The following is a 55,915-nucleotide window of genomic DNA, read 5'->3' as shown; positions in this document are numbered from 1 at the left end:
TGCTGATCAGCCCCGACGCCGTCCGGGACGGCGAGAACGTGCTCGCGGCGACCGATGCCGAGGGCACCCCGTACGTGCAGCAGATGGTCGACGCCGCGGTCGGCCTCGAGGCCGGCGAGCAGGCCACCGTCCGGTACGTGGACCCGGACGCCGGGCCGACGACGGTGCGCCTCACCTACTACGCGCCCTGGGACTGGGTGATCGCCACGGTCGCGCGCGACGGCGACTTCTCCGGGCCGGTGGAGTCCCTGGAGGACGGCCGTTCGTCCATGCTCGGCGCCCTCCTGGTCGCCGGAGTCCTCATCGCCGTCCTCGGCGGGCTCGTCGCCTACTGGATCGGCCGCCGCCTCACCGGGCCCCTGCACCACCTGCGCGACCGCATGGCCGAGATCGCCGACGGCGAGGGCGACCTGACCCAGCGCATGGACGACTCCCGCTCGGACGAGGTCGGCCAGCTCTCGGCGGCGTTCAACCGCTTCGTCGAGAAGGTGGCCGGCACGATCCGCGACATCGGGCGCTGCGCCCAGGAGGTCGCCTCCTCCGCCGCGGGCGTGGCCACCGTCGCCGACGGGCTCGCCCAGCGGGCGTCGCGCAGCCGGGACCAGGCGCAGGGCGCGCACTCCTCGGCGGCGGAGATCAGCTCCAGCGTCAGCTCGGCCGCCGCGGGCGCGCAGCAGATGGGCGCCTCCATCTCCGAGATCGCCCGCAGCGCGACCGAGGCCGCCGAGGTGGGGCGCCAGGCGGCCGACCTGGCGCAGAAGACCGAGGCGACCATCGCCGCCCTGGGTGCCAGCTCGGCGGAGATCGGCGACGTGGTGAAGGTGATCTCCGGGGTGGCCGAGCAGACGAACCTGCTCGCGCTCAACGCCACGATCGAGGCTGCCCGCGCCGGCGACGCGGGCAAGGGCTTCGCCGTCGTCGCCAACGAGGTCAAGGAGCTCGCCCAGGAGGCCGGCAAGGCCAGCGAGGAGATCGCCCACCGGGTGCAGGGCATCCAGAGCGAGACCTCGGCGGCCGTCGGCGCGATCGCGCGCATCGCCGAGGTGGTCCGCGCGATCAACGACCACCAGACGACGATCGCCAGCGCCGTGGAGGAGCAGACCGCGACGACGAGCGAGCTGACCCGCAGCGTCGCGGCCGCCGCCGACGGCGCCGGCTCGGTGACGACGACGCTCACGGCCGTGAGCCGGGACGCCGACGACAGCGCCGCGGACGTCGACCGGGCCCGGGCCGCCGCCCAGGAGCTGGACGGGCTCTCCCGCGAGCTCAACCGCCTGCTGGGGGTCTTCACCGTCTGAGCCGCGGTCCCCGTCGCGGTCACCGTGCGCCGGTCCACCTCGTCGCCGGTCGACGAGGTGGACCGGCGCACAGCCGCGTCCGGGTCAGCCCGTCGTCATCGACCAGACCGTCGGCCCGCCGTCCGGGAGCACGAGCTCGTGGCGCACCGACAGCCCGTGCGCCTCGTAGAACGGCACGTTCTCCGGGTTCATCGTGTCCAGGCACGCGACCAGACCGGCCGCGCGGGCGGCGGCGACTCCCCGGTCGAGCAGCTCCCCGCCCAGACCCTCGCCCCGGCGGTCGGGATCGACGCCGAGCAGGTGGAGGTAGGCGTGCGGCCGGGACGGCCGTTCCTCGCCCAGCACCGCCATCGCGCCACCGATCGCCGCCGCCCGTTCCGCGCCCATGAGCGCGCTCATGAGCCCTCCGAGCGTCGGCAGCCGGTCGCCGTCCCGCTCGGCCTGCCCGGGCCACTGCCACATGGCGACGGCCACGGGCCGGCCGCGGTGGACGCAGTCGACCCGTCCTGCTTCCAGGTAGTGCTCGGCGAACAGGCCGAACATCGCCGCGCACGCGTGCGGCCGCACCTCGTCGTCCGGGAAGAACCACACCATCAGCGGGTCGGCGGCGAACGCCCGGGCCAGCAGGGTGCGCGCCTCGGGCGCGGTCAGGTCGGGCACGGCGGGCAGCCTGTCGGACGACGGTCCGGCCGCCAAGGCGTTCAGGCGCGGACGGCCGCCATCGCCTTCCAGCGCTCGAGGTTGTAGCGGGCATCGACGAGGGCGTCGTGCGTCCCGCTCGGCTTGGGCGGCAGCGGCGGCTGACCGAGGTCGTCCCAGCGCTGGCGCAGCTCGCGGGTGAAGCGCGGGATGGGACGGGGCAGCGCCGGCATCGCCCCCCACAGCTGGGCCAGGGCCACGTGGTCGTAGGCGGCGAACCAGGCCCAGAGCTCGATCTCCTCCCCCGGCCCGGTGAGGAAGGCCAGGAGGTCGTCGCGGATCCGCTCGCGGCTGCGCCAGGCCTTGTCCGCCGGGGGCGGGAGCTGGTCGAGCACGTTGCGCCGGACCCACGGGATCGCCCTGCGCTCGTCGAACTCGGTGCTCACCGCGTAGAACTCGCGGCCGGTCTCGTCGACCACGCCGATGGACACGAGGTCGATCGTGGTGCCGTCCTCGATGAACTCGGTGTCGTAGAAGAAGCGCCGGGTCACCTGTCCACCGTAGGACCGTCGTGCGGCGGGGCCGGCTCCTGCCAGCTGTCGCGCACGGCCACGGCCTCCACCTCGACCAGCTGGTCGGGCCAGCCGAGCACCGTCACCCCGACCAGCGTGCTCGGCGCGTCGTGCTCGCCGAAAGCGGCGCGGACGACGTCCCAGGCGGCGACCAGATCGCCGCGGTCGGTCGTCGCCACGTAGACGGTGGTCTTGAGGACGTCGTCCAGCCCGGCACCGGCGCCCTCCAGCGCGGCGACGAGGTTCGCCATGACCTGGCGCGCCTGCCCCCTGACGTCGCCGACGGCCACCGTCGCGCCGTCGGCGTCGAGCGGGCAGGCGCCGGCGGTGAACACCATCCGCCCCGGGTCGGTCACCGCGGCGTACGCGTAGGGGGCCGTCCCGGCCAGCGAGGACGGTCGGACGAGCTCGATCCCGGTGGTCACCGGCCGATCATGGGTCACCGGCGGGCCGGGTGCCGCCCGGAGTCGATAGGTTCGCCCCATGCCGGTGCTGGCGATCGATGCAGGGACGACCGGGGTGACCGCGCTGGTCGTGGGCGAGCAGGGCGACGTCCTGTCCCGCGGTTACCGCGAGTTCGCGCAACTGTTCCCCCGGCCCGGCTGGGTGGAGCACGAGCCCGACGACATCTGGACGGCGACCGTCGCGGCCTGCCGCGAGGCGCTGGCCGGCACCGACGCCGAGCCCACCTGCATCGGCATCACCGACCAGCGCGAGACCGCCGTCGTCTGGGACCGGCGCACCCTGCACTCCCCCCGCCCCGCCATCGTCTGGCAGGACCGCCGCACGACCGGCATCTGCGACCGGCTGCGGGACGACGAGGAGCGCGTCTCCCAGCTCACCGGCCTCCGGCTGGACCCCTACTTCACCGGCACGAAGTTCGCCTGGCTGGCCGAGCACGAGCCCCGGGTGTGGTCCGGCGTCCGCGACGGCGCCCTGGCCCTGGGCACCGTCGACTCCTACGTCATCGCCCGGCTGACCGGCGGGGCCGCGCACGTCACCGACCCGACGAACGCCAGCCGCACGCTGCTCTTCGACCTGGAGAAGGGCACCTGGTCCGACGAGCTGTGCGACCTGTTCGACGTCCCCCGCGCCGCGCTGCCCGAGCTGGTCCCGAGCTCGGGCGTCGTCGGCACGACCGACCCCGACGCCTTCCTCGGGCTGTCGCTGCCCGTCGCCGGCATCGCCGGCGACCAGCAGGCCGCGCTCTTCGGGCAGGCCTGCTACTCCCCCGGCGACTCCAAGTGCACCTACGGGACCGGCTCGTTCGTCCTCACCAACACCGGCTCGACCCCGGTCCGGTCCGACGCCGGGCTGCTGACGACGGTGGCGTGGGACCTCGGCGAGGGCCTGGTCTACGCGCTCGAGGGCGCCATCTTCGTGACCGGGGCCGCCGTCCAGTGGCTGCGCGACGGCCTCGGGCTGATCGACTCCGCGAACGAGATCGAGGGCCTGGCGCGGACGGTGCCCGACTCCGGCGACGTCGTCTTCGTGCCCGCGCTGACCGGGATGGGCGCCCCGCACTGGGACCCGCACGCCCGCGGCGCGATCCTCGGCATCACCCGCGGCACCACCCGGGCCCACCTCGCGCGGGCCACGCTGGAGGCGATCGCGTTCGAGGTGCGCGACGTCGTCGACGTGATGGTGGACGAGGCCGGGCTGGAGGTGCCGGAGCTGTCGGCCGACGGCGGGGCGAGCGCCAACGACCTGCTGCTCCAGCTGCAGGCCGACCAGCTGGGTGTCCCGGTGCGCCGGCCGAAGGTCACCGAGACGACGGCGCTCGGAGCCGCGTTCCTGGCAGGCCTGGGCACCGGGCTCTGGAGCAGCACCGACGAGCTGGCGCAGACCTGGGCGCTGGACCGCCGCTTCGAGCCCGACGAGGGCCGCCGCGACGACGGGCGGCACGCCCGCTGGCGTGCCGCCCTCCCCCGCGCCGGCGGCTGGACCAGCTGAGGGGACTTCCTGTACCGGAAGTCCCCGTTCAGGCGGCGCCCTGCGAGCGGTCGCCGACCGAGTTCCGGCCGAACTCCCTGCCGTTCAGCGCGGCGATGTCGCGCTCGAGCTGCGGCACCCGCTTGGCCGACACCTTCATCGCCACCTTCTCGGCGACGACGCCGGTCACCAGCTGGCGCAGCGCCGACACGACGCCGACCGAGCCCGGCACGAACACCCGGCGGCCACGGGTCTCCAGGTTCTCCACGAGCGCGTCCGCGCACGCCTCCACCGAGGTGTAGGCGCCCAGGGGGCCGGGGAGCTGCTTGCGCGTCGCCTTGAAGGTCGGCAGCGCCTCCTCGGTGTCGCGCACCATGTCGGTGTCGATCCAGGTCGGGTGGGCGCTGGCGACCGTCACCCCGCGGTAGGCGACCTCCAGGCGCAGCGCGTCGCCGAACCGCTCCACACCCGCCTTGGCCGCGCAGTAGGCGCTCATCCCGGGCAGCACGGTGAAGGCCGCCGCCGAGCTGATCAGCAGCACGTGGCCCTTCCGCTTCGCGATCTCCGGCAGCGCGGCGTGCGTGGTGAGCATCGCCCCGATGAGGTTCACCTCGATCGTCCGGGCCAGCGCGTGCGCGGAGCTGGTCATCACGGTGGTCAGCGGCGCGATGCCGGCGTTGGCGACCACGACGTCCAGCCCGCCGAACGTGTCGACGGTCCGCTGGACGGCGGACCTCAGCGCCTCGGCGTCGGTGACGTCGGCCTCGACCCACAGGTGCTCGGGTCCGAGCTCGGCCGCGACCGCGGCGAGCTGCTCGGGCTCCAGTCCGACCAGGGCGACCCGGGCGCCGCGCGCGGCGGCACGGCGGGCCAGCTCGGCGCCGATGCCCCGGGCCGCGCCGGTGATCAGGACCGTCTGCCCGGCCAGGGGCGTGCGGGGGCGCTGCCTGCGGAGTGACGCCATGGGTGCTCCTCGGGTCTGGAATTGCTGTGTCGGAGAGGTACAGCTCCAATTGAGCCTGCTCAGGGGCCGTTGTAGCTTGTTGAGCGTTGCTCAGCAAGCCGGAGGACAGGAGCCCGTCCAGGTGACCAGCACGCTCGAGAACCAGTCCGCCACCGTCCCGACCGCCCTGCGCGACGTGCGCGTCGCGATCATCGGGTCCGGGTTCGCCGGGCTCGGCATGGCCATCGCCCTCAGGCGCCGCGGGGAGACCGACTTCGTCGTCCTGGAGCGGGCCGGCGACGTCGGCGGCACGTGGCGGGACAACACCTATCCCGGCGCGGCGTGCGACGTGCAGTCGAACCTCTATTCCTTCTCCTTCGCGCAGAACCCCGGCTGGGGGCGCTCCTACTCCGAGCAGCCGGAGATCCAGGCCTACCTGCAGCGCACCGCCGACCGGTTCGACGTCCGGCGGCACTGCGTCTTCGGTTCCGACGTCACCTCGGCGCGGTGGGACGACGCCGCACAGCGCTGGCACGTCTCGACCACCGCCGGCGACTTCCGGGCCCGCGTCCTCGTCTCCGCCGCCGGCGCGCTGGCCGACCCGACCTACCCCGACATCCCGGGCCTGGACTCGTTCGCCGGCACCGTCATGCACTCCGCCCGCTGGGACGCCGGCCACGACCTCACCGGCGAGCGGGTCGCCGTGATCGGCACCGGGGCCTCGGCCATCCAGGTGGTGCCGGCGATCCAGCCGGTCGTCGGCAGCATCGCCGTCTACCAGCGCACGCCCGCGTGGGTGGTGCCCCGCACCGACCACCCGGTGAAGCCGTGGATGCAGAAGCTCTACCGGTTCGTGCCGGGCTTCCAGAACGCGATCCGCGCGTGCCTCTACCTCTTCCGCGAGTTCCTCGTCATCGGCATGGCGAAGAACCGCCGCTTCCTCAAGCCGGTCGGCAAGCTGGCCCGCGCGCACCTGCACCGCCAGGTGCGCGACCCGAAGCTCCGGAAGGCGCTGACGCCCGACTACACGATCGGCTGCAAGCGGATCCTGATCAGCAACGACTACTTCCCCGCGGTCGCCGCGCCCAACGCCGAGCTCGTCACCGCCGGCATCCAGGAGATCCGGCCGCACTCGATCGTCACGGTGGACGGCGTCGAGCGGCCGACCGACACCATCGTGCTGGCGACCGGCTTCCACGTCACCGACCTGCCGATCGCGGAGAAGATCTGCGGCCGCGACGGGCGCTCCCTCGCCGAGGTCTGGGCGAACGGCATGGTGAGCAACAAGAGCGCCGCCGTCGCCGGCTTCCCCAACATGTTCCTGCTGGTCGGGCCCAACGTCGGCGTCGGCCACACGTCGATGGTCTACATGATCGAGTCGCAGGTGGCCTACGTCGACGACGCGCTGCGCACCATGGACGCCGAGGGGCTGGCGGTCCTCGAGACCACCCCGCAGGCCCAGGAGGCCTGGCGCTCGCTGATCGCCGAGAAGTCGAAGGGCACCGTGTGGCTGGCCGGGGGCTGCGCCAGCTGGTACCTGGACGAGCACGGGCACAACACGACGCTCTGGCCGGACTTCACCTTCCGGTTCCGGAGACTGACCCGGACCCTCGATCGCGACAACTACGTCGGTGTCCCCGCCGGCACGCAGCGCCCGGAGGTGGCCGCGTGAGCACCCCGACCCTCCTCCGCCGGGTGGCCGCCGTCCGCACGCCGGACGACGCCCTCATCCACGCCGTCGTCGACGGCTCCGACGACGCCCCGGTCACCCTCGTCCTCGCCCACGGCTGGACCCTCGCGCAGGCCTCGTGGGACGACGTCGCCGAGCTGCTCACGCCGCGCGTGGCCGCCGGCGAGCTCCGGCTGATCCGCTACGACCAGCGCGGGCACGGCCGCTCCACCTGGGGCCGGTACGCCGACGACGTCGCCGAGCTGACCATCGACCAGCTCGGCGAGGACCTCGGCACGCTGCTGGACGAGCTGGCGCCCTCCGGCCCCGTCGTGCTCGGCGGGCACTCGATGGGCGGCATGACGATCATGTGCCTGGCCGCCACCCGACCGGAGCTGTTCGGTGAGCGGGTGCTGGGCGTCGCCCTGGTGTCGACGTCGGCCGGCGACCTCGCGCCCGCGGGCGAGAACCTGCTCGAGCGCCTGCAGCTCAAGCTCGCACCGGGCATGGTCGCCGCCGCGATCGGCGGCGCACGGGCGCTCGAGCGCGTGCGACAGCTGCTGCCCCCCACGCACCCGCGCCACCAGAAGCTGGTGCGCGAGCTGCTGTACGGCGCGGACGCGACCGACGAGATGGTGCTGGCGGGGGCCGAGATCATGCACGCCTCGACGGTGCGCGCCTTCGCCGCCTTCTACCCGGCGCTGGGCGAGCACGACAAGCGCCAGGAGCTCGACGCTCTGGCGGGCGTGCCCGTGGAGATCCTGGTCGGCGACAGCGACAAGCTCACGCCCGAGCGGCACAGCCACCAGCTCGCCGAGGCGCTGCCGGAGGCGCACCTGCAGATCGTCCCCCGGACCGGTCACATGCTCCTGCAGGAGCGCGCGCCGCTCACGGCCGAGGCGATCGGGCGGCTGCTGGCCGCCGCGACGGCCGAGCGGGCCGCCGCGTGAGGGGCACCCCCCGCCGATGACGGCGGCATCGCGCCCCGACCACCCGCGGCTGCGGCGCACGGCCGGCGACCGCCGCGCGCAGCTGGTGCAGATCGGTCTGGAACTGCTCCCCACGACGCCCGTCCAGGAGCTCACGATCGACGAGGTGGCGCGGCGGGCCGGCATCAGCCGCAGCCTGCTGTTCCACTACTTCGCCACCAAGCGGGACTACTACACCGCCGTGACCCGGGCGGCCGCCGACCTGCTCTGGGAGCACCTGCTGCCCGCCCCGGGCACGCCGCCCGACCAGCAGGTCACCGGGATGCTCGACCGCTACGTCGGATGGGTGGAGACGTTCCCGGAGAGCCACCTCGCGTTCGTCCGCGGCGCCGGCGGTGGTGACCCGTGGGTGTCGGAGGTCTACGAGGAGATGCGGGCCCGGCTGGTGGAGCTGGCGCTGAGCGCGCTCGAGCTCCCGGACGACGCCCGGCGCCGTCAGCTGGTGCTCGCCTGGTTCGCCTTCACCGAGGACCTCGTCGGCCAGTGGGTGCAGGAGCCCACGATGACCCGGGACGAGCTGCTGGAGCTGCTGCGCGACGTCCTCGCACGCCTGACCGACCGCTGACCCCTCGGCTTCCCGCACCGGAGGCTCGGGTCGTTCAGCCGGCGAGGGACGTCGGGGCGCGGTCGGCCGCCTCGTCCGGCGGCGGCTGCAGCCGGGCGACGACGTCGGGAGCGCTGGCGCCGGTGGCGTCCATCGACTTCTTGACCGTCGCGCCGTAGACGTCGACGTACTCCTGGCCCGACAGCATCATGATCTCGTACATGATCTCGTCGGTGATCGACCGCTCGACGAAGCGGTCGCCCGACATGCCCTCGTAGCGGGAGAAGTCGAGCGGGGCGCCGATGCGCACGTTCACGCGGGTGATCGACTTCCCGAACGGGAGCTTCTTCTTGCTGTAGACCATCGCGACCGGGATGACCGGGGCACCGGTCTCCAGCGCCATGCGGGCCACGCCGGTCTTGCCCCGGAAGAGCCGACCGTCCGGGGAGCGCGTGCCCTCGGGGTAGATGCCGAGGACCTTGCCCTCGCGCAGGGTGCGGATGCCGGTCTGGATGGCGTTCTCGGCCGCCGAGGCGCTGGAGCGGTCGATGGGCACCTGGCCGGCGCCGGAGAAGAAGGCCCGCTGCGCCGCGCCCTTCACGCCCGTGCCCGTGAAGTACTCGGCCTTGGCCAGGAAGGTGACGCGGCGCTTGAGCTGGAGGGGCATGAAGATCCAGTCAGCGGCGGACAGGTGGTTGCTCGCCAGGATCGCGGCTCCCGCCGCCGGCACGTTCTCGGTCCCCTCGGCCCGGGGACGGAACACGGCGTGCACCGCGGGGCCGATCGCGACGAACTTGAGGAACCAGTAGAACAACACGCCTCCCTGTTGAGCTGCCAGACTAAGGAGCCCGTCGGCGGAATCACAATCGGTCGGCGGTGTGACCTTGTTCCGTGATCACGCCCCGGTCGGCACCGCCACCGGACGCCGAGGAGGACCCCCGTTGTCTGGACCGACCGCGCCGCAGGACGTCATGCCCGGTGCCGAGCCGTTCTCCTTCCCCGGCGGGGACGGTCCCGACGGCCGCACCGGCGTGCTGCTCGTGCACGGCTTCACCGGCACGCCGATGAGCATGCGGCCGTGGGGCGAGCACCTGGCGGCCGAGGGGTTCGCCGTCCGCTGCCCGCTGCTGCCCGGCCACGGGACGCGCTGGCAGGACTGCAACCTCAGCACCCACGACCAGTGGACGGCGACCGTCGAGGACGCGTTCGACCAGCTGGCGGCCGAGTGCGACCGGGTCTTCGTGGCGGGCCTGTCGATGGGCGGCACGCTGGCCACCCGGCTGGCCGAGGTGCGTCCGGACGACGTGGCCGGTCTCGTGCTGGTGAACCCGGCGCTGCTCACCCAGCGGCTCGACGCCAAGCTGCTGCCGCTCATCGCGAGGCTGACCGGCAGCTGGGCGCCGATCGCCAGCGACATCAAGAAGCCCGGCGTCACCGAGCTCGCCTACCCCAAGCTGCCGACCCGGGCGATGATGCAGCTGCGCGGGCTGTGGGCCGCCACGCGGGCCGACCTCGGCCGGGTCACCGCGCCGGTGATCGTCTTCCACAGCGTGGAGGACCACGTCGTCGAGCCGGTCAACAGCACGGTCCTGCTCGCCGGTGTGGGCAGCTCGGACACCACCGAGGTGCTGCTCGAGGACAGCTACCACGTGGCCACGCTCGACAACGACGCCCCGCGGATCTTCGCCGGCTCGGTCGACTGGATCCGCGACCGGGTCGGCGCCGGCGAGAACCCGGGCACAGGGAGCCCGGCCGCGGAGTCGCGGTGACCACCCGCCGGGGGCGCGGCCGCCGCGACAACGGGCTGGACGCGGCGCTCTGGAGCCCGCTGCGCGACGTCGACCCGCGGGTCGGCGAGCACCTGCTCGACCTGCTCCACGCCGTCGGCATCGCGGCCTACCTCGAGCCGTCCGCGGACGTCGAGCCCTACACGCGGTCGGTCAGCCTGCCGAGCCCGCCGTCGGACCGGCTGTTCGTCGACCGTGCCCGCCGGGCGGAGGCACGCACCGTCGTGGACGAGCACGCCCCGGCGGCCGAGGTGCGGCCGCGGCCGGAACCCGAGCCGGCGACGGCCCGGCGCGAGCTGGACGAGGACGCCGAGTGGCGCCGGATCGTGGCGGCGTTCGAGGAGGAGCACGGCCGGGCGGTCGTGGACGAGGAACCCGTCGACGCTCCCCCGCCGCCCCCGCACGAGCTGCCCGTCCTCGACCAGCCCGACGAGCACTACGAGCCACCGCCGGCTCCGCCCATCCCGGCACCGGCCCCGGCGTCGCTGTACGCGGTGCTGCTCATCGCCGCCGGCGTGCTGCTCATCGGGGCGCCCGGGATCCTCGACCTGTCCGCGGACGTGGGCCTGGTCATCGGCGTCGCGGGCATCGCCGGCGGGGTCGCCATGCTGGTGTCGCGCATGCGGGACAGGTCCGACGACGACGGTGACGACGGCGCCGTCGTCTGACCCGCTAACGTCCGGCGGGTGAGCCCCGCCGCGCACTCCGCCATCGTCACCGTCACCGGCCACCTCGTGGACACCGGCATCCTCGCCCGGATCCTCGACGACGTCCTCGAGTACGGCGGGGACTACCGGATCGAGAGCCTCGACCTCGGCCGGCAGCACGAGGACGAGTCGCGCGCGCTCATCGAGATCAGCGCCGAGGAGACCGAGCACCTGGAGCGGATCCTCATGCGCGTCCAGATCCACGGCGCCAACGCCGTGGACCCCGGGACGGCGACCACCCGGCCCGCTCCGGCCGACGGCGTCTTCCCCGACGACTTCTACTCGACCACCAACCTGGAGACGCTCGTGCGCCTCGACCGGGAGTGGATCCGGGTGCGGCAGCCGGAGATGGACTGCGGCCTCGTCGTCACCGAGGAGGACGGGCGGCAGGTCGTCCGCACCGTGCCGGTGAGCGACGTGCGGGCCGGCGACGCGGTGGTCTGCGGTGCGCACGGCGTCCGGGTCGAGCTCCCCCAGCAGGCGCCACGCGGCGAGGAGGACGACTTCGGCTTCATGTCGTCGGCGGTCTCGAGCGAGAAGCCGCAGGCGCTCCTGGTCCGCCAGATCGCCGAGCGCATGCGGGAGGTCAAGGCCGAGGGCAAGCGGATCCTGTGGGTCGGCGGCCCGGCGGTGGTGCACACCGGCGCCTCCCCCGCCATGGTGCGGCTGGTGCGGGCCGGCTTCGTCGACGTCCTGTTCGCCGGCAACGCGCTGGCCACGCACGACATCGAGTCGGCGCTGTTCGGCACCTCGCTCGGCGTCGACCTGGCCAAGGGCTCGGGCGTGCCGCACGGCCACGAGCACCACATCCGGGCCATCAACACGATCCGCGCGGCCGGCTCGATCCGGGCGGCGGTCGACTCCGGCGTCCTCACCGGCGGGGTGATGCACGCGATGGTCGAGGCGGGCAAACCGTTCGTGCTGGTCGGCTCGGTGCGCGACGACGGCCCCCTGCCCGACGTCTACACCGACGTGATCGAGGGGCAGCGGGCGATGCGCGCCCAGCTGCCCGACGTCGGCTTCGCGATCATGGTCGCGACGATGCTGCACTCCATCGCGACGGGGAACATCCTCGCCGCGTCGATCCCGCTGGTGAGCGTCGACATCAACCCCGCGACCGTCACCAAGCTCGCCGACCGCGGCAGCGCGCAGGCGATGGGGATCATCACCGACATCGGCCTGTTCCTCGAGCAGCTGGCGCGCGAGCTCGCCCCCGAGTAGGGCTCACCACTCCCGGCGGACGGTGCCCTTCGGCCCGGACACCAGGGACGCCGCGGGGACGTCGTCGGCCACGACCGTCCCGGCCGCGACGACAGCGTCCCGGCCGATGCTGACGCCGGGGAGGATGGTCGCGCCGGCGCCGATCCAGACGTTCTCCGCCACGTCGATGGGTGCACCGGTGAGCCACTGTCGCCGCTCCCCCGGGTCCACCGGGTGTCCCATGGTGATGAACGTGGCCTTCGGGCCCACCATCACGCCCTCGCCCAGCCGGATGCCGGCGTAGTCCAGGAACGTGCAGCCCTGGTTCACGAAGACCCGCTCGGCGAGGTCCAGCCGCAGGCCGTGGTCGGTGTAGAAGGGCGGGTAGATCGTCACCCGGGCCGGCAGTGGCCGCCCCAGGATCTGCTCCAGCAGCGCGGCCCGACCAGCCTCGTCCTCGAACGGCAGGACGTTGAGCCGCGACGTCAGCCGCGTGACCTCCAGGACGCGCTCGCTCATCGCCCGGAACGCGGGGCCCAGGACCCGCTCGCCCCGCGCCAGGAGCTCCGGGTCGTGGATGGGCAGGACGCGGTCGCTCACCTCGACCGTCGGCCTAGGCCTCGCCGTCGGCGACGGCCTGGCGGACCAGGTCGGCGGCACCCACGATGCCGGCCTGCGGGCCGAGCTCGGCGACGACGACACGGGGACCGGGCCGGAAACCGCGTCCGGGCAGCGCCCGCTCGAGCCGGTTCCGGGCCGGGCCGAGCACCATCTCGCCGAGCTTGCTGACCCCGCCCCCGATGACCACCACCTCCGGGTCGAGGCTGGCAGCCAGGTCGGCGATGCCCTGACCGAGCCAGACGCCGACGTCAGTGACCAGTTCCAGCGCGAGCGGGTCGCCGTCCGCGGCGGCGCGGGCGACGTCCTCGCCGGTGAGCCGGTCGGGCTCGCAGTCGACCCGCTCCAGCAGCCGGGCGGCCGCGGCCGGGGACGTGCGGGCGACCTCGCGGGCGGTCTGCCCGAGCGCGGTGCCGCTGGCGTACTGCTCCCAGCAGCCGCGGTTGCCGCAGGCGCACAGCCGGCCGTCGGGGACGACGCGCATGTGCCCCCACTCCCCCGCCACCCCGTGCGAGCCGCGGCGCAGCCGGCCGTCCAGGACGATCCCGCCGCCGATGCCGGTACCGAGCGTGATCATGAGCGCGAGGTCCGCGCCCCGCGCGGCGCCGTAGCGGTACTCCGCCCAGGCGGCGGCGTCCGCGTCGTTGCCCACCCACAGCGGGCGCTGGAGCCGGGACGCGAGGTCCTTGCGCAGCGTCGAGTTCCGCCAGGCCAGGTGCGGGCTGAACAGCACGGTGTCCCCGGTGCGGTCGAACCACCCCGCCGCGCCGACCCCCACGCCGACCAGCTCGCCGTCGTGGCCGGCGGCGAGCTCCTCGACCACCGCCGCGATGGCGTCCTCGGTGTCGCTCACCGAGGCGCCCGGCGTCGCCCGCCGCGCGGTGGCCAGGATCGTGCCGTCCTCGGCGACGACCCCACCGGCGACCTTGGTGCCGCCGATGTCGATGCCGAGCGCTGCCCGCCCGGCGGTCGTCGGCTCCGTCACGCGATGTCGATCTGCTGGACGGGCGCGGGCGGCTCGCCGTCCTGCGCGGGCGCAGTGGCCGGCGGGGCCGGCTGACCCGCCTCGGCCACCGTCCGCAGCGCCGCGGCCGCGGTCGTGAGCAGGTCGGCCAGAGCGGCCGTCACCTCGGGCCGCTCGCCGCGGACGACCGCGGCGACCTGGCAGACCGGGCACCAGCGGCAGTCGGCGGAATGCCCGGCCTCCCCGTCGGCAGGGGGGACGGCGGAGGCGAGGCTGCCGCGGACGGCCTCGACGAGGCGCTGCGCCTGGTCGATCCAGTCGGTTCCGGGGGTCATGAGGTCCTTCCCTCTGCGCCGAGGAGGTCGGCGGGCCAGAGCGTGGGGTCGGGGCGGAAGCCCACCTCGAGGCGCGCGTCGGCGGTACCGGGGTCGGCGAGCCGGCCACCGGTGACCTCGCAGCGGCGCAGCAGCGCATCGAGCCGGACCGAGCGGCGGACGCCGCCGACGGTGAGCACGAGGTCGTCGACCCAGCGGGTGAGCGTGACGGTGCCGTGCTCGGCGAACGGCAGCGGCAGTGCCAGCTGCCAGCTCCCGGCCTCCTGCCGCTCGGGCCCGGGAGCGGGGAAGCCGGTCGTCCCGGGCAGCTCGTCGACCAGGAGGCCGGCCAGCTCGTCCGCGTCGGCCGGGGCGGTGGCCGCCTCCGGCACGCGGTGCACCGGCGCCACCTCCGCCAGAGCGGCGAGGGCCGCGTCCTGCTCGGCGGCGCGGCGCGTGCTCCACTCGTCCTCGCCCGGCAGCGGGAGCACCCGGGTGAGCACGGCTCCCGCGCGGAGACCGTGCAGGCCGAGCACCGTCGCCGCCGCGCGCAGCGCGACCGCGGACGACGGGCGCGGGGGCGCCACCAGGTGCACGGCCGTGCCGGTCGGGTCGGCGAGGCGGTCGGCGGCCAGCAGCCGCTCCACCACCGGGACGGCGGACAGCGCGGCGTCGACCGGCCCGCGCCGGACCGCCCCGGAGGCGACGGCGGCGGTGCGGACGGCGCCGAGGGCGCGGACGCCGGGAGGCATCAGCTGGTCCAGCCACCACCGCAGGACGGCGGGGAGGCCGACCAGCGCCGACGCGGAGTCCACCGGGCCGGCGTCGACGACGACCAGGTCGGCCTCGGCCTGCGCCAGCTCCGCGAACAGGGCGATGTCCCCGGCGCCGGGGAGGGGGACGACGGACGAGGCGGGCGGCAGGCTCGCGTGCGGCAGCACCGCGCCGATGCCCTCGGCGGCGCCGGCCCACAGGCCCTCCACGGCGGCCTGCGGGTCGGCGGTCCGGACGGTGAGGCCCGGTTCGGCCCCGAGCCCCGAGGCCGCAGGCGCTCGGCGGGAGAGCAGCACCGTCCGGCGTCCCGCCCGCGCGGCACGGACCGCCGCCGCGGCGGCGAGGGTCGAGGTCCCGGCCCCGCCCGGGCCGGTGAGGAGGAGCGTGCGCACGCGGGTCAGCCCTCGACGCGCTTCTTGAGCTCCTTGAGAGCCGTGTCGAGGATGACCTTCTCGGCCTTGCGCTTGATCATCCCGAGCATCGGGATCGAGAGGTCGATGGTGATCGCGTAGGTGACCTCGGTGGCGCCGTCCTGCTCGGTGAGCGTGTACGACCCCTCCTGGCGCTTCTGCATCTGGCCCTTGACCAGGTTCCAGGACACCTTCCGGTCGCCGTCCCACGTGTAGTCGAGGACGTAGTCGTCCTTGACGGCGCCGGCGTCGAGGACGAAGTGCACCTGGCGGGCGCGGCCGTCGGGTCCGGTCTCGAGGACCTCCACCTTCTTGGCGGAGGCGACCCACTGCGGATAGGCGCCGAAATCGGCGATGACCGCCATGACGTCGGCCGCAGGGGCGTCGACGACGATCGACTGGGTGGACTGGTCGGCCATGGGACGCAGGCTAACCGTTTCCCGCCGCCCGGCGAGCGGACGGCCCGGGACTCTGCTACTCACGGGTAGCCAGAACGGCTAGATTCTCCACGACGTCCCTGGCCGGGGCCGTGGGCGACGGTGCCCGCGGGCGGTGGGGAGGAGAGGACCAGGCGTGCGCGAGTTCAGCGTTCCCGCGACCACCGAGGTGGGTCCGGACGAGGCCATCCCCGACATGCTCACCACCAACGTCGCCGAGCACGGCGACGAGGTGGGCCTCCGCCGGCGGGTGGACGGCCAGTGGCGGGACGTCACGTGGAAGCAGTTCGGCGACGAGGTCCGTGGCGTGGCCAAGGGGCTCGTCGCCGCCGGCGTGGCCGCCGGTGACCGCGTCGCGCTGCAGGCCAAGACGCGCTACGAGTGGACGGTCTTCGACTTCGCCATCTGGACCGCCGGCGGCGTCGTCGTCCCGATCTACGAGACTTCCAGCGCCGACCAGGTCGCCTGGATCCTGTCCGACTCCGGTGCGACCGCCGTGGTCGTCGAGCGCGACGAGCACGCCGCCGCCGTCGAGTCGGTCCGCGACCAGGCGCCCGACCTCCGCTCGGTGCACGTGATCGACGACGGTGCGATGGAGCAGCTGATCGCGTCGGGTGCGGACGTGCCCGACAGCGAGCTCGACGCGCGGCGGGCGTCCCTCACGGCCGACAGCACGGCCACGCTGATCTACACCAGCGGCACCACGGGGCGGCCCAAGGGCTGCGAGCTCACCCACTCGAACTTCCTGTTCGAGATCGGCAACGGCATCACGCTGCTCGACCGCTTCATGAGCGTTCAGGGCTCGCTGCTGCTGTTCATCCCGCTCGCGCACGTGCTCGCGCGGGTCCTGCAGGTCGGCGCCGTCAAGAACCGCACCGTCATCGGCCACACGCCGGACGTGAAGAACCTGCTCGAGGACCTGGGCGACTTCCAGCCGACGTTCGTGCTCGCCGTGCCGCGCGTGTTCGAGAAGGTCTTCAACAGCGCCAAGGCCAAGGCCGAGGGCGACGGCAAGGGGAAGATCTTCGACAAGGCCGCCCAGGTGGCCATCGACTGGTCCCGCGCCCAGGACACCGGCGGCCCCGGGCTGGCGCTGCGCGCCCAGCACACGCTGTTCGACAAGCTGGTCTACGGCAAGCTGCGGGCCGCCCTGGGTGGCCGCTGCCTCGGCGCGATCTCCGGCGGCGCTCCGCTCGGCGAGCGGCTGGGCCACTTCTTCCGCGGCATCGGCGTCACCGTCTTCGAGGGCTACGGCCTGACCGAGACGACGGCCGCCGCGTCGGTCAACCACGACGAGGCGCTGCGCATCGGCACCGTCGGGCGCCCGCTGCCGGGCGTCGAGTTCCGCATCGCCGACGACGGCGAGGTGCTCATCCGCGGCGGCATCGTCATGCGCGGCTACTGGAAGAACGAGGACGCCACGAAGGAGGCCATCGACTCCGAGGGCTTCTTCCACACCGGCGACCTCGGCGAGCTCGACGACGACGGCTTCCTCACGATCACCGGCCGCAAGAAGGAGATCCTGGTGACGGCGGGTGGCAAGAACGTCGCCCCTGCCGTCCTCGAGGACCGGCTGCGCGCGCACCGCCTGGTCAGCCAGTGCATCGTCGTCGGCGACCAGCGCCCGTTCATCGGCGCGCTGATCACCCTCGACGAGGAGGCCCTGCCGCAGTGGCTGGAGTCCAAGGGCAAGCCGGCCGACCAGTCGGTCGACCAGCTGCGCGAGGACCCGGAGCTCGAGGCCGAGATCGACGCCGCGGTGAAGGACGCCAACAAGGCGGTGTCGCAGGCCGAGGCGATCAAGAAGTTCACGATCCTGGCGACGGACTTCACCGAGGACAACGGGATGCTCACCCCGAGCCTGAAGCTCAAGCGCGCCGTCGTCATGAAGGAGTTCGGCGACGAGGTCGAGAAGCTCTACGCCCGCTGACACCGCCCGCCGGCACTCCTGCTGAGCCCCGTCCCGCACGTCACGGGGCGGGGCTCAGTGCTGTGCGGGGTCGAGGAGGTCGGCGAACGTCGCGGCGATCCGGGTCCAGGACCACCGTTCCTCGACCCAGGCGCGGCCGGCCCGCCCCATGGCCCGCGCCCGCTCCGGGTCGGCGAGCAGCTCGGCCACGGTGTCGGCGACCGCGGCCGGGGAACGCGGGTCGACGACGTGGCCGGTGACGCCCTCCCGGACCGCTTCGGGCGCACCGCCGGAGGTACCGGCGACGACCGGCCGCGCGCAGGCCGCCGCCTCGAGGAACACCATGCCCAGGCCCTCGACGTCCAGGCCCGCCCGGCGGGTGCGGCACGGCATGGCGAAGACGTCGCCCGCGGCGTAGTGCGCAGGCAGCGCGGCCGGCTCGACCGGCCCGGTGAAGACGACGGAGCCCGTGAGCCCGCGCGCGGCCACCGCCCGCCGCAGGGAGGCCTCGAGCGGACCACTGCCGACCAGGAGCAGGCGGGCCCCGGGGTGCCGCGCCAGCACCCGTGGCCAGCCGGCCACCAGGACGTCCTGGCCCTTGCGCGCGACCAGGCGGGACACGCACACCACGACCGGCGCGTCCCCGAGCCCGTACCGCTCGCGGACCGCGGCGCCGTCGGCGTCCGGGGTGAACCTCTCGACGTCGACGCCCGGTGACAGCTGGGCCATCCGGGTGCGCCCGCCGAGGGCCGGGGCGAGGCGGTCGCGGGTGTAGTCGCTGATGTAGGTGAGGACGTCGAGCTGGGACGCGATCCGCTGCATCAGCAGCCGGCTGCCCGGCAGCGCCACCCACCCGGTCTCGTGGCCGTGGGTGATGCCGAGGACGTGCCCGACACCGGCCGCGCGGAGGGCCGGCGCGACGAGGCCCAGCGGGGCGGCCGCGCCGAAGACGGCGCTGTCGCACCCGTGACTGCGGGCGAGCTCGGCCGCCGCCCGGGCGACCGGCCGGGTGGGCAGCAGCATGGTCGTCGGGTAGCGGACCACCTCGTAGGGCAGCGTGGCGTCGTGCTCCTCCCAGCCCGGTGACCGCGAGGCGAGCACGACCAGGGACTCCGGCGGCCGCCGGGCCAGGAGCGCCGCGACGAAGGTCTGGATGCCGCCCTGGCGCGGCGGGAAGTCGTTCGTGACGACGAGCGTCCGGCTCACGGTTGCTCCAGCCGCGTCCAGTCCTCGGCAATGGCCAGGCGCTGCGCCACCGTCGGGTGGGAGCCGTAGAACCACTGCCAGACGGCCGGCGGGTCCGGGTCGTTGAGGTTGGAGCCGGCCAGGTCGCGCTGCATGTCGGCGAAGGCCCCGGGGTCACGGGTCAGGTCGAGGGCGTGCACGTCGGCCCGCGCCTCGATGTGCCGGGACACCGTGTTCTGCACCGGGGTCGCGACCAGCGTGCCGATGGTCATGAGGAACAGCACCAGGGGGATCACGCGCGGGTCGCCCGGCGCGTCGGCGCCGGCCCGGCGCAGCAGTGCGGGCGAGGAGATCAGCCAGCCGAGGAGCGCGACACCGGCGCCCGCCCCCAGCGCGCCGATCAGCGTCCCGGTGAGGACGTCGTCGGTCGCCACGTGGCCGAGCTCGTGCGCGACGATCGACTCCACCTGCGCGTCGGGCAGGCCGTCGAGCACCGTGTCGTAGAGGACGATGCGGCGGGTCGACCCGAACCCGGAGACGTAGGCGTTGAGGGCTGTCGTGCGTCGCGACGCGTCCGACACGAGCACGTCCTCGACCGGCGTCCCGTTCTCCTCCGCCAGCTCCAGGAGGTCGCTGCGCAGCTGCCCGGCGGCCAGCGGCTCGAACTCGTTGAACGCCGGCTCCATGAGCACCGGCCACAGGAAGGAGCCGACGACGACGAGCGCGGCGGCGCCGGCCGCCGCCCACGCCCACCAGGTGCGGGGCAGCTTCCGAGCGAGGAGGACGACGACCAGCAGCCCGAGGGCGGTCAGCCCGGCGTCGATGGCGGTCGAGACGCTGACATCGCGCAGCCACAGGCCCCAGCTGCGTGTCGAGAGCCCGTACCGGTGGCGCACCGACTCGCCGTACGCGGACAGCGGCAGGGTGACCAGGCGGCCGATCACCGCGAGCGCCAGGACGCCGAGGAGGACCTGCCAGACCCACCCCCCGCCCAGCGGCGCCGCCACCGCGCGCACCAGCCGCGAGCCGAGGCGGGTGAGCCCGAGCAGCGCGGACACGACCAGGCCCAGCAGCAGCGACGCGACCGAGGCGGGCCGCAGCGACGCGGCGAAGGCCTCGGCGCGGCCGAGCTCGGTGGCCGACAGGCCTGCGGTCGGGTCGAGCGGGGTGCGTCCGCCCGGCGGTTCGGGCAGCGGCGACCAGGGGGTGGCGACGGCGATGACCACGACGAGCGCGACGCCGAGGACGACCGCCGTGATCAGGGCGGCCCGGCGAGCGGTCACCCGGCCGATCCTAGGAGGGCCCGGAGAGCGACGGGGGCCGGTGACCCCTGGGCGGGTCACCGGCCCCCGGCGCGGTGCGGTCGTTCAGCCGGCGATGCGGCGGGCGTGCGTGAAGCCGCTCATCGAGTTGAAGTCGACCACCATGACCGGCTTGCTCGACGTCGACGCGTGGACCATCTTCCCGTTGCCGACGTACATGGCCACGTGGCTGGTCGGGCTGTAGTAGAAGAGCAGGTCGCCGGGCTGCAGCTCGCTCACCGAGACCGGGGTGCCCATCGTGGACTGGCTCCGGCTCGAGTGCGGCAGGCTCACGCCCGCCGCGGAGTAGGCGTACTGCGTCAGCCCGGAGCAGTCGAACGAGTCCGGGCCGCCGGCGCCGTAGACGTAGGCGTCGCCGACCTGGGCGAGAGCCGTGTCCACCGCGACCTGCGCGGCGCCGCTGGGCGCGACGACGCCGCTCGGGACTGCCTGCGCCTCTGTCCCGCCGTGCGCACGGGCCACCTCGGCCTGCTGCGGAGCGCTGAGGGCGGCGTACTGGCGCTCGTAGTCGGCGATGTCCGCCTCCAGCTCCTCCTGCTGGGCGGCGATGTCGTCGACGGCCTCCTGCGCCTCGGCGCGGGCCTCGGCGGCGTCGGCCTGGGCGCGCTCGGCCGCCGAGGCGGCCTCCGCGATCTCGGCCAGCTGCTGGTTGGTGTGACCGGCGATGGCGTCGAGCGTGCCGAGCTGGTGCACCAGGTCGTCGGCCGAGTCGCTGGTCAGCAGCACGTCCAGCCGCGAGAAGCCCTCGCTGGTGTAGGCGGAGCGGGCCAGTTGGCGCACCTGCCCGTCGAGGGAGTCCAGCTGCGCCTGGGCGGCGGCGGCGGCCGCCTCGGCGTCGGCGACGGCGACCTGCTGCGCGTCGAGCTGGACCTTGGCCTCGTTGAGCTGCTCGGTGACCACCTCGAGCTCGTGCTGGGCCTCGGCGACCTTCTGGGCCGCCTGGGCGGCATCGGTGACGGTGGCCGGGTCCGCGGCGGCGGTCCCCGGCAGGACGGTGAACGTGAGGGCCGCGGTCACCCCGAGGAGGAGACCCGAGCGCAGCCATCCGACGTGTCCGGACGTGGACGGACGAGGGAGGTGCGACTGTTCGAGGGCGTGCGGCAGTACGGCGTGTGGGGTCGCCACGAGCGGCGGCTCTCCGTTTCTTCCTCTGCTACCGCCTACCGAGTTAGCTGACGGGTTCGGGCTGGGAAGACTGGCCCTATCCCCTGCGCACCGGCGAACCGGCCCAGCAGGAGAACTCACCCCAGGACTGCGGTGGGTCCCCGGCTCGCCGTCCGGCACCCCGTTCAGGCGCCTTCTGGCGATTAGGCGGTGCCCGTCCGAGGTCACCCCTCAGCGGGTGACGACCACTCGGTCGGACCGGCCGACCCTACGACCGTGATGTCCCCGTGACAAACCGAGGCCTCTGGGACCCCTGTGACGCAGGTCGCCGAGAGGGGCGTCGTCGCAGGTCAGCGATCCGCACCGGACGGCGTGTGACGTGGAGCGGACCGTTCCGTCCGGGTGCTCGTCAGCCTGTCCGGCGGCCGCTGCCGGCGCCTCCGGCGGACCCGCCGCGGTGCCCCTCGCGGTGTCGCAGCGGCGGCACCAGGCCGACGTCGGCGAGGGCACGGACGGCCCGCCGCTCGACGTCGTCGAACTCGACGACGACGCCCGGCCGCGGGACGACGACGTCCTCCGCGGCGACGTCGTCCGCCGTCGCCTCGACCGCGCCGCGGGCGCGGCCGGGAAGCGGCACGACCACCGGGTCGGTGCTCTGCCAGCCCGGCGGCGCACCGAGCAGGACGGTGACGACGCAGTCGGCGCAGCCCGTCGGGCGTGCGGTGCAGGTGTCGCAGTCGATCAGCATGGCTCTTCTCCTCCGTGAGTCGAGACGCACGCTAGGAGGGGCCACCGACAATTCCGGTCCGCCGCCGGGCGCTCAGGTGCCGGCGTACTCCCAGTGCCAGGGCTCCTCTCGGCCGCGACCGGGCTCGGCCCAGTCGGGGTGCAGGAAGCCGAACCGGCCCGCGTTGGCCTTCAGCCAGTCGTACTGGGGCGTGCCGAACCGCTCGATCCCGCCGCAGAGGTCGACGGCGAGCCCCCAGCCGTGGTTGCTCGTGCCCGGGACGGCGGCCAGCGCCGGTTTCTCCCCGTAGAGCTTCACCTGGCTGGCGTAGGTCCGGTAGGAGTCGGTGATGCAGATCGGCGTCCCGAAGGCGCCGGCGAAGGCCGTCGACATGGCCTTGTAGGCCGCCGCCGCGTCGCAGCGCAGCGAGTGCGACCCGACGCCGATGGGGCACAGGGCGCTCGGCGGGATCAGGCCGTTCGGGTAGCCGCCCCACGACCGCGCGCCGTCGTAGCTCGGCGGGTAGACGGTGTTGCCGCACTCCATCGTCAGCGCCCCGCCGGTGGGCCCCGGAGCGGTCACCGGCGCGCGCTGGCCGAGCGTCGGCCGGCCGATCCCGAGCACCTGGTCGGCGGGCAGCGTGCGGACCACGACCGCGCCGGCCCGCGCGTCGGCGGCGAGCATGGTCTTCGTGTCCAGGGCGATGCCCACGTGGCCCAGACCCGCCTCGGGGGTCCCCAGGAACACGAGGTCCCCGGGGAGCACGTCGGCGGGGGCGACCGGGGTGGTCACCGCGAACAGCTCCGCCTGGTCGCCCGGCAGCGCCACGCCGGCCCCGCCGTAGACCGACTGCACCAGGGCGCCGCAGTCCCAGGAGTCCGGACCGGCCGTTCCCGGGGCGTAGGGCCGCCCGAGCGCGTCCATCGCGGCGGTGACGGCGGCCAGCGTCTCGGCCGGGAGGACGAGCAGCGAGGCGGGCTGGCGGGGCAGCTGGGCGGCGCCGCGCTGGGCTCCCCCACCGCTCGCACCCACCGGCACGAGCCCCGGCGGGAGCCCGCCCGCGGGGTCGAGCAGCGCCGCAGCGGGCGGAGCCGTGATGCCGGCTGCCGCGAGCTGCTCGACGTAGGCCCGCCAGTTGGCCGCCGTCCGCTGGTTGACGTCGAGCTGCTCCTGCTGCAGCTGCGCGAGCTGGCGGTCGACGACGCTGAGCGCGTCGTCCAGCTCGTCGGTGACCGCGTCGGCCTGCGCCTCGAGCTCGGCCACCTTCGCGGCGACGGCGTCCGCGCGCTCGCGCGCCTGGCCCAGGGCGGCCTCGGCGCGTCTCTGCTCGTCGAGCGCTGCCTGCCGCTGCCTCTCGGCGGCGCCGATGACCTGGGCGGCGTGCGCGTCGACGACGTCGAGGAAGCCCATGGCCGCGACGACCTCGCCCGGGTCGCCGCCCGAGAGCAGCAGCGTCAGCGGGGTCACCGCCCCGCCGTCGCGGTAGACCGCCGCGGCGTAGCCGGCCACCTCCCGCTGGTAGACGGCGAGCTCGCCCTCGGCGTCGGCCACGACAGCCTCGGCCGCGGCCACCGCCTCCTCGGCGCGCGCCTGCTCCTCGCGGGCAGCCGCGACCTCCGTCTGCTGCTCCTGCAGGCCGGTCTGCACCTCTGCGGCCCGCTGCTGGAGCTGGTCCAGGGCGCGGCTGTCGAGCACGGCCGACGTCCCGCCGGGCTGGTCGCTGGGGTCCGCCGCAGCGGGCTGCGCCGCGGCGACCGCGAGCGCGGCGACCACGAGGACGGGCAGGGCCGTCCGGGCCGCCGTCCCACCAGTGCGCCACCGGGAGCGCGGGAGCATCAGACCACCTCTGCGTGTCAGGGCCGCGCTCGTCCTCGGGCGCGGCCCACCAGGGGAGATGGTGTCCTGAACACCCGCCGTCCGCCAGGCGAAACAGGGCGGTTCCCCTCCGGCGGGCGACAACCCGCGCGCCGCCCTCCCCCGGCGCGGCATCACAAGAGTGTCATTACCCCGACCTACCGTCCGCCCCGTGCCCTTCCCTCCCGCTGCCGCCCCCCAGCTGAGCCGGTACGAGCAGGTCACGATCGACGAGCTCGGCACGCCGCTGGCCGACGTCACCTTCGTCGTGGTCGACCTGGAGACGACGGGCGGATCGCCCAAGGACAGCGCGATCACCGAGATCGGTGCGGTCAAGGTGCGCGGTGGCGTCGTGCTCGGCGAGTTCCAGACGCTGGTCGACCCGGGGCGGGAGATCCCGCCCTACATCAGCGTGCTGACCGGGATCACGTCGATGATGGTCGCCGCGGCGCCGCGGATCGGCGCGGTGCTGCCGGGATTCCTCGAGTTCGCCCGTGGCGCGGTGCTGGTGGCGCACAACGCGCCGTTCGACCTCGGGTTCCTCAAGGCCGCGTGCGCCGAGAACGGCATCGCCTGGCCGGCGGCGGCATCGGTGGACACCGCGGTGCTGGCCCGGCGGCTGCTCAGCCGCGACGAGGTGCCCAACTGCAAGCTGGCCACCCTGGCGCCGTACTTCTCGGCCACCACCTCGCCGACCCACCGCGCGCTCGACGACGCGCGCGCCACCGTCGACGTGCTGCACGGCCTGTTCGAGCGCCTGGGCCCCCTGGGCATCACGTCGCTCGAGGAGCTGACCGGCCTCACCCGCCAGGTCGACCCGGAGCGGCTGCGCAAGCGGCACCTGGCCGACGGCGTGCCGCGCGGCCCGGGCGTCTACCTCTTCCGCGGCCCCCGCGACGAGCCGCTCTACGTCGGGACGTCGAACGACCTGCGCAGCCGCGTCCGCAGCTACTTCTCCTCCAGCGAGCAACGCAGCCGGATCACCGAGATGGTGGCCCTCTCCCAGCGCGTCGACGCCATCCCCTGCGCGCACGACCTGGAGGCGGCCGTCCGGGAGCTGCGGCTGATCGCCGAGCACAAGCCCCGGTACAACCGGCGCTCCCGGTTCCCCGAACGCGCGCTGTGGGTCCGGCTGACCGAGGAACCCTTCCCCCGGTTGTCGGTCGTCCGGCGGGTGCGCCCCGGCGCGGGCGTCTTCCTCGGCCCGTTCCCCGACCGGCGCGCCGCCGACGCCGCCGTCGCGGCTGTGCACGAGGCACTCCCGCTGAGGCAGTGCACGACGCGGATCTCCCCGCGGGTGCCGACGTCGGCGTGCGTGCTGTTCGGCATGGGCCGCTGCGGTGCGCCGTGCACCGGCGCCCAGTCGGTGGAGGAGTACGCCTCGATCGCCTCGGTGTTCCGCGCCGCCGTCGACCACGACCCGGCCGACCTGGTCGCCCCGCTGCTGGCCCGCGTGGAGCGGCTCGCCGGCGAGGAGCGCTACGAGGACGCCGCCGTCCTGCGCGACCGCGTCGCGGTCCTCGTCCGGGCGGTCCGGCGCCGCCAGCGCCTGGAGTCGCTGGCCGCCGTCCCCGAGCTGGTGCTGGCGCGCGCCGACGGCTCGGGCGGCTGGCACCTCTCCGTCGTCCGCCGCGGGCGCCTGGTCGCGGCCGGCGGCGCCCCGCAGGGGACGTCGGTCCGCGGCACCCTCCCCGGCCTGCTGGCCTCGGCGGAGACCCTCCTCGGACCGGAGGAGGAGCTGGCGGCCACCGTCGACGAGACGGAGCTGATCATGCGCTGGATGGAGAAGCCCGGGACCCGGCTCGTCGAGCTCACCGGCACCCTGGCCTGCCCCGCGCCCGGGACCGGCGGCTTCAGCTCGTTCCTGGAACGCGTGGAGACCGGCCGCACCGAGCGCAACCCGTTCGCCGACGACCGCTCCCTGGGCACCCGGGCCCGCCCCGAGCGGGTGACCGCGGGTGCGGGCGCCGGCGGGCGCACCCGGCTAGGCTCCCCGGCGTGATCACCGCCATCGTGATGATCGACGCGGCCACCGACGCGATCCCCGAGGTGGCGGCGGCGATCGCCGACCTCGACGGCGTGAGCGAGGTCTACTCGACCGCCGGCGAGGTCGACCTCATCGCGATCGTGCGGGTCCGCGAGTTCGAGCAGATCGCCGAGGTCATCGCCGGCCGGATCAACAAGGTGCCCGGTGTCCTCGAGACCGAGACGCACATCGCCTTCCGCGCCTACTCCCGGCACGACCTCGACGCGGCGTTCTCGATCGGCTTCGACACCGCCGACTAGCAATTAGCTGCCGGCCGCCGAGCTCACCGCCACCCAGCGTTCGAGCTGGGCGGTCGCCCGCCCGTCGTCGATGGCGGCCGCAGCGCGGTCCATGCCGGCCGCGATGGCGTCGTGGAGGCGGGCCGGTCGCTCGTCGAAGGCGGCCAGCGCGGCGGCGGCGTTGAGGACCACCGCGTCGCGGACCGGCCCCGCCTCCCCCGCGAGCACCCGGCGGAACACGTCGGCGTTGAACTCCGGCGGCCCGCCGCGCAGCGCGTCGGCCGTCGCGACGGGGATGCCGAGGGCCGAGGGGTCCAGCCGGTCGGCCTCGACCTCACCGCCGCGCACCACCCACACCGACGAGGTCGTCGCCGTCGTCAGCTCGTCGAGCCCGTCGTCGCCCCGGAACACCAGCGCGCGACCGCCGCGGGCGGCGAGGACGTCCGCCATCACCGGGGCCATGCGGGCATCGGCGCAGCCGATGGCGGCGGCACCGGGGCGGGCGGGGTTGGTCAGCGGCCCGAGGAAGTTGAACACCGTGCCGATGCCCATCTCGCGGCGCGCGGGTCCGGCGTGCCGCATGCCCGGGTGGAACACCGGCGCGAAGAAGAAGCCGATGCCGGCCTCCTCCACGCAGCGCGCGACGCCGGCGGCCGGGAGCTCGATGCGGACGCCGAGCGCCTCCAGCACGTCGGCGGCCCCGGAGGACGAGGACGCGGCACGGCCCCCGTGCTTGGCGACCGGCACACCGGCGGCCGCCGCGACCACCGCCGCCATCGTGGAGATGTTCACGGTGTGCGCCCCGTCGCCCCCCGTGCCGACGATGTCGACGCAGTCACGGGAGAGCTGCACCGGCGTCGCCTGGGCCAGCATCTCGGCCGCCAGCCCGGCGACCTCCTCGGCCGACTCCCCCTTGGCGCGCAGCGCCACGGCGAAGGCGGCCACCTGCACGGGAGTGGCCTCACCGGTCATGATCTCGCGCATCGCCCACGTGGTGTCGGCGGCGGAGAGGTCCTGGCGCGCCAGCAGCCGGTTGAGCAGCTGCGGCCAGGTCCGCCGATCCGGGTCGGGCGCGCTCACGGGCGGCTCACCGGCGGACGACGGGGCGCTGCGCGTGCTCGCGCAGCAGGTCCGCCACCACGCCGGGGGCGGTGAGCGGGTCGATCGGCAGCGGCAGCGTGCCCTCCGCCCGCGACCAGTGCGCCAGCCAGCGGTCGGGCTGACGGGCGATCAGCACGCAGACCGCGGGCCGGTCGACGACCTCCTGGTCCAGCGTGCGGGCGACCGCCAGGCCACCGGTCGGCTGGGCCTCGCCGTCGAGGATGCAGAGGTCGACACCGCCGGCGTCGACGGTGGCCACGACCTCGTCGCCGGTCTCGCACTCCAGCCAGGTGATGGGACCCACGTCGGCCGCCGGCCGCCGGCCGACCGCCGTCCGGACGGCGTCGCGGACCTCCGCGCGGTGGCTGTAGACCACCACGGCGGCCGGCGCGGACTCGCTGCGAGAGGTGTCGGAGACGGTGCTCACGCCGCGGAGCCTAGCGGCAGAGCAGCACAAATCCCTGAGCAGGCGCGGTATCGGTAAAGAGCTGATCACTTTGCCGCCACGCCCAGCGCACCCGCAGTCGTACCGGGCCCCGGCCGATGCCATGATGACCCTCGTGACAACGGCCCCCGTCGCGAGCAGCACCTTCGACACATCGCGGGTGCACTCCCTGACCCGACCGAACATGGTCAGCGTCGGCACGATCATCTGGCTCTCCAGCGAGCTGATGTTCTTCGCCGGCTTGTTCGCCATGTACTTCACCGCGCGAGCCCGCGCCACCGATGGGTGGCCGCCGGAGCCGACCGAGCTGAACCTGCCCTACGCCACCATCTTCACGGTCATCCTGGTGCTCTCCTCGGTGACCTGCCAGTTCGGTGTGTTCGCGGCGGAGAACGGCAACGTCTACGGCCTCCGACGGTGGTTCACGATCACCTTCGTGATGGGCCTGGTCTTCGTGCTGGCGCAGGCCAACGAGTACCGGGTGCTGGTGACCGAGCACGGCACGTCGATCTCGTCGTCGACGTACGGGTCGGTCTTCTACCTGACCACCGGCTTCCACGCGCTGCACGTCATCGGGGGTCTCGTCGCCTTCGTCTACCTGCTCATCCGGTCCACCATGGGCCGGTTCACGCCAGCACAGGCGACCGCCGCGATCGTGGTCTCGTACTACTGGCACTTCGTCGACGTCGTGTGGGTCGGGCTCTTCGCCACGATCTACCTGATCCGCTAGGGAACCGGTGTCCACCACGAACCCGCAGTCCGAGGCCGTGCTCGCTGACGACGGCAACCCCGCACGCCGGGCCCGAGCCCGGCGCCGCTCGAAGCACCGCCGCCGCCTGGCCAACGTGGCCGGCCTGATGACCGCCCTGGTCCTCACCGGCGCGCTGTACTCGGTGTTCGCCCCGGCGCAGGCCGCCGACGACACCAGCGAGTCGGCTGCCGAGGCCGCCGGCCGAGAGCTCTACGAGCGCAGCTGCATCACCTGCCACGGTGAGAACCTCGAGGGCGTCCCGAACCGGGGCCCGTCCCTCATCGGGGTCGGCGAGGCGGCCGTGTACTTCCAGGTGCACACCGGCCGCATGCCGCTCGTGCGCCAGGAGGCCCAGGCGCCGGACAAGCCGGCCGTCTTCTCCGACGAGGAGATCGACCAGCTGATGGCCTACGTCCAGGCCAACGGCGGCGGTCCGACCCTCCCCTCGGGCGACCTGCGCGACGGCGACCTGGCCCAGGGCGGCGAGCTGTTCCGCCTCAACTGCGCCTCCTGCCACAACTTCGTCGGCGAGGGTGGCGCCCTGAGCTCGGGCAAGCACGCGCCCAGCCTCAACGACGCCACTGACATGGAGATCTACACGGCGCTGCTCAGCGGGCCGGAGAACATGCCGGTCTTCGGGGACAACCAGCTGACCCCCGAGGAGAAGCGCTCGATCATCAACTACGTCCAGACCATCAGCGCACAGGCCGACCCCGGCGGTGCCGGCATCGGTCGCATCGGTCCGGTCAGCGAGGGTCTGGTCATCTGGGTCGTCGGGATGTCCGCCCTGCTGTTCGGCATCTTCTGGATGGGGAGCAAGGCGTGAGCACCACCCGCGACACCCGCCCCGGGTCCACCGGCGGCGACGACGTCCCCGGCCCCCTGTACGGCGGCCCGGACGACGACTACACCCCCGAGCAGCTCGCGGCGATGAGCCGGCTCGAGCTCGACCGCCTCGGAGCCCGCTACGACGGCGTCGAGATCCTGCACGTGGACCCGGGTCCCGAGCCCGGCTCGGTCATGGAGAAGCGGGCCATCCGCCAGGTCGGGCTCGTGTGGGCCCTGGCCGGGCTCTTCGCCTTCCTCTTCGTGGTCGTCTACGTCGGCTCGGGCTGGTTCCTGCCGGACTGGCAGTGGAACATCACCGAGGGCGGCTGGAGCGCGCTCTTCACGCCCCTGCTCGGCCTGTTCATGGGCCTGTCGCTGCTGTGCGTCGGCTACGGGCTGGTGCTCTTCACGAAGAAGCTGCTCCCGCACGAGACCGCGGTGCAGGACAAGCACGACGGTTCGCACTTCGACCGCGTCACCGCGGGCGCGACGCTGGTCGGCGGCTACCACAACAGCGGCCTGGGCCGGCGCAAGCTGATCACCCGCTCCCTCGCCCTGATGGGCGGCGGCGTCGGCCTCATGCTGATCATGCCGCTCGGTGGCCTGATCAAGAACCCGAACAAGGGCAACCCGCTCGGCACCACTGCCTGGGCCGAGGGCGTACGGCTCGTCCGCGACGACGGCACGCCGATCCGGCCCGGCGACCAGGAGCCCGGCTCCCTGGAGACGGTCTTCCCGGCCGTCCCGGGCGGGAACCGGCAGGCCGATGCGGCCACCATGCTCATCCGGCTCCGCCCGGCACAGGTGGAGACGCTGGAGCCCCGCGACGGTCAGGCCGGCTTCGCCTACGGCGAGTACGTGGCCTACTCGAAGATCTGCACGCACGCCGGCTGCCCCGTCTCGCTCTACGAGCAGGAGACCAGCCGCATCCTGTGCCCGTGCCACCAGTCGCAGTTCGACGTGACGCAGGGCGCCAAGCCGGTCTTCGGTCCCGCCACCCGCGCGCTCCCCCAGCTCCCGCTCGGTGTGGACGACGAGGGCTACTTCATTGCGCGCAGCGATTACATTGAGGCTGTGGGCCCCACCTACTGGAACCGGGAGCGCATCTGATGGCTCGTACCGCCGTTGCACCTGGCGCCCCGACCACCAAGCTGGGCAAGGCTGCCTACGAGGTGGACGACCGCCTGATCATCGCCCCGTGGGTACGCCGGACGATGAACAAGGTCTACCCCGACCACTGGTCGTTCCTGCTGGGTGAGATCGCGCTCTACTCGTTCCTCATCCTGCTGCTGTCGGGTACGTACCTGACGTTCTTCTTCGACGCCTCGATGCGCGAGGTCGTCTACGAGGGCTCGTACGCGCCGCTGCGCGGCGTGGAGATGTCGGCCGCCTACGACTCGGCGCTGAACCTGTCGTTCGACGTCCGCGGCGGCCTGTTCATGCGGCAGCTGCACCACTGGGCCGCGCTGCTGTTCGTCGCGTCCATCGTGGTCCACCTGCTGCGCATCTTCTTCACCGGCGCGTTCCGCCGCCCGCGCGAGACCAACTGGCTGATCGGCGTCGTGCTGCTGGTCCTGGCCCTGCTGGAGGGCGTCACCGGCTACTCGCTGCCGGACGACCTGCTCTCGGGCACCGGCCTCCGCATCATCAGCGCGATCCTCCTGTCGATCCCGGTCATCGGCACCTGGGCGCACTTCGCGGTGTTCAACGGCGACTACGTCGGCGAGCAGATCATCGGGCGGTTCTACATCGTCCACGTGCTCCTGATCCCGGCGATCCTGCTCGCGCTCATCGCGCTGCACCTGCTGATCCTGGTCAAGCAGAAGCACACGCAGTTCCCGGGAGCCGGCCGGACCGAGCACAACGTCGTCGGCAACCGTCTGTTCCCGACGTTCGCGGCGAAGGCCACGGGGCTGATATTCGTGGTCTTCGGCGTCTGCGCGGCGCTGGGCGGCCTGGTGCAGATCAACCCGGTCTGGCTGTGGGGTCCGTACAACCCGGCGCAGGTGTCGGCCGGTTCCCAGCCGGACTGGTACATCTTCTTCCTCGACGGCTCGACCCGGATCTTCCCGCCGTGGGACATCAACCTCCCCGGCGACTACACCATCCCGGCGCTGTTCTGGCCGACGGTGGTCATCGCCGGCATCATGTTCACGCTGCTGGCGCTCTACCCGATGATCGAGCGGAAGCTGACCCGCGACACCGCGTCGCACCACCTCCTCCAGCGGCCGCGGGACGTTCCTGTCCGCACGTCGCTGGGCGTCATGGCGCTGACCTTCTACTTCTGGCTGATGCTGGCCGGCGCGAACGACGTCTTCGCGGACAAGTTCAACGTCAGCCTGAACGCCATGACGTGGGTCGGCCGGATCGGCGTGATCATCCTGCCGCCCATCGCCTACGCGATCAGCTACCGGATCTGCCTGGGTCTGCAGCAGCACGACCGCGAGGTCCTCGAGCACGGCATCGAGACCGGTGTCATCCGCCGGCTGCCGCACGGCGAGTTCATCGAGGTCCACCAGCCGCTCGGGCCGGTGGACGAGCACGGCCACAGCCAGCTGGCCTACGGCGGCGCTCCTGTGCCCAAGCGGATGAACCACGTGGGCGGCGCACGCCGCGCGATCCGCGGCTTCTTCTCCCCCGTCGAGGAGCCGAGCCAGGTCGAGCTCGAGCAGCGCGCCGAGGGTCGCGGGCTGGCGCCCGGTGAGAGCGAGCGCGAGCTCACCTCCTCCGGACGTCCGTCCGAGGGTGGCCGGCCCTCCGAGGGCGGTCGGCCGCAGGAACCGCGCGACTGAGCACAGCGTCCCTGCGGGGACGAGCAGAAGGGCCCCGGTGGACATCCACCGGGGCCCTTCTGCGTCGTCAGGAGAAGAGCTCTCCCTCGTCGACGTCGTCCGGCGGCGCCATGGTGCGTGCGGCGACGCCCCGGGCCGTCAGCTCCTCGACGAGGATCGCGAGCACGGCTCCGCCTGCCGTCTTGGCATCTCGCCGTCGCAGCCGACGGACGTCTGCAGTCCGAGGCGGTTCCGGTGGACGGCGGTGTGGTGCGGCGTCCCGTGGGCGGCGCGCCAGCGGATCGTCCCCGGGTCCGGCCCTCGGGGCGAGGGCGACGCCGGCCCCGTCACCCACCGGTCCCGGCCGACGCCGGACGAGCGGGCGCGCCGCTCAGCCGCCCTGTGCGACGCCGACCCGGCCCGGGGGGATGTTCTGGTTGAGGTGGAAGACGTTGTCCGGGTCGACCACGTCCTTGAGCGCGGTCAGCCGCGCGAGCTTGGCGGCCGGGTAGGCGCGCCGCACCCCGGCGGCTCCCTCGTCGCCCAGCACGTTGACGTACACGCCGCTGGCGAACGGCTCCAGACGGGCGGCGCTCGCGCGGGCGGCCGCGATGCGGTCGTCGTCCTCCGCCGGATCGGTCCACCGAGCCGCACCGACGTACTCGACGACGCTGCCGCGCTGGCTGAAGGCGCTGGCGTCGTCCGGGACCGCCGCGATCGCCCCGCCGTAGGCCTGGAGGCTGGCCGCCACGCCGGGGTCGTGCCCCAGCAGCGCCTCGAGGGCGGCATCGGGCAGCTGCCGGAAGTAGTGCCCCTTCAGGTACCGGCGCAGCTCGTGCCCCTGGGGCGTGTCCCCGCTCCGCTGGAGCGCGAGGTAGGTCTGCTCCTCCACCCGCCGGGCCACCGGCTGCCCCAGCGCCGTGAGCGCGCGTGCGTGCGCCCGGCCCTCGTCCGGGTCGCCGACCCACACGAAGCCCAGGGTGACGACGCCTCCGAAGACACCGGCCGTGTAGGTCGCCTGGAGCGGCGCATCAGCCAGCAGGTCCCGCCACCGGGCCGTCGCCGCCCAGGCGCCGGCGAGGGGGAAGTCCAGCTCCACGCTGAGCGCCCGGGTCCCGGTGGGGTGCAGCTGGAACTCGAACTCGGTCACCACGCCGAAGTTGCCGCCGCCTCCCCGGAGTCCCCAGAACAGCTCCGCGTTCTCGTCGGCCGTGGCGCGGACGACCTCACCGCCGGCGGTGACCAGCTCGTACGCCAGCACGTTGTCGCACGCGAGGCCGTACCGCCGCGCGAGCCAGCCCATCCCGCCGCCGAGCGTGAGGCCGCCGACCCCGGTGTGCGAGACGTTGCCGGCCGTCGTCCCCAGCCCGTGCTCCTGGGCGGCCCGGTCCAGCGCACCGAGCAGGGCTCCACCCTGGACGCGGGCCCGGCGCCGCTCCGGATCGACGCGGACACCACCCATCGGCGTCAGGTCCACCATCAGGCCCCCGTGCGGCACGGCCAGCCCGACGGCGCTGTGCCCACCGCACCGGACCCCGATCTCCAGGCCCTCGCGACGGGCCAGCCCGATGGCGGCGACGACGTCGGAGGTGCGCCGGCAGCGGACGATGAGGGCCGGCCGATGGTCCACCGCGGCGTTCCACACCCGGCGCGCCCGGTCGTATCCGTCGTCGCCCGGCCGGAGGATCTCGACGGCTGGACCCTCCGGCGCGTGGGGTGGCGACAGCTCGACCATCGGAGTCCTCCTCGGCGCGCGGTGGTGGTCACCGGTTGACCGGTCGCGGCCCCGGAACTGATCGCTCGACGACCGAGGGCCCCGCCCGCGCGGTGCGGGAGGGGCCCTCGGTGGTGCGTTGCCGAGCTCAGCTCTGGGTGGCGTTCTGCCCCACGTAGAACTCGAAGAGCAGGCCCCCGATGGTGATCAGCAGCGCGGCGGCCGCGATCAGGATCAGCCAGGAGTACCAGAAGGCCAGCGCCAGGCCCATGAGGCCGGCGGACAGCGCCAGCCCGAACGGCCAGTAGCTCGCCGGCGGGAAGAAGCCGAGCTCACCGGCGCCGTCGGCGATGTCGGCGTCCTTGCGGTCCTCGGGACGAGCGTCGATGCGGCGGGAGACGAACCAGAAGAACCCGCCGATGAGACCGGTGAGACCGGCCGAGAGGGCGAGCGCGGTGGTGCCGATCGGCTCCCGCGACCAGACGCCGTAGACCACGGCCGCCACCACGCAGAAGAACGCGATGATGTTGAAGATCAGCGACTCGACCTTCACGGCCGTGCCTCCTCGTACGTCGGAGCGATCAGGGTCGGGGTCGACACGTCAGCCGCCGGACGTCTGCTGGTCGATGTTCTTGTTCTGCAGCGACTCGAACGGCGTGGTGGTCGACGACAGACCGGGCTGGCCGATCTCCTCGAGCGCTTCGAAGGTGTCCAGGCCCGACTCGCGCGCCTCGAGGTAGGCGTCGTAGTCGTCGCCGGACACCGCGCGGACCTCGAAGTTCATGAACGCGTGGTAGGTCCCGCACAGCTCGGCGCAGCGCCCGACGTAGGCGCCCTCCTCCTGGACGGTCACCTCGAAGACGTTGTCGCGGCCGTTCTCGTTGCCGGGGATGACGTCGAGCTTGAAGAGGAACTCGGGCACCCAGAACGAGTGGATGACGTCGGCGGAGGCCAGCTCGAACCGGATGGTGCGGTCGGTCGGCAGCACCAGGATCGGGATCTCGGAGCTGGTGCCGACGGTGTCGACGGGCTCTCCGTCGGGCCCCTCGGTCTCCGGGTAGACGAACTGCCAGTTCCACTTGAACGCGTTGACCGCGATCGTCTCGTCGGGGTTGTCCGAGCGTTCCTGGACCTTGTTCTGCACGACCACCGTGTAGAAGAACAGCCCGGCGATGATCAGGAACGGCAGGATCGTGTAGACGATCTCCAGCGGCAGGTTGTACGCCGTCTGCTTCGGCAGCTCGTCGCCGCGCTTGCGGTGCCTGACCACCGACCAGCCGATGAGGGCCCAGACGGCCACGCCGACGATCAGAGCCGCGATGACCGAACCGGTCCACAGCTCGCGCATGGCCTGGGACTGCTCGGTGATGCCCTCCGGCCAGCCGAAACGCCAGAACTCGTTGTTCGGCATCTCGCATCCGGTGAGGGTCACGACCCCCAGGAGACCGAGCGCGGCCAGCCGCGCGAGCCTGCTGCCTCGAGCCACTGCTCGCTGCCTCCTCGTCCTCCGTCCGGGTGCCCGGACGGTCCTCCCAGCGGGACGTCCGCCGGGTTCCGGCAGACGGCATCCACGCCGATCACAGTGTGGGCCGAGACTAGCCGACTCCGCTCGGCGGCTGACCACCGGAGACACCGCACCGGCGGGTCGCGGGGTGACGGGGGGCGCGACCGCCGTCGCTGGGCACGAGCGCGCCCGGTGCCCGCGGCGCGACGGTTAGAGTCGAGAGCGTGTTCTCCCGGCTGCTGACACCCAAGTGGCTGCTCCTGCACCTGCTGGTGGCGGTCCTGTTCGTGGCCACCTTCTTCCTCGGCTACTGGCAGCTCACCAAGGCCGAGGCCGGAGGCGGGGCGGTCAACTGGAGCTACGCGCTGCAGTGGCCCCTCTACGGCTTCATGGGGCTGTGGTTCTACCTGCGGATGGTCCGGATCGAGCTGAACCGCGACCCGGACGACGAGGCCCCGGGTGCCGAGGTCGTGCTGTACCAGCGCCCCCGCATCGACACGTCAGGAGACCCCGAGCTGGCCGCCTACAACGCCTACCTCGCCGAGCTCAACGAGCGGGCCCTGGGGCAGCGCCATGGCCGCTGACCGCACCGCCCCCGCCCGCGACTCCGAGCAGGCCATCGCGGCGGCGCTCCAGCGCTACCGCGTCATGGCCACCGTCGTCGGCGTCCTGCTGGTCCTGCTGTTCGTGGTCGCCGTCCCGTTGAAGCACTGGGGCGGCATCCCGGAGCCCGTGACGGTCCTGGGGACCGCGCACGGGTGGCTCTACGCCCTGTTCTTCCTCTCCGCCGTGGACCTCGCGCTGCGGGCGAAGTGGAGCCTCAAGGGCACCGCGATCACGCTCGTGCTGGGCACCATCCCGTTCCTGTCCTTCGTCGGCGAGCGCACCGTCACCCGCAAGATGCGCGCCGGCGAGCGCGTGTGACCCCCGCCGACAGCCCCTCCCCCACCCCGAGGACTCCTGCCTGATGTGTGGCCTGCTCGCCTACTTCTCCACCGACGCCGACCGGGTGGACGACGGCACGGTGACGGCGGTGCGCGAGGCGCAGCACTGCATGCGCCACCGCGGACCGGACGAGAACGAGGCGTGGTGGGACGACCGCGCGGTGTTCGGCTTCAACCGGCTGTCGTTCATCGACATCGAGCACAGCCACCAGCCGATGCCCTACGCCGACGGCCGCTACCGGATCGTCTTCAACGGCGAGATCTACAACTACGTGGAGCTGCGCGCCGAGCTGAAGGCCGCGGGTGCGACCTTCGCCACCGAGGGCGACACCGAGGCGATCGTCGCGGGCTACCACCTGTGGGGCGAGGACGTGGTCGACCGCCTCCGCGGCATGTTCGCCTTCCTCATCTGGGACACCGAGACGCGGACGGTCTTCGGTGCCCGCGACCCGTTCGGCATCAAGCCGCTGTTCACCACCCGGCTGGCCGACGGCGCGCTGGCCTTCTCCTCGGAGAAGAAGGCGCTGCTCGAGCTCCTCGGCGGCAGCAAGGCCGCCGGCGGCGTGGACGCCGCCTCGCTGCAGCACTACCTGACGCTGCAGTACGTGCCGGAGCCGGCGACGCTGCACGCGGGCATCAGCCGCATCGAGAGCGGCACGAGCTTCACCGTCGTGGACGGCGAGCTGCGCACCCGGCGCTACTTCCACCCGACGTTCCCCGTCCGGCCGGTGCCGAAGGGCGAGGAGCAGGCCCTGTTCGACCGCATCGCCGACGTCCTCGACGACTCGGTCCGCATGCACATGCGCGCCGACGTGACCGTGGGTTCGTTCCTGTCCAGCGGCATCGACTCCACGGCGATCGCCGCGCTCGCCCACCGCTACAACAGCGACCTGATGACCTTCACGGTCGGCTTCCAGCGGCAGGCGCAGTCGGAGATCGAGATCGCCGCCGAGTCCGCCGCGATCCTCGGGGTGCGGCACGTGCCGGTGGAGGTGACGGCGCAGGAGTTCGCCGACGCGATCCCCCTGGTCGTCTGGTACCTCGACGACCCCGTCGCCGACCCCGCGCTGGTGCCGCTGTACTTCGTCGCCCGCGAAGCCCGCAAGCACGTGAAGGTGGTGCTCTCCGGGGAGGGCGCCGACGAGCTGTTCGGCGGCTACACGATCTACCGGGAGCCGCTCAGCCTGGCGTGGGCCACGAAGCTGCCCCCGCAGGGCCGGCGGGCCCTCGGTGCGCTCGCCCGGATGCTCCCGGAGGGCGTGCGGGGCCAGGACCTGCTGCGTCGGGCCTCGACCCCGCTGGAGCAGCGGTACTACGGCAACGCCCGGAACATGCGCGACGACGAGCTGGCCGCGATGCTGCGCGGGCACGACCCGGACCTCTCGCACGTGCAGGTGACCGAGGACCTGTACCGGCGCACGCGCGAGGCCGGCTACGACGACGTCACGGCGATGCAGTACGTCGACCTGTTCACCTGGCTGCGCGGTGACATCCTCGTCAAGGCCGACAAGATGACGATGGCCAACTCGCTCGAGCTGCGCGTGCCCTTCCTGGACACCGAGGTGTTCGCGCTGGCCAGCACGCTGCCGCTGGAGATGCGCGTCCCGCGCCGGGGTGACGCGACGAAGTACGCGCTGCGCCGGGCCATGGAGCAGATTGTCCCGCCGCGGATCATGAACCGGCGCAAGCTCGGCTTCCCGGTGCCGACCGCGGAGTTCCTCGGCGGGCCGCTGCACGAGTGGGCCCAGCAGGTCATCACCGACAGCCAGACCGACGAGTGGCTCGACCGCGACGTGCTGCGCCGCCTCCTGGCGACGCTGCCCGGCGCCGACCCGACGACCGTCGGCGCCAAGCGGACCGCCCGCCAGCTCTGGACGGTGCTGGTCTTCATGATCTGGCACGGGATCTTCGTGGAGGAGCGGATCAAGCCCGAGATCCCGGAGACGGTCTACCCCGTGCGCCTCTGAGCCCCTCGGCACTAGCGGCCGTGAACCACCGAGGCCCGGAATCGATGCGATTCCGGGCCTCGATGGTTCAACGCTCGACCTGCGAGCGGGCGATCAGCTGAACGAGTCGCCGCACGCGCAGGAGCTGCCCGCGTTGGGGTTGTCGATCGTGAAGCCCTGCTTCTCGATGCTGTCGACGAAGTCGATCGTCGCGCCGCCGAGGTAGGGCCCGCTCATGCGGTCGACGATGACCTCGACGCCGCCGTACTCGTAGGTCTGGTCGCCGTCGAGGAAGCGCTCGTCGAAGAACAGCTGGTAGCGAAGGCCGGAGCAGCCGCCCGGCTGGACGGCGATGCGCAGCCGCAGGTCGTCGCGACCCTCCTGGTCCAGCAGCGCCTTGACCTTGGCGGCCGCCGGGTCGCTGAGGATGACGCCGGTGGCGGCGTCGGTCGTGTCCTGCACCGTCATGTTCTGTCCTCCCACATCCCTGGGTGCCCGCTGCGGCACGTCCCGCAGCGACCCAACACCGCCGTGGCGGAGCTTCTTCCACTGTACGGCGCGAATGCGCGTTTCCCCGGTCTCCTTCCCCACACACGTAGACTTCGAGCCTGTGAAGCTCCGCCTCCCCGGCCGCCGTGACCGCGCCGAAGCGACCGCGACCGACGCGTCCGCCGACCTCACCGAGCAGCTGGTGCGCACCGCCGGCAAGGGCCGGCCGACGCCGAAGCGGAGCGAGGCCCAGGGCCGTCGCCAGGGTCCGCCGCCGCCTCCGCCGACCACCCGCAAGGAGGCCTACAAGCGGATGCGGGAGCAGCAGGCCCTCCGCCGGGCCGAGACCCGCCAGGGTGCGGCCCGCGGCGACGACGCCTACCTCCCGGCCCGCGACCGCGGCCCGGTGCGCAAGCTGGTCCGCGACGTCGTCGACTCGCGGCGCAACGTGGGCAGCTTCTTCCTCGCCATCGCCGCCGTCGCGCTGATCGGCACGATCGCCCCGAGCATGGTGGTCCGCAACTACGCGAGCTTCCTGCTGTTCGGCTTCTTCCTGCTGATGATCGTCGACTCGGTGATCCTCAGCCGGAAGCTCAAGCGCAAGGTCGCGGAGCGGTTCCCCGACGACCCGCAGGCCAAGAAGACCCGCGGCCTGGTCTGGTACGGCATCAGCCGTTCGACCATGATCCGCCGCTGGCGCTTCCCGAAGCCCGAGGTGCCGCTGGGCGCGGAGGTCTGACCTGCTCGATGGAGGTCACGCTCCTGGGCACGGGAGCGGCCGACGGCCTGCCCAACCCCTGGTGCGCGTGCCCGTCGTGCACCGAGGCCCGCGAGGAGGGCCGGCAGCGCCGCCCCACCTCGGCCCTCGTGGACGGCGTCCTCCTGCTGGACCTGGCCCCGGGGCTCCCACCTGACGGCATCTCCCTGCACGGCGTGCGCACTGTGCTGGTCACCCACGCGCACCCCGACCACTGCTCGCCGTTCTCGCTGCTCTGGCGGCACTGGGCGCAGCTGCCCGAACCGCTGACGCTCGTCGGACCTGCGCAGGTGGTCGAGGAGTGCCGGCCGTGGCTCGCGCCGCACGACCCGGTGCGGTTGGTGCAGGTCGACCCGGGCGACGTCCTCCGGTGCGGTGAGCACGCGGTGCGCGTGCTGGCCGCCGCGCACGAGGTGCCCACGGTGCTCTACGACGTCACCGGGCGGGACGGCGCCCGGCTGCTCTACGCGACGGACACCGGCCCCCTCCCGGCATCGACGATGACGGCCGTGGCCGGGGCGGCCTACGACCTGGTCCTGCTCGAGCAGACGTTCGGGGACCGGCTCGACCACGGCACGGCCCACCTGGACCTGGTCACGTTCCCCGAGCAGCTGGACCGCCTGCGGCACGCCGGCGCGGTCACCGGCGGCACCGACGTGGTCGCGGTGCACCTGAGCCACCACAACCCGCCGGCGGTGGAGCTGGAACGGCGGCTGGGCACCTGCGGCGCGCGCACCGTCGCGGACGGGACGACGGTCCCGGTCAGGGCCGGGCAGGCGGCGGTCCCGCGCGGCGCCTAACGTCGCAGGACGTGGAATTCCGACGCCTCGGCCGCTCCGGCCTGAACATCTCCGAGATCGCCTACGGCAACTGGCTCACCCACGGTGGCCAGGTCGAGGAGGACGCCGCCTTCGCATGCGTGCGCGCCGCCCTCGACGCCGGCATCACCACCTTCGACACCGCCGACGTCTACGCCGGCACGCGCGCCGAGGCCGTCCTCGGTCGCGCGCTGGAGGGGCAGCGCCGCTCCTCCTACGAGCTGTTCACCAAGGTGTACTGGCCGACAGGTCCGGGCCGGAACGACCGCGGCCTGTCCCGCAAGCACGTCATCGAGAGCTGCCACGCCTCCCTCGAGCGGCTGAAGACCGACTACGTCGACCTCTACCAGGCCCACCGCTACGACACGACGGTGCCGCTCGAGGAGACGATGACCGCCTTCGCCGACCTCGTGCGGGCGGGCAAGGTCCTCTACATCGGCGTCTCCGAGTGGAACGCCGAGCAGATCGCGGCCGGCGCTGCGCTCGCCCGTGAGCTGGGCGTCCAGCTGATCAGCAACCAGCCGCAGTACTCGATGCTCTGGCGGGTGATCGAGCCCGAGGTCGTGCCGACGTCGGAGAAGGAAGGTCTCTCCCAGATCGTCTGGTCGCCGCTCGCCCAGGGCGTGCTCACCGGCAAGTACCTGCCCGGGCAGCAGCCCCCGGCCGACAGCCGCGGGGGTCACGCCGAGGCCGGCGGCTCCATGAAGGGCTTCCTGCGCGACGACATCCTCACCCGCGTGCAGGAGCTGCGGCCCGTCGCGGACGACCTCGGGCTCTCCATGGCGCAGCTGGCCATCGCGTGGGTGCTCCAGAACCCGAACGTCGGCGCCGCCATCATCGGGGCCACCCGTCCCGAGCAGGTCCACGACAACGTCAAGGCCTCGGGAGTCCGGCTCGACGACGACGTCCTGCGCCGGATCGACGACGTCCTCGGCGAGGTGGTGGAGCGCGACCCCACCAAGACCGCTCGCGGGTGAGCCGGCGGCTCGCCGCTCCCGATCAGGGGGCGGCGAGCCCCATCGGGCCGTAGACCTCGTCGTCGCCGTCGAACAGCGTGACGGTCGCGACGCCCTTCTCGAGCAGCTCCCGCCAGTTCTCCCCCAGCCACGACTCGGCGTCGCCCTGGTTGTCGGCGGACGGCACCTCCACGCCGATGGTCGAGGGCTCGACGGCCGCTCCGGAGCTGTCCTCGAGACGCCAACGCCAGGTCATGGCCCCAGAGGCTAGTGACCGGGCCGTGCCCGTGCTGTGACCGACCGGTCGGTTACGTCCGCACGAGCGCGGGCATGGCAGTCCATCGACCCGTCCCAGCCGGAGGACCGATGACTGCACCGACGCCAGAGCCCGACGCCGGCGGGGCGACCCGCGCGCAGGTGGCACCCGACCCCGCCAACGCCTCCACCGGTGAGCTGATCGGTCAGCTCACCGAGCAGCTGAGCACGCTCGTCCGCAACGAGGCCCGGCTCGCCCAGGCCGAGGTCACCCAGAAGGCCAAGCGGCTCGGCGTCGGCGCCGGCCTCTTCGGCGGGGCCGGGCTCGTGGGCTTCTTCGGCCTTGCCGTCCTGATCAGCGCCGCCGTCCTCGGGCTGGCGGAGGTGCTGCCCGCGTGGCTGGCGGCCCTGATCGTGGCCGTCGTGCTGTTCGCCGTCGCCGGCGTGCTGGCCCTCGTCGGCAAGAGGGACGTCGCCCAGGCCTCTCCCCCGCTGCCGACCCAGGCGATCGCGGGCGTGCAGGCCGACGTCGCCACCGTGAAGCAGGGGCTGTCGCGGTGAGCGAGCCGAACGACCCGGCGCAGATCCAGGCAGAGATCGAGGCGACCCGCGCGCAGCTCGGGCGGACGGTCGACGAGCTCAGCGCCCGGCTCGACGTCCCCGCCCGCGCGAAGGAGAAGGCCTACCGCGCCCGCGACACCGCCGTCGAGACCTACCGCGAGAGCCCGCCGGCGGTGATCGGCGCCGTCGCCGCACTGGCGGGACTGGTCCTCGGGGTGATCATCTTGCGCCGCAAGCGCGCGGCACAGAGGAGGAAGCGTTGAGCAAGGAAGTCAAGAAGAAGAGCAAGGGCGCAAAGCTGGCATACCGGCCCATCGGTCTGATCGGCGGGATCCTGGCCGGAACGCTGTCCGGCATCGTGTTCAAGCAGGTCTGGAAGGCGGTGTCGAACGAGGACGACGCGCCGAGCGCCCTGCAGAGCGAGTACTCGATGAAGGAGGTCGTGCTGGCCGCGGCCATCCAGGGCGCGATCTTCGCCGCGACCAAGGCCGCCATCGACCGCGCGGGCGCCCGCGGGTTCAAGCAGCTCACCGGCGCCTGGCCCGGCGACTGACAGGTGCCCCTCCTGCCCCCTCACCGCTCGCGAGCTCGCGGCGGGCCCCGGCAGGAGGGTCGACCTCGTCCCCCGCAGCACAGAGGAGTCATCAGGTGGCCGGCACGAGGCAGCACGAGAGCGCCGTCGAGCGGATCCGCGAACGGGTCGAGGAGAAGGCTGCCCGCCGGGCGGCCGCCGCGAAGGCGGCCGCCGAGAAGGAGCGCGGCACCGCGCCCCCCGCCGACCCCGACCGGCCGCCCCCCGGCTCGCCGTCACCGAGCGAGCTGCCGGGGATCCACGCGGAGAAGCCGACGCAGATCCCGTGGGCGGGCTGGAAGCAGATCGTCAAGCGGGCGTGGGCCGAGAACAAGGCCGACAACATGCCGATCATCGCCGGCGGCGTCGCCTTCTTCGGCTTCCTGTCGATCTTCCCGGCGCTGATCGCGCTCGTCTCCATCTACGGCCTCGTGGCGTCCCCGGAGACGGTCGCCCGGCAGGTCGAGGACCTCTCCGCCCAGCTCCCGGACGACGCGGCCAGCCTGATCGGCGATCAGCTGACGGCGATCGTGGCCAACAGCGGGAGCGCGCTGAGCATCAGCCTGGTCGTCTCGATCCTCGCGGCGCTCTGGAGCGCGTCGGGCGGGGTCGGCAACGTCATCACCGCTGTGAACATCGCCTACGACGAGGTCGAGGCGCGGAACTTCGTCAAGCTCAAGGCCACCTCGCTGGCGCTCACCCTCGGCGCGATCGTCTTCGTCCTCGTCGCCTTCGGCCTGCTGGCCGTCGTCCCGGCGGTGATCGAGGCGCTCGGGCTCGGTGTCGTCGGCACGATCCTGGCCCAGGTGGTCCGGTGGGTCCTCCTGCTGGCGGCGTTCGCCGGCGGCCTCGCCGTCCTCTACCGGGTGGCGCCCGACCGCGACGCACCCCGCCTCGCGTGGGTCAGCCTCGGCTCGGTCGTCGTCACCGTCGTCTGGGCGGTCGTCAGCGTCGGCTTCGCCCTCTACGTCAACAACTTCGGGTCCTACGACAAGACCTACGGCGCCATCGCCGGCGTCATCGTGCTGATGCTGTGGCTGTACCTGACCTGCTACCTGGTGCTGCTCGGTGCGGAGATCAACTCCGAGGCCGAGCACCAGACGGCGCACGACAGCACGACCGGCGAGCCCGAGCCCATGGGCTCGCGCGACGCGAAGATGGCCGACACGCTGCCCGACTCCCCCGAGCCGCGGGAGGGCGACAGCGACCCCACGCGGAAGTAACCGCTAGCGGACGTGCGACTCGACGAACGGCGGCCTGACCACCTCGACCGCCTGCGGCCGGCCGCGCACGTCGACGGCGAGCGGGTCGCCGGCCGAGACGCCGGCTGCCGCGTCGACCAGCGCCAGGGCGATCCCGGTCCGCAGGGTCGGCGAGAACGTGCCGCTGGTGACCTCGCCGACCCGCTCACCGCTCGCGTCGAGTACGGCCATCCCGGGCCGGGGGATGCCGCGGCCGTCGGCACGCAGACCCCACAGCAGGCGGGCGGGCCCCGCCTCCCTCTCCGCGAGCAGCGCGTCCCGGCCCCAGAACGCGGGCTTGCCCCAACCCACCGCCCAGCCCGCGCGCGCCTGGTTCGGGGTGATGTCCTGCGACAGCTCGTGCCCGTGCAGCGGGTAGCCCATCTCGGTGCGCAGCGTGTCCCGGGCACCGAGCCCGCACAGCCGGATCCCCTGGTCCTGGCCCGCCTCGAGCACCGCGTCCCACAGGCCGCCCGCGTGCCCGGCGTCGACCAGCAGCTCGTACCCGTGCTCGCCGGTGTAGCCGGTGCGGCACACCGTGACCTCGGCGCCGCCGGCGCCGGTGCCCGTCACGAACGACATGTAGCCCAGCTCGCCCGGCAGGCCGAGCAGCTCCAGCACCTGCAGGGACCGCGGTCCCTGCAGCGCCAGGACGGCGACCTCCGCGTGCCGGTCGCTGACGCCCACCCCGGCCGGCGCCTCGTCGGCCAGGCGGCGGAGCACCTCGGCGGCGTTCGCCGCGTTGGGCACGAGGAGCACGTGGTCGTCGGCGTGCAGGTAGACGATCAGGTCGTCGACCACTCCCCCCGCCCGCGGGTCGCCGTCGGGCAGGCAGCACAGCGTGTACTGGGCCTGGCCGGGGCCGATGCGCGACAGGTCGTTGGTCAGGCAGGAGTCGACGAAGGCTGCCGCCCCGGGGCCGCGGACCGTCGCCGTGCCCAGGTGCGAGACGTCGAAGAGCCCGACCGCCGAGCGCACCGCTGCGTGCTCGGCCAGGACACCGCCTCCCGCGTACTCGATGGGCATCGACCACCCGCTGAAGTCGGCGAGCTTCGCGCCGGCCGCGACGTGCCGATCGTGCAGTGGGGAGGTCAGCGGGCTCACGGGTGGCACGCTACCGAGGCACATAGGATCCAGCGGTGCCGCCGACGATCACCGCCACCGACCACCCCCTCGAGAAGCTGACCGGAGACGCCGTCGTCGTCGCCGTCGGCAAGGGCCCGGACGGGCCGCTCCCGACACCCGGAGCCGAGGCCGTCGACCGGCTGCTCGGCGGCCGGCTCCTCCCCGCTCTCGCCGACCTGGGCGCGCGCGGTGCCGAGGACGAGGTCACCCGCATGCCGTCGTTCGGCCAGGGCCCCTTCCCGGTCGTCGCCGTGGCCGGGCTCGGTGCCCCCGACGCCGCCGGCGCCTACCGGCCCGAGGCCGTTCGCCGCGCCGCCGGTGCCGCCAGCCGCGCGCTGGGCGGACGCCGGTCGGTCGTCAGCCTGCTCGCCGCCGTCGGCGGGACGCCGGACAGCGCCCGCCTGCACGCCGTCGGCGAGGGCGCGCTGCTCGGTGCCTACGAGTTCACCGCCTACAAGTCCGACCTGCCGGCCAACCGCCCGGCGCCGCCGAGCGAGTTCACGATCGTCGTGCCCGACGCGGGAGCCGCCGAGGAGGCCCTGCGCCGGGTGCGGGCCGTGGCCGACGCCGTCGCCCTCGTGCGGGACCTCGTCAACACCCCGCCCAACGACCTCTTCCCCGCCGAGCTCGCCGCCCGCGGCGCCGCAGCGGGCGAGAAGGCCGGGCTGGCCGCGGAGATCCTCGACGAGGACGCGCTGGTCGCGGGCGGCTACGGCGGCATCCTCGCCGTGGGCCAGGGCTCGACCCGCAAGCCCCGCCTGCTGCGGCTGGCCTACTCGGGCCCGGGCGCGCGCAAGAAGGTCGCGCTCGTCGGCAAGGGGATCACCTTCGACAGCGGCGGTCTCTCGATCAAGCCCGCGCTGAAGATGGAGGACATGAAGAGCGACATGGCCGGCGCCGCGGCCGTGATCGCGACCGTGTGCCTCGTCGCCCAGCTGCGCCTGCCCGTCGACGTCGTGGCCACCGTGCCCATCGCCGAGAACCTGCCCAGCGGCACCGCCTACCGGCCCGCCGACGTGGTCACGTTCCGCAACGGCAAGAAGGCCGAGATCACCAACACCGACGCCGAGGGCCGGGTCGTCCTGGCCGACGCGATCTCGCGCGCCGCCGAGGACGAGCCCGACTTCCTGCTCGAGACGTCGACGCTCACCGGCGCCCAGCTGGTCGCGCTCGGCACCCGCACCGCGGGAGTGATGGGCACCGACGACCTGCGCGACGCGGTGATCGCCGCGTCCGAGCGCAGCGGTGAGGGCATGTGGCCGATGCCGCTGCCCGCCGAGCTCCGCCGCGGCCTGGAGTCGCCCATCGCCGACTTCGTGAACTCGAACGCCGACCGGATGGGCGGCATGCTCGTGGGCGGCCACTTCCTCGCGGAGTTCGTGCCCGACGGCCTGCCGTGGGCGCACATCGACATCGCCGGCCCGAGCTACAACACCGGCGCGCCGTGGGGCTACACGCCCAAGGGCGGCACCGGCGTCCCCGTGCGGACCCTGCTCGCGACCATCGAGGCCCTCATCGCCTGACCGCGCCGTGATGATCAGGTCGCCTGATCGATCCGGGTCCTGGCTCACGGTGGACGGTGAGCCAGGACCCGGGATGGTGAGCTAGGACAGCCGGTTCTGCTTCTGGCGGGCGCTCCAGTCGCGCATGCGCTGCGGGTAGCCGGTCACCTGGGCGTCGTAGACGGGGATCGAGAGGTCGCGGGAGAGCCTCCGCGCCACGTCGGGGCCGTCGATGCGGCGCCGCGTCCACTCGCCGTCGGCGGCCACGAGCACGATCGTGGTCTCGGTGACGGCGGTCCGCGGCTCCACGTAGCCCTCCACCCCTCGCCGGGTGGCCACGAACTCCTCGAGGTGCTTCAGGTCCGTCCGCTGGGAGCCCCTGTCGAGGGTGCCGCGACGGCCGTCGTCCCGCCCGCGACCCGGACGGCCGCCGCGGCCGCGCAGCCGGTCGAACAACCCCATGTCGCCTCTCCCGTCGTCCGCACCGCCCCACGACGGCGTCGTGATCATCGGCACGCCCGTCGAGGCAACGGCGCTCCGGGCCGGGTCGTTCCCGGAGTGGCAGGATGGGAGCGAGCCCCCGCCCGCACGAGCGGGGCGCCGACGACTGCATCGAGGAGAACTCGTGAGCTCACCCACCTCCCCCGCCGACCTGGTCATCCTCGGTGGTGGCTCCGGTGGCTACGCAGCGGCCTTCCGCGCGACCGAGCTGGGCCTGAACGTCGTCCTCATCGAGAAGGACAAGGTCGGCGGCACCTGCCTGCACCGCGGCTGCATCCCGACCAAGGCGCTGCTGCACGCCGGCGAGGTCGCCGACCTGGCCCGCGAGGGCGAGCAGTTCGGCGTGAAGACGTCGCTGGCCGGCATCGACATGGACGGCGTCAACTCCTACAAGGACGGCGTCATCTCCAAGCTCTACAAGGGGCTGCAGGGCCTGGTGAAGGCCCGCAAGATCACCTACGTCGAAGGCGAGGGGCGGCTGACCTCGCCGACGACCGTCGAGGTGAACGGCCAGACCTACGAGGGCAAGCACATCCTGCTGGCGACCGGCTCCTACGCCCGCTCGCTGCCGGGCCTGGAGATCGACGGCAAGAAGGTCATCACCAGCGACCACGCCCTCAACCTCGACCGCGTGCCGGCCTCGGCGATCATCCTCGGCGGCGGCGTCATCGGCTGCGAGTTCGCCAGCGCCTGGAAGTCCTTCGGCGTCGACGTCACCATCATCGAGGCCCTCCCCCACCTCGTCCCGCTCGAGGACGAGGCCTCGTCGAAGCTGCTGGAGCGCGCCTTCCGCCGCCGCAAGATCGCCTTCGAGCTCGGCAACCGCTTCTCCGGCGTCCAGGACACCGAGAACGGGGTCAAGGTCTCGCTGGAGAACGGCAAGGAGTTCGAGGCCGAGCTGCTGCTCGTCGCCGTCGGCCGCGGCCCGGTCAGCCAGGGCCTCGGTTACGAGGAGGCCGGCGTGGCCATGGACCGCGGCTACGTCCTCGTCGACGAGTACTGCCGGACCAACGTCCCCACCATCTCCGCCGTCGGCGACCTGATCCCCACGCTGCAGCTGGCCCACGTCGGGTTCGGCGAGGGCATCCTCGTCGCCGAGCGGGTGGCCGGGCTGGAGCCGGCGCCGATCGACTACGCCGGCGTCCCGCGCATCACCTACTCCGACCCCGAGGTCGCCTCGGTCGGCCTCACCGAGGCGCAGGCCAAGGAGCGGTACGGCGAGGTCAAGACCCTGACCTACGACCTCGCGGGCAACGGGCGCAGCCAGATCCTCAAGACCACCGGCGCGGTGAAGCTGATCCAGGCCCCCGACGGCCCGGTCGTCGGCATCCACATGGTGGGCAGCCGCGTCGGCGAACTCATCGCCGAGGCCCAGCTCATCTACAACTGGGAGGCCGAGGCCGACGACGTCGCCAGCCTCATCCACCCGCACCCGACCCAGAGCGAGGCGCTCGGCGAGGCCCACCTGGCCCTCGCCGGCAAGCCGCTGCACGTGCACGGCTGATCGACCACCACTCCCCCATCCCCGCACAGCGCCAGAAGGAGCACTGCCCCGATGCCGACGTCCGTCACCATGCCCGCCCTGGGCGAGAGCGTCACCGAGGGCACGGTCACCCGCTGGCTCAAGCAGGAGGGTGAGCAGGTCGAGGCCGACGAGCCCCTCCTCGAGGTCTCGACCGACAAGGTCGACACCGAGATCCCCTCGCCCGCGGCCGGCGTCCTGACCAAGATCCTGGTCGCCGAGGACGAGACGGTCGAGGTCGGCGCGGAGCTCGCGGTCATCGGTGGCGACGGCGACGGCGGCGGGGACGCCGCGCCTCCGGCCTCCGCCGAGGACGCCGAGGAGCCGCAGACGCCGGACGAGCAGGTCGAGGACGCCGGCCCCGGGTCGTCGGAGTCCGAGGAGCCCGCGCAGCAGGAGGAGCCGGCACCGGCGTCCGCGGACAGCGGCTCCGGCGGTGGGGGCGGTGGCGGCGAGGGCACCCCGGTCACCATGCCCGCCCTGGGCGAGAGCGTCACCGAGGGCACGGTCACCCGCTGGCTGAAGGCCGTCGGTGACGAGGTCTCCGCCGACGAGCCGCTGCTGGAGGTCTCCACCGACAAGGTCGACACCGAGATCCCCTCGCCGGTCAGCGGCACCCTGCTCGAGATCACCGTCAACGAGGACGAGACAGTCGACGTCGGTGCGCAGCTGGCGGTGATCGGTGCCGCCGGCGGCGGGTCCGCCCCGGCCGCCCCCCAGCAGGAGGCGCCGAAGCAGGAGGCCCCCGCCGAGGAGCAGCCGCAGGCTGCTCCCGAGGCCAAGCCCGCCGCGCCCGCGCCCTCGACGGAGCAGCCGGGTGGCGACTACGGCGCCAGCGGTGCCCAGCCCGCCCAGTCGCCCACCTCGGCCCCGCCGCCGCAGGTGGCGCCGCAGGCGCCGGCTGCCCAGCAGTCGTCCGACAACGGCGCCGGCGCCTACGTCACGCCGCTGGTGCGGCGCCTGGCGGCGGAGAAGGGCGTGGACCTGGGCTCCGTGTCCGGCAGCGGCGTGGGGGGCCGCATCCGCAAGCAGGACGTGCTCGCCGCTGCGGAGAGGACGTCGGCGCCGGCGCCCGCCGCCGCACCGGCCGCCGCCTCGAGCGGGATGCGCACCCCCTCGCCGGCCGCCATGCCCGACACCTCGGTGCGCGGCCGCACGGAGAAGATGTCGCGGCTGCGCTCGGTCATCGCCCGCCGGATGGTCGAGTCGCTGCAGGTCAGCGCCCAGCTCACCACGGTGGTCGAGGCCGACGTCACCAAGATCGCCCGGCTCCGGTCGAGGGCCAAGAGCGACTTCGAGACCCGCGAGGGCGTCAAGCTGTCGTTCCTGCCGTTCTTCGCCAAGGCCGCCATCGAGGCGCTCAAAGTGCACCCGTCGGTGAACTCCTCCATCGACCAGGAGGCGGGCACCGTCACCTACCACGACACCGAGAACCTCGGCATCGCGGTGGACACCGAGCGCGGCCTGCTCGTGCCGGTCATCCACGACGCCGGCGACCTCAGCCTCGGTGGGATCGCCCGCAAGATCGCCGACCTGGCGGAGCGGACGCGCACCAACAAGGTGACGCCGGACGAGCTCGGTGGCGGGACGTTCACGCTCACCAACACCGGCAGCCGGGGCGCCCTGTTCGACACCCCGATCATCAACCAGCCGCAGGTCGCCATCCTCGGCGTCGGCTCGGTGGTGAAGCGGCCGGTGGTCGTGCAGGACCCCGACCTCGGGGAGGTCATCGCGATCCGCTCGATGGTCTACCTGGCCCTGACCTACGACCACCGGATCGTCGACGGTGCCGATGCCGCACGCTTCCTCACCACCGTGCGGGAGCGGCTGGAGGCCGGTCAGTTCGAGGGCGAGCTCGGGCTCGCCTAGCAGCACTCCCGATCGGGGCCCCGGCGCGAGCCGGGGCCCCGATCGCGTTCAGCCACCTCGTCCCCGGGAGGACCCTGCCGTGAAGATCGCCGTGTCCGGTGCCTCGGGCCTGATCGGCGGCGCACTGCTGCCGGCGCTGCGGGCCGACGGCCATGACGTGCTCGTGATGGTCCGCCGCACGCCGCGGACGGCCGACGAGCACCGGTGGGACCCGCAGCACCGCCGCATCGACCCGGGTCTGCTCACCGACGTGGACGCGGTCATCAACCTCGGCGGCACCCCGATCCGCCCGCGGCCGTTCACCGCGGGCTACAAGGCGCAGCTGCTGAGCAGCCGGGTCGACGCGACGACCACCCTCAGCGAGGCGCTCGCCGCCGTGGCGGCCGCCGACCGCTCGCGCCCTCGGGTGCTGCTGTCGGCGTCCGCGGTGGGGTACTACGGCGACACCGGCTCCCGGACGGTCACCGAGGAGGACCCTGCCGGATCGGACTTCCTCGCCCAGGTCTGCGCGCAGTGGGAGGCGGCGACCGCGCCGGCCGAGGAGGCAGGGGTGCGAGTGGTGCGGATGCGGACCGGCCTGGTGCTCGACCGCAAGGCGATGCTGATGCAGGTGCTGGGCACGGTGTTCCGGCTCGGCCTCGGTGGGCGGATCGGCAGCGGCCGGCAGTACTGGCCGTGGATCAGCCTGGCCGACGAGGTGGGCGCGATGCGTCACCTGCTGACCGCGGACGTGTCGGGTGCGGTCAACCTCACCGGACCCGAGCCGGCCACCAACGCCGAGTTCACGCAGGAGCTGGCGCGGCAGGTGCACCGACCGGCGGCCCTGCCGGTGCCGGCCTTCGCGGTGCGGCTGGGGCTCGGCGAGTTCGGCCGTTCCAGCGTGCTCGCCGGCCAGCGCGCGGTCCCCACCCGGCTGGAGGAGTCCGGCTACCGGTTCACCCACCCGGATCTCGCCTCGGCGCTGGCGGCGGCCACGACCCGGTGAGACCGGCGAGGCCTCATCCCAGGCGCTGCGCGCTCTCGATGCGCCAGCCCTCCGGGGTGCGCACCAGCACCATCCGGACGGTGGTCTCCGGCCGCCCGGGCAGCGTGCGCAGCGCCGGGCCGTCGGGCGCCGCGGCGGGGACGACGTCGTAGCCGGCCCACCTGTCGACGAGGTCGATCTCCACCCGGTCGGCCCCTCCGTCGACCGCGGTCACGGCCACCACGAGGGGGGCGAACCCCCGCAGCGCCTCCTCTGCTCCGGCCAGATCGCGGATGTGCGCCTCGTCGACCGCCCGCAGCTCGCTCCCGGCCGTGTAGACCTCGGCGAGGGCGTCCGGCGAGGCCGTGCCGAACGCCGCGGCCCGGCGGTCGTAGAGATCGCCGACGACCGCTCGCCAGCCGGACACCGAGTCGGGACGTTCCTGGCTGTCGGCGGGCCCGGCCCCGTCCTCGGCGGCCGCCGCCGGCGGTGAGGGTCTCGGCGAGGCGGTGATCTGCTCGCCGGCCGGAGGGAGGTGGGACGCCACGGCCGCCTCCACGGGCCCGCCGGCGTCCGGCGGTCCCCCTGCCCAGCGGACACCGAGCCAGCCGGTTCCGACGAGGACCACCGTCGCCGCGGCGACGAGGACCGCGCGACTGGTCGGGCGGGGCGCGGGCCACCGGCGGAACCGCCGCTCCGGCGGCCCCACCACGACGGGGGCGGGTCGGGCGCGGCGGCCGGGGACCTGGTGGGTCAGCTCCGTGCGCGGCCCCCGGCCCGTGCGGCCGAGGTCGGCGTCGGCGACATCGTCGGCGGGCAGCCGCACCGGTTCGGGGCGGCAGGCGTGCCGCAGGTCGAGGGCGAACGCCGCCGCCGACCCGCGGTCGTGCGGATCCGGGGACAGCCCCCGGTCGATGACGGCGATCAGCTCGGCCGGCGCCTCCGGCGCCAGCTCCGCCAGGTCGGGCAGGTGCCCGGTCGCCGCGACGGCCAGCGTGTCGCCCGGGGTCGCGGCGTTCCACGGCGCGATCCCGGTGAGCGCGTGGAACGCCGCGGCAGCGATCCCGAAGACGTCGGAGGCCGGCCCCGGTGCGCCACCGCGGGCGACCGTCGGGTCCACGTACGGAGGGGTCACCTCCGCCGCCGCGACCTCCCCCAGCACCCGCGCCACACCGAGGTCGGTCAGGACGGGGCGCCCTTCGGCGGTGAAGACGATGTTGCCCGGGGACAGGTCGCCGTGGACGACACCGCCCGCGTGGGCGTGCGCGACGGCCGCGGCCACGGGCGCGATGGCCGTCACCACCTCCCCCGGCCGCAGCCGGCCGCGCCTCGCCAGCAGCGCGGCGAGGCTGCCGCCCGCCAGGAGCTCGAGGACGAGGGCGACCCGGGCCGCCCCGCCGCGCTGGGGCTGGTGCACGACCTCGATCAACCGCACGAGGTGCGGGTGGTCGAGCCCGCCGAGCAGCGCCGCCTCCCGCGCCTGCCGCTCGGGATCACCGGCCACCAGCACCTTCACCGCGACCGGCTCGCCGCCCCGACGCGGCACGGCCCGCCAGACCTCACCGGAGCCGCCTCTGCCGAGCAGCTCCTCGAGCCTGTACCCGGGCACCACGGGGGGAGGCGGGGGTCCCGGTGCGTCCGGCGGTCCAGCGGCAGGCATGCCCCGGACCGTAGGGCGCCGAACGCCGCTACCGGCCTGGCTGTCCACAGGGACAGGCGCTGTCCACCACCCGGAACTGTGCGGCCGGCGGATCGGGTCGTACGGATACGGTCGGACGATGTCGTCGGGTGCCGAGGTCGTGGTGGTCGGGGCCGGCCTGGCCGGTCTCTCGGCGGCGACCCGGCTGGCGGCGGCCGGCGTCGACGTCCACGTCCTCGAGTCCGGCGGTCACGCGGGCGGCCGCCTGGCCACCGAGCGGATCGACGGCTTCGTCGTCGACCGGGGCTTCCAGGTGCTCAACACCGGCTACCCCCGGGCCGCCGACCTCGACCTCGACGCCCTCGAACTCGGCTGGTTCGAGCGCGGGGCCATCGTCCGGGTCGACGGCACGGCGCACCGGGTTGTCGACCCCCGCCGGCGCCCGGCCGACGTCATCGGGACCGCGACAGCCCCCATCGGGTCAGCGCGGGACAAGGCAGCCCTCGCGGCCTTCTCCCTGCGCGCCGGCTACTCCCCCGTCGGCCGGCTGCTCGCCGCCCGCGAGCGGACCGCCGAGCAGGCGCTGCGCGCGGCCGGCGTCGGTGACACCGCCCTGGAGCGGTTCTTCCGGCCGTTCCTCGCCGGCGTGCTGCTGGAAGACGATCTGGAGACGTCGAGCCGCTACCTCGACCTGCTCTGGCGCAGCTTCGTCCGCGGGTCGATCGGGCTGCCCGCCGAGGGCATGCAGGCAGTCGGCGAGCAGCTGGCAGCCCGGCTGGCTCCTGGACGGCTGCACCCGCACACGGCCGTCCGCGCCGTCGCGCCCGGATCCGTGCTCACCGACGACGGCCGCTGGGCCGCGGACGCCGTCGTCGTCGCGACCGACCCGGGGACGGCGGCCCGGCTGCTGCCGGGCGTCGAGGCGGCGGCACCGCGACAGGTCACGACGCACCTCCACGTGCTGCCGGGGTCGCCGTGGCGCCTGCCGCTCATCGTGCTCGGTCAGCCCGGCAGCCGGTTGGTCAACAGCGTCGTGCTGTCCGACGCGCAGCCGCGCTACAGCCCCGACGGTCGTGCGCTGGTGGCGAGTTCCACGCTGTCGCCCACACGGGAGGACGAGGTCCGCGCCGAGGTCGCGGCGGCCCACGGCGTCGCGCCGTCCGACCTCGACCACCTCACGACGGTGACCGTGCCGGGTGCTCAGCCCGCCGCTCTCCCACCCCTGCAGCTGCGCCGGCCGGTCGACCTCGGGGACGGGCTGTACGTCTGCGGCGACCACCGCGACACCCCGTCCATCCAGGGCGCGATGGCCAGCGGCGCGCGGACCGCCCGCGCCGTCCTGCGCGCCCTCCGCCCGACCACCCCGCCCGACGACCGGAGAAGCACCTGATGCCCGCAGCCCAGCCGACGATCCTCGCCACGAGCATGGGGTTCGCCTCCCGCGGCAGGGGGCCCTACGACTGGCGTCCCGGTCCGGTGTTCGACCTGGCCTTCGAGCTCTCGGGCGCCCCGGAGCGCCCCCGTCTCTGCTACCTGGGCACAGCGACCGGCGACGACCCGGTGCGCGTCGCCGGCGTCTACGGCGCCTTCGCCGGCAGCTCCGTCCAGGTCAGCCACCTCAGCCTGTTCACCATGCCCACCGTGCCGGACATGCGCGCCCACCTGCTGGCCCAGGACGTCGTCTGGGTGGGCGGCGGCAGCGTCGCGAACCTCCTCGCGGTCTGGCGCGTGCACGGCCTCGACGAGATCTTCCGCGAGGTCTGGGAGGCAGGCGTGGTGCTGGGCGGCGTCTCGGCCGGCTCGCTGTGCTGGCACGTCGGCGGCACCACCGACTCCTACGGGCCCGACCTGCGGCCGGTCACGAACGGGCTGGGTCTCATCCCGACCTCGAACGGCGTGCACTACGACTCCGAGGAGCAGCGCCGCCCGCTGTACCAGCGGCTCGTCGCCGAGGGCGCCCTCCCGGGCGGGCACGCGACCGACGACGGCGTCGGCCTGGTCTACCGGGGCACCGGGCTCGTCGAGGCGGTCGCCGACCGGCCAGGTGCAGCGGCGTACCGGGTCGAGCGCGGCCCCGACGGCACGGCGGTCGAGACCCGCGTGGAGCCCCGACGGCTGCCCTGATCCAACGGGCCGGGCCGACCGTCCCCGGCCCGGACGGAGTCGTCGTTCCGCCGTGGCGTCGTCCGTGCCAGCATCGCCCGGTGCCCGCGCTGACCCTGCGCCCGATGACCGATCTCGAGTTCCAGGAATGGCAGGACGCGCTCGCCCGCGCCTACGCCGACGACCAGATCGCGGCGGGGAACTGGCCGCCCGACGACGCCCTGCGACTCGCCGCCGAGGGCAATGCCGCCCTGCTGCCGCAGGGCCTCGCCACCCCGGACATGCTGCTCATGGTGGGGGTGCTCGACGACGGCCGCCCGATCGGACACCTGTGGATCGGGCTGCGCCACCCCCGGGGGGTCCCGCACTGCGCGTTCGTCTACGACATCGAGGTCGCCCCGGAGCACCAGGGCGCCGGCCACGGACGGGCTCTGCTGACCGCGGGCGAGGAGGTCGCGCGGGCGCACGGGGCCGAGGCGCTCGAGCTGAACGTCTTCGGCGGCAACGCGCGGGCCATCGCCCTCTACTCGTCCCATGGCTACCGGGTGGTCTCGCAGCAGATGCGGAAGGACCTCTCGCCCTGACCGCCGTCCGCCGGTTCCGCCTCCCGTCGCGGCCTACGCTGGGCCCGTGAGCGACTTGCAGATCGTGCGTGCCGGTCTCGTGCCCTACGAGGAGGCGTGGGCCCGCCAGCGCGAGCTGCACGCCGCGGTCGTCGAGGGCACCGGCCCCGACACCCTCCTGCTGCTGGAGCACCCGCCGGTCTACACCGCGGGCAAGCGCACCGAGCCGCACGAGCGGCCGTTCGACGGCACGCCGGTGATCGACGTCGACCGCGGCGGCAAGATCACCTGGCACGGGCCCGGCCAGCTGGT

At 73.7% G+C, this 55,915-nt stretch carries 58 protein-coding genes and 1 riboswitch (2 of these 59 running past the window's edge); of the genes, 33 read left to right on the top strand and 25 right to left on the bottom strand.

From position 1 onward, the window contains the following. Window positions 1-1,298: the 3' portion of a methyl-accepting chemotaxis protein gene (locus DCS98_RS16585; RefSeq protein WP_116452482.1), read on the top strand. Its footprint begins 853 nt before the window's first position; 1,298 of the gene's 2,151 nt are visible here — the last part of the coding sequence; its start codon lies beyond the left edge, outside the window; it ends in the stop codon at window positions 1,296-1,298. Window positions 1,299-1,382: 84 nt separating this feature from the next. On the opposite strand, the gene DCS98_RS16580 is transcribed toward DCS98_RS16585, so the two are convergent. Genes DCS98_RS16580 through DCS98_RS16570 form a run of 3 tightly spaced genes read right to left on the bottom strand, consistent with a single transcriptional unit; the run spans window position 1,383 to window position 2,934 of the window. Further along, window positions 1,383-1,958: a GNAT family N-acetyltransferase gene (locus DCS98_RS16580; protein WP_116452481.1), complete on the bottom strand. Its 576-nt coding sequence runs from the start codon at window positions 1,956-1,958 to the stop codon at window positions 1,383-1,385. Between the two features lie 41 nt (window positions 1,959-1,999). Continuing rightward, window positions 2,000-2,488, bottom strand: coding sequence for a polyadenylate-specific 3'-exoribonuclease AS (locus DCS98_RS16575; protein ID WP_116452480.1), 489 nt, complete (start codon window positions 2,486-2,488; stop codon window positions 2,000-2,002). Continuing rightward, window positions 2,485-2,934 (bottom strand): RidA family protein, encoded by a 450-nt coding sequence (locus DCS98_RS16570; RefSeq protein WP_206340307.1) that lies wholly within the window; start codon window positions 2,932-2,934, stop codon window positions 2,485-2,487. The genes DCS98_RS16575 and DCS98_RS16570 overlap by 4 nt, the downstream gene beginning before the upstream one ends. A gap of 58 nt (window positions 2,935-2,992) precedes the next feature. On the opposite strand from DCS98_RS16570, the gene glpK reads away from it, so the two are divergent. Next, window positions 2,993-4,462: a glycerol kinase GlpK gene (glpK, locus tag DCS98_RS16565; protein ID WP_116452478.1), complete on the top strand. Its 1,470-nt coding sequence runs from the start codon at window positions 2,993-2,995 to the stop codon at window positions 4,460-4,462. Between the two features lie 28 nt (window positions 4,463-4,490). Here the strand turns inward: glpK and DCS98_RS16560 are convergent, their stop codons facing one another. Beyond that, on the bottom strand, window positions 4,491-5,405 hold the full coding sequence (locus DCS98_RS16560) for an SDR family oxidoreductase (RefSeq protein ID WP_116452477.1): 915 nt from the start codon (window positions 5,403-5,405) through the stop codon (window positions 4,491-4,493). Between the two features lie 121 nt (window positions 5,406-5,526). Between DCS98_RS16560 and DCS98_RS16555 the strand changes: the two genes are divergently transcribed. Genes DCS98_RS16555 through DCS98_RS16545 form a run of 3 tightly spaced genes read left to right on the top strand, consistent with a single transcriptional unit; the run spans window position 5,527 to window position 8,607 of the window. After that, window positions 5,527-7,056 carry a flavin-containing monooxygenase gene (locus tag DCS98_RS16555; protein WP_116452476.1) on the top strand — a complete coding sequence of 510 codons (1,530 nt, stop codon included), beginning with the start codon at window positions 5,527-5,529 and terminating at the stop codon, window positions 7,054-7,056. Further along, entirely contained in the window at window positions 7,053-8,003 is a 951-nt protein-coding gene (locus tag DCS98_RS16550; RefSeq protein WP_164704613.1) for an alpha/beta fold hydrolase, read from the top strand. Before DCS98_RS16555 ends, DCS98_RS16550 begins: the two co-directional genes overlap by 4 nt. Window positions 8,004-8,019: 16 nt before the next feature. Next, window positions 8,020-8,607 (top strand): TetR/AcrR family transcriptional regulator, encoded by a 588-nt coding sequence (locus DCS98_RS16545; RefSeq protein WP_116452474.1) that lies wholly within the window; start codon window positions 8,020-8,022, stop codon window positions 8,605-8,607. Between the two features lie 34 nt (window positions 8,608-8,641). On the opposite strand, the gene DCS98_RS16540 is transcribed toward DCS98_RS16545, so the two are convergent. Continuing rightward, window positions 8,642-9,403: a lysophospholipid acyltransferase family protein gene (locus DCS98_RS16540; protein ID WP_241038142.1), complete on the bottom strand. Its 762-nt coding sequence runs from the start codon at window positions 9,401-9,403 to the stop codon at window positions 8,642-8,644. A gap of 124 nt (window positions 9,404-9,527) precedes the next feature. Here DCS98_RS16540 and DCS98_RS16535 point away from each other — a divergent pair, with 124 nt between their 5' ends. The 3 genes from DCS98_RS16535 to DCS98_RS16525 are packed head-to-tail and all read left to right on the top strand — an operon-like array spanning window position 9,528 to window position 12,301. Then, window positions 9,528-10,355: an alpha/beta hydrolase gene (locus tag DCS98_RS16535; RefSeq protein ID WP_116452473.1), complete on the top strand. Its 828-nt coding sequence runs from the start codon at window positions 9,528-9,530 to the stop codon at window positions 10,353-10,355. Beyond that, window positions 10,352-11,041 carry a hypothetical protein gene (locus tag DCS98_RS16530; protein ID WP_116452472.1) on the top strand — a complete coding sequence of 230 codons (690 nt, stop codon included), beginning with the start codon at window positions 10,352-10,354 and terminating at the stop codon, window positions 11,039-11,041. Before DCS98_RS16535 ends, DCS98_RS16530 begins: the two co-directional genes overlap by 4 nt. An 18-nt stretch (window positions 11,042-11,059) precedes the next feature. Then, complete coding sequence (locus tag DCS98_RS16525; RefSeq protein WP_116452471.1) at window positions 11,060-12,301, top strand: ornithine cyclodeaminase, nickel-pincer nucleotide-dependent; 1,242 nt, start codon at window positions 11,060-11,062, stop codon at window positions 12,299-12,301. 3 nt (window positions 12,302-12,304) lie between these two features. On the opposite strand, the gene DCS98_RS16520 is transcribed toward DCS98_RS16525, so the two are convergent. The 5 genes from DCS98_RS16520 to DCS98_RS16500 are packed head-to-tail and all read right to left on the bottom strand — an operon-like array spanning window position 12,305 to window position 15,779. Further along, window positions 12,305-12,880, bottom strand: a complete 576-nt coding sequence (locus DCS98_RS16520; RefSeq protein ID WP_241038140.1) for a DapH/DapD/GlmU-related protein — start codon at window positions 12,878-12,880, stop codon at window positions 12,305-12,307. A gap of 13 nt (window positions 12,881-12,893) precedes the next feature. Then, window positions 12,894-13,883, bottom strand: a complete 990-nt coding sequence (locus tag DCS98_RS16515; RefSeq protein WP_116452470.1) for an ROK family glucokinase — start codon at window positions 13,881-13,883, stop codon at window positions 12,894-12,896. Then, window positions 13,880-14,197 carry a hypothetical protein gene (locus DCS98_RS16510; RefSeq protein ID WP_116452469.1) on the bottom strand — a complete coding sequence of 106 codons (318 nt, stop codon included), beginning with the start codon at window positions 14,195-14,197 and terminating at the stop codon, window positions 13,880-13,882. The genes DCS98_RS16515 and DCS98_RS16510 overlap by 4 nt, the downstream gene beginning before the upstream one ends. Then, a complete protein-coding gene (locus DCS98_RS16505; protein ID WP_116452468.1) occupies window positions 14,194-15,342 on the bottom strand; it encodes an ArsA family ATPase in 1,149 nt (382 codons plus the stop codon). Before DCS98_RS16505 ends, DCS98_RS16510 begins: the two co-directional genes overlap by 4 nt. A gap of 5 nt (window positions 15,343-15,347) precedes the next feature. Next, a complete protein-coding gene (locus DCS98_RS16500; protein ID WP_116452467.1) occupies window positions 15,348-15,779 on the bottom strand; it encodes an SRPBCC family protein in 432 nt (143 codons plus the stop codon). Window positions 15,780-15,933: 154 nt separating this feature from the next. Here DCS98_RS16500 and DCS98_RS16495 point away from each other — a divergent pair, with 154 nt between their 5' ends. Continuing rightward, window positions 15,934-17,727: an AMP-dependent synthetase/ligase gene (locus DCS98_RS16495; RefSeq protein WP_116452466.1), complete on the top strand. Its 1,794-nt coding sequence runs from the start codon at window positions 15,934-15,936 to the stop codon at window positions 17,725-17,727. A gap of 54 nt (window positions 17,728-17,781) precedes the next feature. Here DCS98_RS16495 and DCS98_RS16490 read toward each other — a convergent pair whose 3' ends face one another. From DCS98_RS16490 to DCS98_RS16470, 5 genes are all read right to left on the bottom strand, one after another. Beyond that, window positions 17,782-18,912: a glycosyltransferase family 4 protein gene (locus DCS98_RS16490; protein ID WP_116452465.1), complete on the bottom strand. Its 1,131-nt coding sequence runs from the start codon at window positions 18,910-18,912 to the stop codon at window positions 17,782-17,784. After that, window positions 18,909-20,174: a M48 family metallopeptidase gene (locus DCS98_RS16485; RefSeq protein WP_116452464.1), complete on the bottom strand. Its 1,266-nt coding sequence runs from the start codon at window positions 20,172-20,174 to the stop codon at window positions 18,909-18,911. The genes DCS98_RS16490 and DCS98_RS16485 overlap by 4 nt, the downstream gene beginning before the upstream one ends. Window positions 20,175-20,258: 84 nt before the next feature. After that, the gene (locus DCS98_RS16480) at window positions 20,259-21,230 is read right to left on the bottom strand and encodes a C40 family peptidase (protein ID WP_241038138.1); all 972 of its coding nucleotides are present in this window, start codon (window positions 21,228-21,230) and stop codon (window positions 20,259-20,261) included. 125 nt (window positions 21,231-21,355) lie between these two features. Continuing rightward, window positions 21,356-21,519, bottom strand: a riboswitch (cyclic di-AMP (ydaO/yuaA leader). 207 nt (window positions 21,520-21,726) lie between these two features. Continuing rightward, a complete protein-coding gene (locus DCS98_RS16475; RefSeq protein ID WP_116452462.1) occupies window positions 21,727-22,065 on the bottom strand; it encodes a hypothetical protein in 339 nt (112 codons plus the stop codon). Window positions 22,066-22,137: 72 nt separating this feature from the next. Continuing rightward, window positions 22,138-23,880, bottom strand: coding sequence for a D-alanyl-D-alanine carboxypeptidase family protein (locus DCS98_RS16470; protein ID WP_164704612.1), 1,743 nt, complete (start codon window positions 23,878-23,880; stop codon window positions 22,138-22,140). Between the two features lie 190 nt (window positions 23,881-24,070). On the opposite strand from DCS98_RS16470, the gene DCS98_RS16465 reads away from it, so the two are divergent. Further along, complete coding sequence (locus DCS98_RS16465) at window positions 24,071-25,900, top strand: DEDD exonuclease domain-containing protein (RefSeq protein WP_206340306.1); 1,830 nt, start codon at window positions 24,071-24,073, stop codon at window positions 25,898-25,900. Further along, window positions 25,897-26,184, top strand: a complete 288-nt coding sequence (locus DCS98_RS16460; protein ID WP_116452460.1) for an Lrp/AsnC family transcriptional regulator — start codon at window positions 25,897-25,899, stop codon at window positions 26,182-26,184. Before DCS98_RS16465 ends, DCS98_RS16460 begins: the two co-directional genes overlap by 4 nt. Before the next feature lie 3 nt (window positions 26,185-26,187). Here the strand turns inward: DCS98_RS16460 and trpD are convergent, their stop codons facing one another. After that, window positions 26,188-27,243 (bottom strand): anthranilate phosphoribosyltransferase, encoded by a 1,056-nt coding sequence (gene trpD, locus DCS98_RS16455; protein ID WP_116452459.1) that lies wholly within the window; start codon window positions 27,241-27,243, stop codon window positions 26,188-26,190. Between the two features lie 7 nt (window positions 27,244-27,250). Next, the gene (locus DCS98_RS16450; RefSeq protein WP_116452458.1) at window positions 27,251-27,691 is read right to left on the bottom strand and encodes a hypothetical protein; all 441 of its coding nucleotides are present in this window, start codon (window positions 27,689-27,691) and stop codon (window positions 27,251-27,253) included. Between the two features lie 133 nt (window positions 27,692-27,824). Here DCS98_RS16450 and ctaE point away from each other — a divergent pair, with 133 nt between their 5' ends. The 4 genes from ctaE to qcrB are packed head-to-tail and all read left to right on the top strand — an operon-like array spanning window position 27,825 to window position 32,080. Beyond that, entirely contained in the window at window positions 27,825-28,439 is a 615-nt protein-coding gene (gene ctaE, locus DCS98_RS16445; RefSeq protein WP_277394622.1) for an aa3-type cytochrome oxidase subunit III, read from the top strand. A 7-nt stretch (window positions 28,440-28,446) separates the two neighbouring features. After that, window positions 28,447-29,286 (top strand): cytochrome bc1 complex diheme cytochrome c subunit, encoded by an 840-nt coding sequence (gene qcrC / locus DCS98_RS23945; RefSeq protein ID WP_277394621.1) that lies wholly within the window; start codon window positions 28,447-28,449, stop codon window positions 29,284-29,286. Further along, the gene (qcrA, locus tag DCS98_RS16435; RefSeq protein WP_116452456.1) at window positions 29,283-30,398 is read left to right on the top strand and encodes a cytochrome bc1 complex Rieske iron-sulfur subunit; all 1,116 of its coding nucleotides are present in this window, start codon (window positions 29,283-29,285) and stop codon (window positions 30,396-30,398) included. Before qcrC ends, qcrA begins: the two co-directional genes overlap by 4 nt. Further along, window positions 30,398-32,080 (top strand): cytochrome bc1 complex cytochrome b subunit, encoded by a 1,683-nt coding sequence (gene qcrB / locus DCS98_RS16430; protein WP_116452455.1) that lies wholly within the window; start codon window positions 30,398-30,400, stop codon window positions 32,078-32,080. Before qcrA ends, qcrB begins: the two co-directional genes overlap by 1 nt. A 370-nt stretch (window positions 32,081-32,450) precedes the next feature. Here qcrB and DCS98_RS16425 read toward each other — a convergent pair whose 3' ends face one another. The 3 genes from DCS98_RS16425 to ctaC form a co-directional block, all read right to left on the bottom strand. Continuing rightward, window positions 32,451-33,794 (bottom strand): FAD-binding oxidoreductase, encoded by a 1,344-nt coding sequence (locus DCS98_RS16425; protein WP_116452454.1) that lies wholly within the window; start codon window positions 33,792-33,794, stop codon window positions 32,451-32,453. A 127-nt stretch (window positions 33,795-33,921) separates the two neighbouring features. Beyond that, complete coding sequence (locus DCS98_RS16420) at window positions 33,922-34,326, bottom strand: cytochrome c oxidase subunit 4 (RefSeq protein WP_116452453.1); 405 nt, start codon at window positions 34,324-34,326, stop codon at window positions 33,922-33,924. Between the two features lie 48 nt (window positions 34,327-34,374). Then, window positions 34,375-35,259 (bottom strand): aa3-type cytochrome oxidase subunit II, encoded by an 885-nt coding sequence (gene ctaC / locus DCS98_RS16415; RefSeq protein WP_206340305.1) that lies wholly within the window; start codon window positions 35,257-35,259, stop codon window positions 34,375-34,377. A gap of 242 nt (window positions 35,260-35,501) precedes the next feature. Between ctaC and DCS98_RS16410 the strand changes: the two genes are divergently transcribed. From DCS98_RS16410 to asnB, 3 genes are read left to right on the top strand one after another with little or no spacing between them, the layout of a single operon-like run. Continuing rightward, window positions 35,502-35,861, top strand: a complete 360-nt coding sequence (locus DCS98_RS16410) for a metalloprotease (RefSeq protein WP_116452452.1) — start codon at window positions 35,502-35,504, stop codon at window positions 35,859-35,861. Next, window positions 35,851-36,201, top strand: a complete 351-nt coding sequence (locus DCS98_RS16405; RefSeq protein ID WP_116452451.1) for a DUF3817 domain-containing protein — start codon at window positions 35,851-35,853, stop codon at window positions 36,199-36,201. Before DCS98_RS16410 ends, DCS98_RS16405 begins: the two co-directional genes overlap by 11 nt. Before the next feature lie 43 nt (window positions 36,202-36,244). Then, on the top strand, window positions 36,245-38,188 hold the full coding sequence (gene asnB / locus DCS98_RS16400) for an asparagine synthase (glutamine-hydrolyzing) (protein WP_116452450.1): 1,944 nt from the start codon (window positions 36,245-36,247) through the stop codon (window positions 38,186-38,188). Window positions 38,189-38,281: 93 nt separating this feature from the next. Here the strand turns inward: asnB and DCS98_RS16395 are convergent, their stop codons facing one another. Further along, on the bottom strand, window positions 38,282-38,635 hold the full coding sequence (locus tag DCS98_RS16395) for a HesB/IscA family protein (RefSeq protein WP_116452449.1): 354 nt from the start codon (window positions 38,633-38,635) through the stop codon (window positions 38,282-38,284). Window positions 38,636-38,777: 142 nt separating this feature from the next. Here DCS98_RS16395 and DCS98_RS16390 point away from each other — a divergent pair, with 142 nt between their 5' ends. From DCS98_RS16390 to DCS98_RS16380, 3 genes are read left to right on the top strand one after another with little or no spacing between them, the layout of a single operon-like run. Next, complete coding sequence (locus DCS98_RS16390; protein WP_116452448.1) at window positions 38,778-39,395, top strand: DUF3043 domain-containing protein; 618 nt, start codon at window positions 38,778-38,780, stop codon at window positions 39,393-39,395. A gap of 8 nt (window positions 39,396-39,403) precedes the next feature. Beyond that, window positions 39,404-40,213 carry an MBL fold metallo-hydrolase gene (locus DCS98_RS16385; RefSeq protein WP_116452447.1) on the top strand — a complete coding sequence of 270 codons (810 nt, stop codon included), beginning with the start codon at window positions 39,404-39,406 and terminating at the stop codon, window positions 40,211-40,213. Window positions 40,214-40,224: 11 nt separating this feature from the next. After that, the gene (locus DCS98_RS16380; protein ID WP_116452446.1) at window positions 40,225-41,208 is read left to right on the top strand and encodes an aldo/keto reductase family protein; all 984 of its coding nucleotides are present in this window, start codon (window positions 40,225-40,227) and stop codon (window positions 41,206-41,208) included. 22 nt (window positions 41,209-41,230) lie between these two features. On the opposite strand, the gene DCS98_RS16375 is transcribed toward DCS98_RS16380, so the two are convergent. Further along, a complete protein-coding gene (locus DCS98_RS16375) occupies window positions 41,231-41,443 on the bottom strand; it encodes a hypothetical protein (protein WP_116452445.1) in 213 nt (70 codons plus the stop codon). Window positions 41,444-41,553: 110 nt separating this feature from the next. Here DCS98_RS16375 and DCS98_RS16370 point away from each other — a divergent pair, with 110 nt between their 5' ends. The 4 genes from DCS98_RS16370 to DCS98_RS16355 all read left to right on the top strand — a co-directional run bounded on the left by DCS98_RS16370 (window position 41,554) and on the right by DCS98_RS16355 (window position 43,797). Next, entirely contained in the window at window positions 41,554-42,003 is a 450-nt protein-coding gene (locus tag DCS98_RS16370) for a phage holin family protein (RefSeq protein WP_116452444.1), read from the top strand. Beyond that, window positions 42,000-42,266, top strand: a complete 267-nt coding sequence (locus DCS98_RS16365; RefSeq protein ID WP_116452443.1) for a DUF3618 domain-containing protein — start codon at window positions 42,000-42,002, stop codon at window positions 42,264-42,266. Before DCS98_RS16370 ends, DCS98_RS16365 begins: the two co-directional genes overlap by 4 nt. Beyond that, a complete protein-coding gene (locus DCS98_RS16360) occupies window positions 42,263-42,556 on the top strand; it encodes a DUF4235 domain-containing protein (RefSeq protein WP_116452442.1) in 294 nt (97 codons plus the stop codon). Before DCS98_RS16365 ends, DCS98_RS16360 begins: the two co-directional genes overlap by 4 nt. Before the next feature lie 95 nt (window positions 42,557-42,651). Continuing rightward, window positions 42,652-43,797, top strand: a complete 1,146-nt coding sequence (locus DCS98_RS16355) for a YihY/virulence factor BrkB family protein (RefSeq protein WP_116452441.1) — start codon at window positions 42,652-42,654, stop codon at window positions 43,795-43,797. A gap of 3 nt (window positions 43,798-43,800) precedes the next feature. On the opposite strand, the gene gcvT is transcribed toward DCS98_RS16355, so the two are convergent. After that, window positions 43,801-44,919, bottom strand: coding sequence for a glycine cleavage system aminomethyltransferase GcvT (gene gcvT, locus DCS98_RS16350; protein WP_206340304.1), 1,119 nt, complete (start codon window positions 44,917-44,919; stop codon window positions 43,801-43,803). 35 nt (window positions 44,920-44,954) lie between these two features. Between gcvT and DCS98_RS16345 the strand changes: the two genes are divergently transcribed. Continuing rightward, a complete protein-coding gene (locus DCS98_RS16345) occupies window positions 44,955-46,463 on the top strand; it encodes a leucyl aminopeptidase (RefSeq protein ID WP_116452439.1) in 1,509 nt (502 codons plus the stop codon). Window positions 46,464-46,544: 81 nt separating this feature from the next. Here DCS98_RS16345 and DCS98_RS16340 read toward each other — a convergent pair whose 3' ends face one another. Beyond that, window positions 46,545-46,952, bottom strand: coding sequence for an oxidoreductase (locus DCS98_RS16340; protein WP_241038188.1), 408 nt, complete (start codon window positions 46,950-46,952; stop codon window positions 46,545-46,547). Between the two features lie 115 nt (window positions 46,953-47,067). On the opposite strand from DCS98_RS16340, the gene lpdA reads away from it, so the two are divergent. The 3 genes from lpdA to DCS98_RS16325 all read left to right on the top strand — a co-directional run bounded on the left by lpdA (window position 47,068) and on the right by DCS98_RS16325 (window position 51,319). Then, on the top strand, window positions 47,068-48,447 hold the full coding sequence (gene lpdA, locus DCS98_RS16335; RefSeq protein ID WP_116452438.1) for a dihydrolipoyl dehydrogenase: 1,380 nt from the start codon (window positions 47,068-47,070) through the stop codon (window positions 48,445-48,447). Between the two features lie 51 nt (window positions 48,448-48,498). After that, a complete protein-coding gene (gene sucB / locus DCS98_RS16330; protein WP_116452437.1) occupies window positions 48,499-50,334 on the top strand; it encodes a 2-oxoglutarate dehydrogenase, E2 component, dihydrolipoamide succinyltransferase in 1,836 nt (611 codons plus the stop codon). 79 nt (window positions 50,335-50,413) lie between these two features. After that, complete coding sequence (locus tag DCS98_RS16325; protein WP_116452436.1) at window positions 50,414-51,319, top strand: TIGR01777 family oxidoreductase; 906 nt, start codon at window positions 50,414-50,416, stop codon at window positions 51,317-51,319. Window positions 51,320-51,332: 13 nt separating this feature from the next. Here the strand turns inward: DCS98_RS16325 and DCS98_RS16320 are convergent, their stop codons facing one another. Beyond that, window positions 51,333-52,958, bottom strand: a complete 1,626-nt coding sequence (locus tag DCS98_RS16320; protein WP_116452435.1) for a serine/threonine-protein kinase — start codon at window positions 52,956-52,958, stop codon at window positions 51,333-51,335. Between the two features lie 118 nt (window positions 52,959-53,076). Here DCS98_RS16320 and DCS98_RS16315 point away from each other — a divergent pair, with 118 nt between their 5' ends. The 4 genes from DCS98_RS16315 to lipB all read left to right on the top strand — a co-directional run. After that, entirely contained in the window at window positions 53,077-54,327 is a 1,251-nt protein-coding gene (locus DCS98_RS16315; RefSeq protein WP_116452434.1) for an NAD(P)/FAD-dependent oxidoreductase, read from the top strand. Further along, complete coding sequence (locus DCS98_RS16310; RefSeq protein WP_116452433.1) at window positions 54,327-55,061, top strand: Type 1 glutamine amidotransferase-like domain-containing protein; 735 nt, start codon at window positions 54,327-54,329, stop codon at window positions 55,059-55,061. Before DCS98_RS16315 ends, DCS98_RS16310 begins: the two co-directional genes overlap by 1 nt. Window positions 55,062-55,141: 80 nt before the next feature. Beyond that, window positions 55,142-55,624, top strand: coding sequence for a GNAT family N-acetyltransferase (locus DCS98_RS16305; protein ID WP_116452432.1), 483 nt, complete (start codon window positions 55,142-55,144; stop codon window positions 55,622-55,624). A gap of 46 nt (window positions 55,625-55,670) precedes the next feature. Then, on the top strand, window positions 55,671-55,915 hold the 5' end (the start) of the coding sequence (gene lipB, locus DCS98_RS16300; protein WP_206340303.1) for a lipoyl(octanoyl) transferase LipB. It continues 400 nt past the right edge of the window; the window shows 245 of its 645 coding nt (coding positions 1-245); it begins with the start codon at window positions 55,671-55,673; the stop codon falls past the right edge of the window.

The sequence above is a fragment of the Blastococcus litoris genome (assembly GCF_003075095.1).
Lineage (GTDB): Bacteria > Actinomycetota > Actinomycetes > Mycobacteriales > Geodermatophilaceae > Blastococcus_B > Blastococcus_B litoris.
Note: the sequence above shows the minus strand (reverse complement) of the source record. Positions and strands in the feature narration are given on the sequence as shown.

Excerpts from the sequence above, each read along its gene's own strand:
- DCS98_RS16425 (WP_116452454.1), bottom strand. The coding sequence starts at position 33,794 with ATGGTCGAGCTGTCGCCACCCCACGCGCCGGAGGGTCCAGCCGTCGAG.
- DCS98_RS16375 (WP_116452445.1), bottom strand. The coding sequence starts at position 41,443 with ATGACCTGGCGTTGGCGTCTCGAGGACAGCTCCGGAGCGGCCGTCGAG.
- DCS98_RS16510 (WP_116452469.1), bottom strand. The coding sequence starts at position 14,197 with ATGACCCCCGGAACCGACTGGATCGACCAGGCGCAGCGCCTCGTCGAG.
- DCS98_RS16315 (WP_116452434.1), top strand. The coding sequence starts at position 53,077 with ATGTCGTCGGGTGCCGAGGTCGTGGTGGTCGGGGCCGGCCTGGCCGGT.
- DCS98_RS16475 (WP_116452462.1), bottom strand. The coding sequence starts at position 22,065 with ATGCTGATCGACTGCGACACCTGCACCGCACGCCCGACGGGCTGCGCC.
- glpK (WP_116452478.1), top strand. The coding sequence starts at position 2,993 with ATGCCGGTGCTGGCGATCGATGCAGGGACGACCGGGGTGACCGCGCTG.
- DCS98_RS16500 (WP_116452467.1), bottom strand. The coding sequence starts at position 15,779 with ATGGCCGACCAGTCCACCCAGTCGATCGTCGTCGACGCCCCTGCGGCC.
- DCS98_RS16560 (WP_116452477.1), bottom strand. The coding sequence starts at position 5,405 with ATGGCGTCACTCCGCAGGCAGCGCCCCCGCACGCCCCTGGCCGGGCAG.
- DCS98_RS16405 (WP_116452451.1), top strand. The coding sequence starts at position 35,851 with ATGGCCGCTGACCGCACCGCCCCCGCCCGCGACTCCGAGCAGGCCATC.
- DCS98_RS16370 (WP_116452444.1), top strand. The coding sequence starts at position 41,554 with ATGACTGCACCGACGCCAGAGCCCGACGCCGGCGGGGCGACCCGCGCG.
- DCS98_RS16385 (WP_116452447.1), top strand. The coding sequence starts at position 39,404 with ATGGAGGTCACGCTCCTGGGCACGGGAGCGGCCGACGGCCTGCCCAAC.
- DCS98_RS16470 (WP_164704612.1), bottom strand. The coding sequence starts at position 23,880 with ATGCTCCCGCGCTCCCGGTGGCGCACTGGTGGGACGGCGGCCCGGACG.
- DCS98_RS16395 (WP_116452449.1), bottom strand. The coding sequence starts at position 38,635 with ATGACGGTGCAGGACACGACCGACGCCGCCACCGGCGTCATCCTCAGC.
- DCS98_RS16310 (WP_116452433.1), top strand. The coding sequence starts at position 54,327 with ATGCCCGCAGCCCAGCCGACGATCCTCGCCACGAGCATGGGGTTCGCC.
- DCS98_RS16320 (WP_116452435.1), bottom strand. The coding sequence starts at position 52,958 with ATGCCTGCCGCTGGACCGCCGGACGCACCGGGACCCCCGCCTCCCCCC.
- DCS98_RS16545 (WP_116452474.1), top strand. The coding sequence starts at position 8,020 with ATGACGGCGGCATCGCGCCCCGACCACCCGCGGCTGCGGCGCACGGCC.
- DCS98_RS16340 (WP_241038188.1), bottom strand. The coding sequence starts at position 46,952 with ATGATCACGACGCCGTCGTGGGGCGGTGCGGACGACGGGAGAGGCGAC.
- qcrB (WP_116452455.1), top strand. The coding sequence starts at position 30,398 with ATGGCTCGTACCGCCGTTGCACCTGGCGCCCCGACCACCAAGCTGGGC.
- asnB (WP_116452450.1), top strand. The coding sequence starts at position 36,245 with ATGTGTGGCCTGCTCGCCTACTTCTCCACCGACGCCGACCGGGTGGAC.
- sucB (WP_116452437.1), top strand. The coding sequence starts at position 48,499 with ATGCCGACGTCCGTCACCATGCCCGCCCTGGGCGAGAGCGTCACCGAG.